The sequence below is a fragment of the Bradyrhizobium sp. Kon10 genome (assembly GCF_055807395.1).
In genome coordinates this window covers 1-55,307 of sequence record NZ_JBVVOZ010000037.1, presented here as the reverse complement: position 1 = coordinate 55,307, position 55,307 = coordinate 1, and the positions used below count along the sequence as shown (strand labels likewise).

At 65.7% G+C, this 55,307-nt stretch carries 56 protein-coding genes and 2 riboswitches (1 of these 58 running past the window's edge); of the genes, 44 read left to right on the top strand and 12 right to left on the bottom strand.

Annotation, left to right across the window (positions count from 1 at the left end):
* The 10 genes from AC0L2O_RS31640 to mmsB all read left to right on the top strand — a co-directional run.
* Positions 1–179: the 3' end of a sugar ABC transporter ATP-binding protein gene (locus tag AC0L2O_RS31640; protein WP_473372524.1), read on the top strand. 1,366 nt of this gene lie to the left of the window's left edge; the window shows 179 of its 1,545 coding nt (coding positions 1,367–1,545); its start codon lies beyond the left edge, outside the window; the stop codon is at positions 177–179.
* Complete coding sequence (locus AC0L2O_RS31635) at positions 176–1,168, top strand: ABC transporter permease (RefSeq protein WP_473372523.1); 993 nt, start codon at positions 176–178, stop codon at positions 1,166–1,168. The genes AC0L2O_RS31640 and AC0L2O_RS31635 overlap by 4 nt, the downstream gene beginning before the upstream one ends.
* Entirely contained in the window at positions 1,165–2,145 is a 981-nt protein-coding gene (gene yjfF, locus AC0L2O_RS31630) for a galactofuranose ABC transporter, permease protein YjfF (RefSeq protein WP_473372522.1), read from the top strand. The genes AC0L2O_RS31635 and yjfF overlap by 4 nt, the downstream gene beginning before the upstream one ends.
* Positions 2,142–2,918, top strand: coding sequence for a FadR/GntR family transcriptional regulator (locus tag AC0L2O_RS31625; protein WP_473372521.1), 777 nt, complete (start codon positions 2,142–2,144; stop codon positions 2,916–2,918). Before yjfF ends, AC0L2O_RS31625 begins: the two co-directional genes overlap by 4 nt.
* Positions 2,915–3,841: a Gfo/Idh/MocA family protein gene (locus AC0L2O_RS31620; protein ID WP_473372520.1), complete on the top strand. Its 927-nt coding sequence runs from the start codon at positions 2,915–2,917 to the stop codon at positions 3,839–3,841. Before AC0L2O_RS31625 ends, AC0L2O_RS31620 begins: the two co-directional genes overlap by 4 nt.
* Positions 3,842–3,843: 2 nt before the next feature.
* Positions 3,844–4,920, top strand: coding sequence for an aldose epimerase family protein (locus AC0L2O_RS31615; RefSeq protein WP_473372519.1), 1,077 nt, complete (start codon positions 3,844–3,846; stop codon positions 4,918–4,920).
* The gene (locus tag AC0L2O_RS31610) at positions 4,917–5,798 is read left to right on the top strand and encodes an SMP-30/gluconolactonase/LRE family protein (protein ID WP_473372518.1); all 882 of its coding nucleotides are present in this window, start codon (positions 4,917–4,919) and stop codon (positions 5,796–5,798) included. The genes AC0L2O_RS31615 and AC0L2O_RS31610 overlap by 4 nt, the downstream gene beginning before the upstream one ends.
* Positions 5,799–5,872: 74 nt before the next feature.
* Entirely contained in the window at positions 5,873–6,946 is a 1,074-nt protein-coding gene (chvE, locus tag AC0L2O_RS31605) for a multiple monosaccharide ABC transporter substrate-binding protein (protein ID WP_369724946.1), read from the top strand.
* 171 nt (positions 6,947–7,117) lie between these two features.
* Positions 7,118–8,695: a multiple monosaccharide ABC transporter ATP-binding protein gene (mmsA, locus tag AC0L2O_RS31600; protein WP_473372517.1), complete on the top strand. Its 1,578-nt coding sequence runs from the start codon at positions 7,118–7,120 to the stop codon at positions 8,693–8,695.
* Positions 8,692–9,882 (top strand): multiple monosaccharide ABC transporter permease, encoded by a 1,191-nt coding sequence (gene mmsB, locus AC0L2O_RS31595; protein ID WP_473372516.1) that lies wholly within the window; start codon positions 8,692–8,694, stop codon positions 9,880–9,882. Before mmsA ends, mmsB begins: the two co-directional genes overlap by 4 nt.
* 55 nt (positions 9,883–9,937) lie before the next feature.
* Here the strand turns inward: mmsB and AC0L2O_RS31590 are convergent, their stop codons facing one another.
* Positions 9,938–10,345 (bottom strand): hypothetical protein, encoded by a 408-nt coding sequence (locus AC0L2O_RS31590; protein ID WP_369724941.1) that lies wholly within the window; start codon positions 10,343–10,345, stop codon positions 9,938–9,940.
* 172 nt (positions 10,346–10,517) lie between these two features.
* On the opposite strand from AC0L2O_RS31590, the gene AC0L2O_RS31585 reads away from it, so the two are divergent.
* From AC0L2O_RS31585 to AC0L2O_RS31545, 9 genes are all read left to right on the top strand, one after another.
* On the top strand, positions 10,518–11,180 hold the full coding sequence (locus AC0L2O_RS31585; RefSeq protein ID WP_409189407.1) for an HAD family hydrolase: 663 nt from the start codon (positions 10,518–10,520) through the stop codon (positions 11,178–11,180).
* A 7-nt stretch (positions 11,181–11,187) separates the two neighbouring features.
* Positions 11,188–12,138, top strand: a complete 951-nt coding sequence (locus AC0L2O_RS31580) for a sugar-binding transcriptional regulator (protein WP_409189406.1) — start codon at positions 11,188–11,190, stop codon at positions 12,136–12,138.
* A gap of 315 nt (positions 12,139–12,453) precedes the next feature.
* Entirely contained in the window at positions 12,454–13,767 is a 1,314-nt protein-coding gene (locus tag AC0L2O_RS31575; protein WP_473372515.1) for an ABC transporter substrate-binding protein, read from the top strand.
* A 101-nt stretch (positions 13,768–13,868) separates the two neighbouring features.
* A complete protein-coding gene (locus tag AC0L2O_RS31570; RefSeq protein ID WP_369724933.1) occupies positions 13,869–14,741 on the top strand; it encodes a carbohydrate ABC transporter permease in 873 nt (290 codons plus the stop codon).
* A 4-nt stretch (positions 14,742–14,745) separates the two neighbouring features.
* Positions 14,746–15,576 (top strand): carbohydrate ABC transporter permease, encoded by an 831-nt coding sequence (locus tag AC0L2O_RS31565; protein WP_369724931.1) that lies wholly within the window; start codon positions 14,746–14,748, stop codon positions 15,574–15,576.
* Between the two features lie 16 nt (positions 15,577–15,592).
* Entirely contained in the window at positions 15,593–16,600 is a 1,008-nt protein-coding gene (locus AC0L2O_RS31560) for an ABC transporter ATP-binding protein (RefSeq protein WP_369724929.1), read from the top strand.
* Positions 16,601–16,651: 51 nt separating this feature from the next.
* Positions 16,652–17,425 carry an SDR family NAD(P)-dependent oxidoreductase gene (locus AC0L2O_RS31555; RefSeq protein WP_369724927.1) on the top strand — a complete coding sequence of 258 codons (774 nt, stop codon included), beginning with the start codon at positions 16,652–16,654 and terminating at the stop codon, positions 17,423–17,425.
* A gap of 38 nt (positions 17,426–17,463) precedes the next feature.
* Entirely contained in the window at positions 17,464–19,110 is a 1,647-nt protein-coding gene (locus AC0L2O_RS31550) for an FGGY-family carbohydrate kinase (RefSeq protein WP_409189404.1), read from the top strand.
* 5 nt (positions 19,111–19,115) lie between these two features.
* A complete protein-coding gene (locus tag AC0L2O_RS31545) occupies positions 19,116–20,051 on the top strand; it encodes a carbohydrate kinase family protein (protein WP_473372514.1) in 936 nt (311 codons plus the stop codon).
* Between the two features lie 6 nt (positions 20,052–20,057).
* Here the strand turns inward: AC0L2O_RS31545 and AC0L2O_RS31540 are convergent, their stop codons facing one another.
* On the bottom strand, positions 20,058–20,945 hold the full coding sequence (locus tag AC0L2O_RS31540; RefSeq protein WP_473372530.1) for a LysR substrate-binding domain-containing protein: 888 nt from the start codon (positions 20,943–20,945) through the stop codon (positions 20,058–20,060).
* A 123-nt stretch (positions 20,946–21,068) separates the two neighbouring features.
* On the opposite strand from AC0L2O_RS31540, the gene AC0L2O_RS31535 reads away from it, so the two are divergent.
* From AC0L2O_RS31535 to AC0L2O_RS31505, 7 genes are all read left to right on the top strand, one after another.
* Positions 21,069–22,490, top strand: coding sequence for an amidase (locus AC0L2O_RS31535; RefSeq protein WP_473372513.1), 1,422 nt, complete (start codon positions 21,069–21,071; stop codon positions 22,488–22,490).
* A gap of 239 nt (positions 22,491–22,729) precedes the next feature.
* Entirely contained in the window at positions 22,730–23,680 is a 951-nt protein-coding gene (locus AC0L2O_RS31530; protein WP_473372512.1) for an ABC transporter permease, read from the top strand.
* On the top strand, positions 23,677–24,573 hold the full coding sequence (locus tag AC0L2O_RS31525; protein WP_369724918.1) for an ABC transporter permease: 897 nt from the start codon (positions 23,677–23,679) through the stop codon (positions 24,571–24,573). The genes AC0L2O_RS31530 and AC0L2O_RS31525 overlap by 4 nt, the downstream gene beginning before the upstream one ends.
* Positions 24,574–24,575: 2 nt before the next feature.
* Positions 24,576–25,589 carry an ABC transporter ATP-binding protein gene (locus AC0L2O_RS31520; protein ID WP_473372511.1) on the top strand — a complete coding sequence of 338 codons (1,014 nt, stop codon included), beginning with the start codon at positions 24,576–24,578 and terminating at the stop codon, positions 25,587–25,589.
* Positions 25,586–26,590: an ABC transporter ATP-binding protein gene (locus AC0L2O_RS31515; RefSeq protein WP_473372510.1), complete on the top strand. Its 1,005-nt coding sequence runs from the start codon at positions 25,586–25,588 to the stop codon at positions 26,588–26,590. The genes AC0L2O_RS31520 and AC0L2O_RS31515 overlap by 4 nt, the downstream gene beginning before the upstream one ends.
* Positions 26,591–26,644: 54 nt before the next feature.
* On the top strand, positions 26,645–28,138 hold the full coding sequence (locus tag AC0L2O_RS31510; protein ID WP_473372509.1) for an ABC transporter substrate-binding protein: 1,494 nt from the start codon (positions 26,645–26,647) through the stop codon (positions 28,136–28,138).
* Between the two features lie 740 nt (positions 28,139–28,878).
* A complete protein-coding gene (locus AC0L2O_RS31505) occupies positions 28,879–29,061 on the top strand; it encodes a hypothetical protein (protein ID WP_369726467.1) in 183 nt (60 codons plus the stop codon).
* Between the two features lie 57 nt (positions 29,062–29,118).
* On the opposite strand, the gene AC0L2O_RS31500 is transcribed toward AC0L2O_RS31505, so the two are convergent.
* The 3 genes from AC0L2O_RS31500 to AC0L2O_RS31490 form a co-directional block, all read right to left on the bottom strand.
* Positions 29,119–29,487: a rhodanese-like domain-containing protein gene (locus tag AC0L2O_RS31500; protein ID WP_409189397.1), complete on the bottom strand. Its 369-nt coding sequence runs from the start codon at positions 29,485–29,487 to the stop codon at positions 29,119–29,121.
* A gap of 269 nt (positions 29,488–29,756) precedes the next feature.
* Positions 29,757–30,383 carry an alpha/beta hydrolase gene (locus AC0L2O_RS31495; RefSeq protein ID WP_473372508.1) on the bottom strand — a complete coding sequence of 209 codons (627 nt, stop codon included), beginning with the start codon at positions 30,381–30,383 and terminating at the stop codon, positions 29,757–29,759.
* Entirely contained in the window at positions 30,380–31,318 is a 939-nt protein-coding gene (locus AC0L2O_RS31490) for a ring-cleaving dioxygenase (RefSeq protein ID WP_473372507.1), read from the bottom strand. Before AC0L2O_RS31490 ends, AC0L2O_RS31495 begins: the two co-directional genes overlap by 4 nt.
* Positions 31,319–31,448: 130 nt before the next feature.
* On the opposite strand from AC0L2O_RS31490, the gene AC0L2O_RS31485 reads away from it, so the two are divergent.
* Positions 31,449–32,372, top strand: a complete 924-nt coding sequence (locus tag AC0L2O_RS31485; RefSeq protein ID WP_473372506.1) for a LysR family transcriptional regulator — start codon at positions 31,449–31,451, stop codon at positions 32,370–32,372.
* A gap of 3 nt (positions 32,373–32,375) precedes the next feature.
* On the opposite strand, the gene bluB is transcribed toward AC0L2O_RS31485, so the two are convergent.
* The 3 genes from bluB to cobU are packed head-to-tail and all read right to left on the bottom strand — an operon-like array spanning position 32,376 to position 34,298.
* Complete coding sequence (bluB, locus tag AC0L2O_RS31480) at positions 32,376–33,008, bottom strand: 5,6-dimethylbenzimidazole synthase (protein WP_473372505.1); 633 nt, start codon at positions 33,006–33,008, stop codon at positions 32,376–32,378.
* Between the two features lie 4 nt (positions 33,009–33,012).
* Positions 33,013–33,798, bottom strand: coding sequence for an adenosylcobinamide-GDP ribazoletransferase (gene cobS, locus AC0L2O_RS31475; protein ID WP_473372504.1), 786 nt, complete (start codon positions 33,796–33,798; stop codon positions 33,013–33,015).
* Positions 33,795–34,298, bottom strand: a complete 504-nt coding sequence (cobU, locus tag AC0L2O_RS31470; protein ID WP_473372503.1) for a bifunctional adenosylcobinamide kinase/adenosylcobinamide-phosphate guanylyltransferase — start codon at positions 34,296–34,298, stop codon at positions 33,795–33,797. Before cobU ends, cobS begins: the two co-directional genes overlap by 4 nt.
* 119 nt (positions 34,299–34,417) lie before the next feature.
* Here cobU and cbiB point away from each other — a divergent pair, with 119 nt between their 5' ends.
* Together cbiB and cobD are read left to right on the top strand one after the other, a co-directional pair.
* Positions 34,418–35,359: an adenosylcobinamide-phosphate synthase CbiB gene (cbiB, locus tag AC0L2O_RS31465; RefSeq protein ID WP_473372502.1), complete on the top strand. Its 942-nt coding sequence runs from the start codon at positions 34,418–34,420 to the stop codon at positions 35,357–35,359.
* An 11-nt stretch (positions 35,360–35,370) separates the two neighbouring features.
* On the top strand, positions 35,371–36,336 hold the full coding sequence (gene cobD, locus AC0L2O_RS31460; RefSeq protein WP_473372501.1) for a threonine-phosphate decarboxylase CobD: 966 nt from the start codon (positions 35,371–35,373) through the stop codon (positions 36,334–36,336).
* A gap of 4 nt (positions 36,337–36,340) precedes the next feature.
* On the opposite strand, the gene AC0L2O_RS31455 is transcribed toward cobD, so the two are convergent.
* Together AC0L2O_RS31455 and cobO are read right to left on the bottom strand one after the other, a co-directional pair.
* Complete coding sequence (locus AC0L2O_RS31455; RefSeq protein ID WP_473372500.1) at positions 36,341–37,789, bottom strand: cobyric acid synthase; 1,449 nt, start codon at positions 37,787–37,789, stop codon at positions 36,341–36,343.
* An 11-nt stretch (positions 37,790–37,800) separates the two neighbouring features.
* Entirely contained in the window at positions 37,801–38,436 is a 636-nt protein-coding gene (gene cobO, locus AC0L2O_RS31450; RefSeq protein ID WP_473372499.1) for a cob(I)yrinic acid a,c-diamide adenosyltransferase, read from the bottom strand.
* A gap of 40 nt (positions 38,437–38,476) precedes the next feature.
* A riboswitch (cobalamin riboswitch) is annotated at positions 38,477–38,695 on the top strand.
* Between the two features lie 94 nt (positions 38,696–38,789).
* On the opposite strand from cobO, the gene AC0L2O_RS31445 reads away from it, so the two are divergent.
* From AC0L2O_RS31445 to cobJ, 7 genes are read left to right on the top strand one after another with little or no spacing between them, the layout of a single operon-like run.
* A complete protein-coding gene (locus AC0L2O_RS31445) occupies positions 38,790–39,164 on the top strand; it encodes a DUF1636 family protein (protein WP_473372498.1) in 375 nt (124 codons plus the stop codon).
* Complete coding sequence (gene cobW / locus AC0L2O_RS31440; RefSeq protein ID WP_473372497.1) at positions 39,161–40,195, top strand: cobalamin biosynthesis protein CobW; 1,035 nt, start codon at positions 39,161–39,163, stop codon at positions 40,193–40,195. Before AC0L2O_RS31445 ends, cobW begins: the two co-directional genes overlap by 4 nt.
* Positions 40,195–43,443: a cobaltochelatase subunit CobN gene (gene cobN, locus AC0L2O_RS31435; RefSeq protein ID WP_473372496.1), complete on the top strand. Its 3,249-nt coding sequence runs from the start codon at positions 40,195–40,197 to the stop codon at positions 43,441–43,443. Before cobW ends, cobN begins: the two co-directional genes overlap by 1 nt.
* Positions 43,440–44,603, top strand: a complete 1,164-nt coding sequence (gene cobG / locus AC0L2O_RS31430; RefSeq protein WP_473372495.1) for a precorrin-3B synthase — start codon at positions 43,440–43,442, stop codon at positions 44,601–44,603. Before cobN ends, cobG begins: the two co-directional genes overlap by 4 nt.
* On the top strand, positions 44,603–45,232 hold the full coding sequence (locus tag AC0L2O_RS31425; RefSeq protein ID WP_473372494.1) for a precorrin-8X methylmutase: 630 nt from the start codon (positions 44,603–44,605) through the stop codon (positions 45,230–45,232). Before cobG ends, AC0L2O_RS31425 begins: the two co-directional genes overlap by 1 nt.
* 2 nt (positions 45,233–45,234) lie before the next feature.
* Positions 45,235–45,966, top strand: coding sequence for a precorrin-2 C(20)-methyltransferase (locus AC0L2O_RS31420; protein WP_369724887.1), 732 nt, complete (start codon positions 45,235–45,237; stop codon positions 45,964–45,966).
* Entirely contained in the window at positions 45,963–46,697 is a 735-nt protein-coding gene (gene cobJ / locus AC0L2O_RS31415) for a precorrin-3B C(17)-methyltransferase (protein ID WP_473372493.1), read from the top strand. The genes AC0L2O_RS31420 and cobJ overlap by 4 nt, the downstream gene beginning before the upstream one ends.
* Here cobJ and AC0L2O_RS31410 read toward each other — a convergent pair.
* Positions 46,673–47,419, bottom strand: coding sequence for a cobalt-precorrin-6A reductase (locus AC0L2O_RS31410; protein WP_473372529.1), 747 nt, complete (start codon positions 47,417–47,419; stop codon positions 46,673–46,675). The two genes, cobJ and AC0L2O_RS31410, sit on opposite strands and share 25 nt — an antisense overlap.
* On the opposite strand from AC0L2O_RS31410, the gene cbiE reads away from it, so the two are divergent.
* Genes cbiE through cobT form a run of 7 tightly spaced genes read left to right on the top strand, consistent with a single transcriptional unit; the run spans position 47,418 to position 53,595 of the window.
* Positions 47,418–48,599 (top strand): precorrin-6y C5,15-methyltransferase (decarboxylating) subunit CbiE, encoded by a 1,182-nt coding sequence (cbiE, locus tag AC0L2O_RS31405; RefSeq protein WP_473372492.1) that lies wholly within the window; start codon positions 47,418–47,420, stop codon positions 48,597–48,599. The two genes, AC0L2O_RS31410 and cbiE, sit on opposite strands and share 2 nt — an antisense overlap.
* Complete coding sequence (locus AC0L2O_RS31400) at positions 48,596–48,964, top strand: cobalamin biosynthesis protein (protein ID WP_473372491.1); 369 nt, start codon at positions 48,596–48,598, stop codon at positions 48,962–48,964. Before cbiE ends, AC0L2O_RS31400 begins: the two co-directional genes overlap by 4 nt.
* On the top strand, positions 48,961–49,743 hold the full coding sequence (gene cobM / locus AC0L2O_RS31395) for a precorrin-4 C(11)-methyltransferase (RefSeq protein ID WP_473372490.1): 783 nt from the start codon (positions 48,961–48,963) through the stop codon (positions 49,741–49,743). Before AC0L2O_RS31400 ends, cobM begins: the two co-directional genes overlap by 4 nt.
* On the top strand, positions 49,743–51,053 hold the full coding sequence (locus tag AC0L2O_RS31390; protein ID WP_473372489.1) for a cobyrinate a,c-diamide synthase: 1,311 nt from the start codon (positions 49,743–49,745) through the stop codon (positions 51,051–51,053). The genes cobM and AC0L2O_RS31390 overlap by 1 nt, the downstream gene beginning before the upstream one ends.
* The gene (gene cobA, locus AC0L2O_RS31385) at positions 51,050–51,778 is read left to right on the top strand and encodes a uroporphyrinogen-III C-methyltransferase (protein ID WP_473372488.1); all 729 of its coding nucleotides are present in this window, start codon (positions 51,050–51,052) and stop codon (positions 51,776–51,778) included. Before AC0L2O_RS31390 ends, cobA begins: the two co-directional genes overlap by 4 nt.
* A complete protein-coding gene (gene cobF, locus AC0L2O_RS31380; protein WP_473372528.1) occupies positions 51,778–52,527 on the top strand; it encodes a precorrin-6A synthase (deacetylating) in 750 nt (249 codons plus the stop codon). The genes cobA and cobF overlap by 1 nt, the downstream gene beginning before the upstream one ends.
* A 15-nt stretch (positions 52,528–52,542) precedes the next feature.
* Positions 52,543–53,595: a nicotinate-nucleotide--dimethylbenzimidazole phosphoribosyltransferase gene (gene cobT, locus AC0L2O_RS31375; protein WP_473372487.1), complete on the top strand. Its 1,053-nt coding sequence runs from the start codon at positions 52,543–52,545 to the stop codon at positions 53,593–53,595.
* Between the two features lie 6 nt (positions 53,596–53,601).
* Here cobT and AC0L2O_RS31370 read toward each other — a convergent pair whose 3' ends face one another.
* A complete protein-coding gene (locus tag AC0L2O_RS31370; RefSeq protein WP_473372486.1) occupies positions 53,602–54,174 on the bottom strand; it encodes a histidine phosphatase family protein in 573 nt (190 codons plus the stop codon).
* Positions 54,175–54,249: 75 nt separating this feature from the next.
* Positions 54,250–54,451, top strand: a riboswitch (cobalamin riboswitch).
* Positions 54,452–54,567: 116 nt separating this feature from the next.
* On the opposite strand from AC0L2O_RS31370, the gene AC0L2O_RS31365 reads away from it, so the two are divergent.
* Positions 54,568–55,307 (top strand): TonB-dependent receptor plug domain-containing protein (locus AC0L2O_RS31365; protein ID WP_473372485.1); only part of this gene is annotated, 740 nt, incomplete at its 3' end.

Below are 55,307 nucleotides of genomic sequence, written 5' to 3'. Positions count from 1 at the left end.
TGGCGCTGCTCGTGATCTCCTCCGAGCTCGACGAGATCGTGACCTACTCCGATCGCGTCGTGGTGCTGCGCGATCGCGCCCATGTCGAGGAACTCACGGGCGAGGCCATCGACGTCACCAACATTCTCGCGGCCATCGCCGCCGACGGCGCCGCGACGGCACATGAGGGGCGGGCATGACAGCGCTGTTGCCGCGCCGCGGCCTCGCCCAGATTCTTGCGCTGATCGTCATCCTGGCGGTCGACCGCGTGGTGTCGCCGCAGTTCTTCGACCTGCGCCTTCAGGATGGCCGCCTGTTCGGCAGCCTGATCGACGTGCTCAACCGCGGCACGCCGGTGGCGCTGCTCTCGCTCGGCATGGTGCTAGTGATCGCGACGCGCGGTATCGATCTGTCCGTCGGCGCGGTGATGGCGATCTCGGGCGCGATCGCGGCGAGCCTCGCCGACAGCCATGGCCTGCCGGTGGTGCTGGCGGCGGCGCTCGGCGCCGGGCTCGTCTGCGGGCTCTGGAATGGCTTTCTCGTCGGCATTCTCGGCATGCAGCCGATCGTGGCGACGCTGATCCTGATGGTGGCGGGGCGCGGCATCGCCCAGCTCATCACCGAAGGGCGTATCGTCACCTTCTCCTCGCCCGACCTGGTCTGGCTCGGCAACGGCTCCATCCTCGGCCTGCCTGTGCCAATCGCGATTGCGCTCGGCATGCTGATCCTCACGGGCGCGGTGGTGCGCGGCTCGGCGCTCGGGCTCCTGATCGAGGCAACCGGAGGCAATGCGCGGGCAAGCGAGCTTGCCGGCGTCGGCACGCGCGCGATGATCCTGGCGGTCTATGTCTGGTGCGGCGTGTGTGCGGCGCTTGCCGGCGTGATCGCGGCGGCCGACATCATGGGAGCGGATGCCAACAATGCCGGCCTCTGGCTCGAGCTCGACGCCATCCTCGCCGTGGTGATCGGCGGCACCTCGCTGTTCGGCGGCCGCTTCAGCCTCGTGCTCGCCGTGCTCGGCGCGCTGATCATCCAGACCATGAACACCGGCATTCTGCTGTCGGGCTATCCGCCGGAGTTCAATTTGCTGGTCAAGGCCGTGGTTGTGCTTGCGGTGCTGCTGCTGCAATCACCGAAGCTCGCGGGCTTCTCGGGGTTGATGGCGCGGCTGTGGAGGCCAAAGAAATGAAAGGCCTGCCGCCCGTCCTGATCACGGCCATCGTGCTGGTCCTCGGCTTCGCGCTGTGCGCGGCGCAGTTCCCCAACATCGCCTCGACGCGCGTGGTCGGCAATCTCCTCACCGACAACGCCTTCCTCGGCATCGTCGCGACCGGCATGACCTTCGTCATCATCTCCGGCGGCATCGACCTCTCGGTCGGCTCGGTGATCGGCTTCACCACTGTGTTTGTGGCGCTGGCGATCGAGCGCTGGGGCGTGCCGCCGCCGGTCGCTTTCGTGGCCATCCTCGTGCTCTCGGCGGGCTTCGGAGCGGGGATGGGCGCCATCATCCATGTCTTCGACCTGCCGCCTTTCATCGTGACGCTCGCCGGCATGTTCCTGGCCCGCGGCGCGAGCTTCCTGCTCTCGACGGAATCGGTGCCGATCACCGCGCCGGTCTATTCGACCGTGTCCGACTTTGCCTTGCGAATGCCGGGCGGCGGGCGGCTGACGGCGATCGCGATCATCATGCTCGTGATCGTGGTCGGCGGCGTTCTGCTGCTGCGTTTCACCCGGTTCGGTGCCAATGTCTACGCACTGGGCGGCGGCCGGGCGACCGCCGGCCTGATGGGCGTCGCCGTGGGCAAGATGACGGTGAAGATCTACATGCTGTCGAGCCTGCTCGCGGGGATCGCCGGGATCGTGTTCTCCTTCTACACCAGCGCCGGCTACTCGCTCTCCGCGGTCGGCGTCGAGCTCGACAGCATCGCTGCCGTCGTGATCGGCGGTACGCTGCTTACGGGCGGCCAGGGCTCGGTGATCGGCACCTTCCTCGGCGTGCTGATCCAGGGAATGATCCAGACCTACATCAATTTCGACGGCACGCTGTCGAGCTGGTGGACCAAGATCGCGACGGGCGTGCTGTTGTTCGCCTTCATCGCGTTGCAGCAGGCGCTGGTCGCGCTTGCGCGCCGCCCGATGGCGAAGAGCGCGGGAGCGGCCTCATGACCTCGCGCATCCTCGTCATCCCGACCCGGCGGGCCCATTCCAACCACGCGGAAGTCGCCCGCTCGATCGGCGTCGACATCATCGCCGGGCGCTATGCCGAAGAGACGCGGCTGCCGGGCGATGCCGAACTGACCGCGATGTTTGGCGTGTCGCGTCCGGTGCTGCGGGAGAGCGTGAAGACGTTGGTCGCCAAGGGCCTCCTCACCACCAAGGCCCGGGTCGGGACCGTCGTGCGCGAGCGGACCGCCTGGAACATGTTCGACGCCGACGTGCTGGCCTGGCATCTCGACGCCGGCATCGACAAGCGCTTCCTCAACGACCTTGCCGAGATCCGCCTCGCGGTCGAGCCGCGGGCCGCGGTGCTGGCGGCCGCGCGGCGATCGCAGCAGGACATCTCTGAACTCCGTCGCTGCATGGATCGCATGCGGCTTGACGCCTCCGATTCCGCCAGCTTTGCCGATGCAGATCTCGCGCTTCATGTCGCGGTGGCGCGCGCGTCCGGAAATTTGTTCATGCGCTCGATTGGCCACGTCATCGAGGCCGCCTTGCGCGCGTCGTTTCTGCTCAGCGCGCCGGTCGAGCCGGAAGACCGCGACACCGTGTTGCTCTGGCATCAGAAGATCGTTGATGCGATTGTCGCCTCCGATGCCGGGACGGCATCGGAGGCGATGGTATATGTCATTCACAATGGTATGCGTCGCCACGACGGCAGCGTGGTCGAGACCGCGCCGGCCGACGCTCTGCCATCCGCCGGGACTGGAGAACAAGCGTGACTGAACTTCGCATCGCCATCGTCGGCTTCGGCAAGATCGCGCGCGACCAGCATGTCGGTGCGATCGCCGCGACGCCGGGCGCGACGCTCGCTGCGGTCGCAAGCCGCAACGCCGAATTGCCGGGGCTGCCGCATTTTGCGACCATCGAGGAACTGCTGGAGAAGGGGCCGCCGATCGACGCGGTCTCGCTCTGCACCCCTCCGCAGGTGCGTCGCGCGCAGGCCGCCGCTGCGCTCAAGGCCGGCAAGCATGTGATGCTGGAGAAGCCGCCCGGCACCGGCGTTGCCGAGCTCGATCCGCTGATCGCGATGGCGGCTGATGCGAAACGCACATTGTTTGCGACCTGGCATTCGCGCTATGCGCCGGCGGTCGAGCCGGCGCGCGAATGGCTCGCGGCGCGGCGGATCACCTCAGTGCACATCAGCTGGAAGGAAGACGTCCGCGTCTGGCATCCCGGACAGGCCTGGATCTGGGAGCCCGGCGGGCTTGGCGTGTTCGATCCCGGCATCAACGCGCTCTCGATCCTGACCCGCATCCTGCCGAGGCCGGTGTTCGTCGTCGCGGCCGAGCTTGCCTTTCCCGCCAATCGCCAGGCGCCGATTGCGGCGAACCTGACCTTGACCGACATCAGCGGCCTGCCGGTCACCGCCGAATTCGACTTCCGCCAGACCGGCCCGCAGAGCTGGGATATCGTCGTGGAAACCGATCAGGGCCAGATGCTATTGTCAGGCGGGGGGCGGCGCATGGCTGTCGAGGGGAAACTGCTTGCCGAGGCGCCCGATCAGGAATATCGCGAGCTGTACCGGCGCTTTGTCGAGCTGACCCCGACCGGCGCGAGCGATGTCGATCTGGCACCGCTTCGTCTCGTCGCCGATGCTTTCCTGCTCGGCAAACGCACGATCGTCGAACCGTTCATGGACTAGGCATGGCTGGCGCCAAAATAACAAAAGACGTCTTTGGAACGCTGCCGGACGGTCGATCCGTGGAGCGCATCGTGCTGCGCGGGGAGGGCGGGTTCGAAGCACGCATCATCACCCATGGTGCGGTGATCCAGGCGCTGATCGCGCCGGATTCAAAGGGACGCTATGACGACGTCGTGCTCGGCCACGATGGGTTTGCCGGCTATCTCGCCGAACGAAAATTCTTCGGCGCCACCGTCGGCCGCTACGCCAACCGTATTGCCAACGGACAATTCTCGCTCGATGGCGAGAAGGTGCAGCTTGCCGTCAACAACGGCCCCAATGCGCTGCATGGCGGTTTGGATGGCTTCGACCGCAAGCTCTGGCAGATTGCGGGGATCGACGAGGGTGCGGAGCCGGCGGTGACGCTCACTTATACGAGCCCGCATGGCGAGGAAAACTATCCCGGCCGCCTTGACGTGCGCCTGACCTATAGCATCACCGGTCCGACTGAGCTGTCGCTCAGCATGGAGGCGCGGACGGACCGTCCGACCATCGTCAACCTGACCAATCACAGCTTCTTCAATCTGGAAGGCGCGACCTCAGGCACGCCCATCCTGGACCACAAGCTGACGGTCGCGGCCGAGCATTTTCTCGCGATCGATCCGACCGCCATTCCGCTCCCGGAGCCGCCGCGCGCGCTGGCCGGCACGCCGTTTGATTTCCGCGATGCGCGGCGGGTCGGCGAACGCATTCGCGAAGACGATCAGCAATTGCGCAACGGCAGGGGCTATGACCACACCTACTGCCTCGGGCGTGACGGCAAGCTTGCTTTCGCGGCGCGCCTGGAAGCGCCACGCTGCGGGCGGATCATGGAGCTGTTCACCGATCAGCCCGGTCTCCAGGTCTATTCCGGCAATTATCTGGATGGCACCATTTCGGGCAAAGGTGGCAAGCTGATCCGGCAGTCGGACGCCATCTGCCTGGAGCCGCACATTTGGCCGAATGCGCCGAACCGGCCGGATTTCCCGAGCGCGCGTCTCGATCCCGGCCAGGTCTATCGGCATCGCACAGTCTATCGATTTGCGGTGAGGGCGCCATGATCGAAGAGGTGCCGACCGCGGTTCTGTCCGCCGAACAGTGTCATCTCGGCGAAGGGCCGAGCTATGATCTGACCACCGATACCGCCTGGTGGTTCGACATCCGCGAGGGCAAGCTGTTCGAGGCGCATCTTGGCAGCCGCAGCATTCGCGTCCACGCGCTCGCACGGATGGCGAGCGCGCTCGGGCGCGTCGATGCCGAACGGCAATTGATCGTGGCGGAAGACGGCCTCTACATCCGCACACTCGCCGATGGCGCGATGACGCTGTTCCTCCCGCTCGAAGCGGACAATCCCGACACGCGCTCGAACGATTGCCGCGTGCACCAGTCCGGCACGTTCTGGATCGGGACCATGGGGCGCAAGGCCGAGCCGGGGGCGGGGGCGATCTACGCGCTTCATGCTGGCAAGATCTCGACGCTGTTTCCAGGCATCACCATCCCCAACTCGATCTGCTTCTCGCCCGACGGCGCCACCGGCTACTTCGCCGATACCGCGCGCGCGGTGCTCTATTCCGTTCGGCTCGATCCCGCGACCGGTCTGCCGCGCGGCGAAGCGGAGCTGCTGTTGCGGCACACCGGCACCGGCGGCCTCGATGGCTCGGTGTGCGATGCCGATGGGCAGATCTGGAACGCCTGCTGGGGCGGAAGCCGGATCGATGTCTACTCTCCCCAAGGTGAGCGCCTGCGCTCGCTGCGCGTACCCGCGCGGCAGGCGAGCTGTCCGGCCTTTGTCGGACCAGATCTGTCGCGCTTGCTGGTCACATCTGCCTGGCAGGACATGGACGGCGCGGCGCGCGCCGCCGATCCGCAAGCCGGCTGCACTTTTCTGCTCGAGGCATCCGCGCGCGGACGTGCGGAGCCGGACGTCAAGCTCACATAGGAGGCCGCAAGCAGCCCACCACCAACGTTCTCGACGAAGCTAAAAACACAGTCTGACACCCAAGGGAGTGAAATATGCTGAAACTGAAAACGACGTTCCTCGCGCTGGCCCTGGCCGGCGCTGCGACGATGGCTTCGGCCATCACCGCCTCGGCGCAGGACAAGGCGAGCGTCGGCATCGCCATGCCGACGAAGTCTTCCGCGCGCTGGATCGACGACGGCAACAACATGGTGAAGACGCTGAAGGAGCGCGGCTACAACACCGACCTGCAATATGCCGAGGACGACATTCCGAACCAGCTCTCGCAGGTCGAGAACATGGTGACCAAGGGCGCGAAAGCGCTGGTGATTGCCGCTATCGACGGCACCACGCTGTCCGACGTGCTGAAGCAGGCCAAGGCCAAGGGCATCATCGTGATCGCCTATGACCGCCTGATCCGCGGCACGCCGAACGTCGACTATTACGCCACCTTCGACAATTTCCAGGTCGGCGTGCTCCAGGCGCAATCGATCGAGAAGGGGCTCGGCCTCAAGGAGGGCAAGGGTCCGTTCAATATCGAGCTGTTCGGCGGCTCGCCCGACGACAACAACGCCTACTTCTTCTACAACGGCGCGATGAGCGTGCTGAAGCCGTACATCGACAGTGGCAAGCTCGTCGTCGCCTCCGGCCAGATGGGCATGGACAAGGTCGCGACTTTGCGTTGGGACGGCGCCACTGCGCAGGCCCGCATGGACAACCTGCTCAGCGCCTACTACGGCAAGAAGAAGGTCAACGCCGTGCTGTCGCCTTATGACGGCCTCTCGATCGGTATCATCTCCTCGCTGAAGGGCGTGGGCTATGGCAGCGCCGATCAGCCGATGCCGATCATCAGCGGTCAGGATGCCGAGGTGCCCTCGATCAAGGCGATGCTGCGCGGTGACCAGTACTCGACCATCTTCAAGGACACCCGCGATCTCGCCAAGGTGACCGCCGACATGGTCGATGCGGCGCTCGCCGGCAAGCAGGTCACCGTCAACGACACCAAGACCTACGAGAACGGCGTCAAGACCGTTCCGTCCTATCTGCTCAAGCCGGTGGTCGTCGACAAAAGCAACTGGGAGAAGGTTCTGGTCGACAGCGGCTATTACAAGAAGGCGCAGTTCCAGTAAGATTCTTTCGTCTCCCTCGCCCCGTTCTTACGGGGAGAGGGTTGGGGTGAGGGGTTTCTCCACACGGCCAAGTTGTCCTTGTGGAGACTGCCCCTCACCCGAAATCCGCGCTACGCGCGCATTTCGGCCTCTCCCCGCAAGCGGGGAGAGGCGAAGGAGGGACATGAAGCGATGACTGCAATGCTGGAGATGCGCAACGTCAGCAAGAGCTTTGCCGGCGTGCAGGCGCTGCGCGACGTCAACTTCTCGGTCGAGGCCGGCCAGATCCACGCCCTCGTCGGCGAGAACGGCGCAGGCAAATCCACGCTGATGAAGGTGCTGAGCGGGGTCTATCCGCATGGCAGCTACGAGGGCACCATCATCTTCGACGGCGAGGAGCGGCTTTTTCGCGACATCAACGATTCCGAAGCGCTCGGAATCATCATCATTCACCAGGAGCTGGCGCTGATCCCGCTGATGTCGATCGCGGAGAACATCTTCCTGTCGCATCCGCCGTCAAGATTAGGGGTGATCGACCGCGACGAGGTGTACCGGCGCACGCGCGATCTCTTGGCGCAGGTCGGCCTGAAGGAATCCCCGGATACGCTGATCACCGATATCGGCGTCGGCAAGCAGCAGCTCGTCGAGATCGCAAAGGCGCTCTCCAAGCGGGTGCGGATGCTGATCCTGGACGAGCCGACCGCCAGCCTCAACGAGGCCGACAGCGCGGCTCTGCTCGAACGCCTGATGACCTTCCGCGAGCAGGGCATCGCGTCGATCCTGATCTCGCACAAGCTCAACGAGGTCGCCCGCGTCGCCGATCACATCACCGTGCTGCGCGACGGCCGCACCGTCGACGGCATCGATTGCCGCACCGAGGCGATCCAGGAAGACCGCATCATCCGCAGCATGGTCAACCGCGATCTCGCCCATCGCTTCCCCGAGCGCAGCGCCAAGATCGGCGAACCGGTCCTCGCCGTGGAGAACTGGTCAGTCTATCACCCGATCCATCCCGAGCGGCAGGTGATCAAGAACGTCAATTTCGGCGTCAGGCGCGGCGAGGTCGTGGGCATCGCCGGGCTGATGGGCGCCGGCCGCACCGAGTTCGCGATGAGCCTGTTCGGCCGCGCCTGGGGCACCAACATCAGCGGCCGCATCGCGCTCGAGGGCCGTCAGATCGCGCTGCCGAACGTCGCGGCCGCGATCGACGCCGGCCTTGCCTACGTCACCGAGGACCGCAAGCAGCTCGGGCTGATCCTGGCCGACGACGTCCGCAAGAACATCACCCTGGCGAGCCTTGACCAGGTCGCGCCCGGCCGGGTGATCGACGACATCGCCGAGCTCAAGGTTGCTACCGATTACCGGAACCGGATGCGGATTCGCTGCTCCGACGTCTACCAGGAGACCGGCCAGCTGTCCGGCGGTAACCAGCAGAAGGTGGTCTTGTCGAAATGGCTGATGACCGATCCCAAGGTCTTGATCCTGGACGAGCCGACCCGGGGCATCGACGTCGGTGCCAAATATGAGATTTACTGTATCATCAACGAACTTGCGGAAGCCGGCCGCGGCGTCGTGGTCATCTCCTCGGAGATGCCCGAGCTGCTCGGCATCTGCGACCGCATCTGTGTCATGAACGACGGCGCCTTCGTCGGCGAGTTCCCGGGCACCGAGGCGACGCAGGAAAAGATCATGCGCGCCATCATGCGCAATGAACGAAGCAATGGAAACGGCGTGCCTGAGGCCGCGGAGATGGGAGGAATGCAGCCATGACCGACAAGACGGTTTCGCTGCCCGAGGAGCGCCAGCACGGCAGCTTCATCAAGAACAATTTGCGCAATTACGGCATGCTGATGTCGCTGATCGCGATCATGCTGTTCTTCCAGGTGATGACCGGCGGCACGCTGCTCCAGCCGCTCAACCTGACCAATCTGGTGCTCCAGAACAGCTACATCGTCATCATGGCGCTGGGCATGCTGCTGGTGATCGTGACCGGGCACATCGACCTTTCGGTCGGTTCGGTCGCGGGCTTCGTCGGTGCCGTGGCTGCCTTGCTGATGGTGACGTACAAGGTCGATTACACGCTCGCCTTCATCGCCTGCCTCGTGGTCGGCGCGGCCATCGGCGCCGCGCAAGGCTACTGGGTTGCCTATTTCAAGATCCCGTCCTTTATCGTCACATTGGCCGGCATGCTCGTGTTCAAGGGGCTTGCGCTCGCGGTGTTGCAAGGGCAGTCGCTTGGGCCGTTCCCGGCGACGTTCCAGAAGCTGTCATCGGGCTTCATCCCCGAACTGCTGCCCGAAGCCGGCACGCTGCATCCGACCTCGATGCTGATCGGCGCCGTGCTGGCGCTGGGGATGGTTTATGCCAGCGCCAGGGGCCGGGCGCGCGAGCTGTCGCACGGGATCGAGGCCGAGCCGTATGCGTTCTTCCTGGGTAAGAGCATCGTGCTGGCCTGCGCGGTGCTCTACTTCACCTATCTGATCGCGACCTATCGCGGCCTGCCCAACGTGCTGGTGATCATGAGCGTACTGATCGCGCTGTACGGCTTCGTCACCCGGCGCACCGTGATCGGCCGGCACATCTATGCCGTCGGCGGCAATGCCAAGGCGGCCGGCCTGTCGGGCATCAAGACCGAGCGGTTGACCTTCTTCACCTTCGTCAACATGGGCGTGCTGGCCGCGCTTGCCGGCCTCGTATTCGCCGCGCGCCTTAACACCGCGACGCCCAAGGCCGGTCTTGGCTTCGAGCTCGACGTCATCGCCGCCTGCTTCATCGGCGGCGCGTCGGCCTATGGCGGTGTGGGTCGGGTCGGCGGCGCCGTGGTCGGCGCGATGATCATGGGCGTGATGAACAACGGCATGTCCATCCTCGGCATCGGCATCGACTACCAGCAGGTGATCAAGGGCCTGGTGCTGCTCGGAGCCGTGTGCATCGACGTCTATAATCAGCGGAGGTAGGGCGCGATCAACTGCGCCCGGCGGGTTCGCTCGTGCGCGTCGGCGCCTATCGCCGTCAGCGCGAGCGCTTTGGCAACTTCGGGAGCTTGGACGGGTCGAATTTCGGCGCCGGCTGTTGCGCTGCCGGCGCGGGCGGCTGCTCTTCATTGTAAATGAGCGTGCCTTCGAGCAGCACGCCGGGGAACTGTTCAGCCGTTGCTGTGTATTGAGCGATCTTGCCGGAGCAGGTTCCCTCCAGCGTCAGCTTGAGTTCGTCGTCGGTTCCGAACACGGTTGGCAGCTGATCGGTGTGCCTCTTGGTTAGGAGGGTTGCGGTAAATCGCTCACCGCTGACCTCGACGGTGCCGCTGTACGTCATGACTCCGTCGCAGCCCCAGATCACCCCGTCCGCGACATGGGCGATGCCCGTGCCTTGGCCGGTCGGTGTCTTGAACCACGCCCGGTACGTACCGTCCTTGAGCATGAACGTCTCACGCCTCGCTGCTGAGAGAGCGAGCAGCAGATCAGCGCCACAACTTTAAGATCACGTTAAGTCTGTGCATAGCGGGGGCTGGTCCGTTCGCGGGCAGCACCGCGAACGCGACGTCGGAATGTGAGCTATTGCTCACGAAGTGGGCATATGATCGAATAGCCGCATGGACCAAAACCGGCCGGAGCCCGATCTCATCATCTTCGATTGCGATGGCGTGCTCGTCGATAGCGAGCTGTTGAGCTGTCGGTGCCTGTCGGAGGTGCTGGCCGAGTTTGGGATCGCGCTTAGCGAAGGACAGGCACTCGAACTCTTCCTCGGACGCAGCACGAAGGCGATCGAGCAGCATTATCGTGACCTTGGACAGGCCGTGCCGGTCGGCTTTCTGCCACGATTGAAGTCGCATGTGCTGAACAGCTTCGCTGGGTCGCTTCAACCCATCTCAGGCGTCGCCGATGTGATATCCGCGTTGCACGCGCCGTTCTGCGTGGCGTCCTCCAGCGACATCGATCGTGTCTCGCTGTCGCTCGACGTCACCGGCCTCCGCAGCCATTTTGGCGACCGGCTTTACACTGCGCAGATGGTCAAGCACGGCAAGCCCGCCCCGGATCTCTTCCTCTATGCCGCCGCGAGGATGCAGGCCGATCCCTCGCGCGCGCTGGTGATCGAGGACAGCGTCAGCGGCGTCCAAGCCGCGAAGGCGGCCGGCATGACGGTCTGGGGATTTGTCGGCGGCAGCCATTATGGCGCCCGTGATGGCAAGGCGCTATTGTCCGCGGCCGGGGCCGATCGGGTCTTCGCGCGCATGAGCGATTTCTGGGAGGCGTGAGGCCATCATGGCCGTCGAGAACGAAAAATCACGGCTCGACGACGCCGCGCGCGCCGGCTGGCTTTATTTCATTGCCGGCCACACCCAGGACGAGATCGCAAAGATGCTCCAGGTGTCGCGGGCCTCTGCCCAGCGGCTGGTCTCGCTATGCCTCGCCGAGCGGCTGATCACGTTCCGCCTCGAACATCCCATCGCCGCCTGCATGGAGCTGGCGGCGCGGTTGAAGCAGCGTTTCGATCTCGTCCATTGCGAGGTGGTGCCGGCCGATCCAGCGGCGCTGCAGGCTACCGCCGGCATCGCCGAACGCTGCGCCAATCTGCTGGATTCGACGTTGCGCGCGGAGACGCCGGTGATCGTCGCGCTCGGCACCGGGCGCGCGGTGCGCGCTGCAGTCGAGCGCGTTACGCCGATCGACCGGCCCAACCACCAGATCGTTTCGCTGGTCGGCAACATCTCTGCCGACGGCTCAGCGAGCTTCTACGATACCGTCGGCCGGCTCGCCGACCGCACCGGCGCGCGGCACTATCCGATGCCGCTGCCGTTCCTGATGTCGTCCGAGGACGAGCGCAACAAGATGGTCCGGATCGAGCCGATCGCCAAGGTGAAGGCGGTCGCGGCCAAGGCCGATCTGCGGCTCGTCGGCATCGGGCAGATGGACCAGAAGGCGCAGATCCATATTGACGGCTTTGTCACCCGCGACGAATTGTTCGAGATGATGCGGCAGGGCGCCATCGGCGAGATCACCGGCTGGGCCTATGACGCGAAAGGCCGCTTGCTCAAGGCCGGCACCAACAAGCGCCTGACCAGCATTCCGCCGGAAGTGCCGGCCAAGGCCACCACGATCGGCGCCGCGGTCGGCGGGGCCAAGGTGCCGGCGATCGCCGCGGCGCTGAACGGACGGCTGATCAACGGCTTGATCACGGACGAGGCCACCGCGCGCGCGATTCTGGAGAGATAGGGCGGCTCGCTCTTCGCGTGCCTGCGAGGCGGGTGGTCTTTCCCCACGTAACACTGTCATCGTCCGCGAAGGCGGACGATCCAGTACGCCGCGGCTCCTCTTGGGGCAAACCAATAGACGGCACGGAGTACTGGATGCCCTGCCTTCGCGGGGCATGACAGCGTGGGTGAGGCGTCATCTCTCGTCCCTCCCGCACCGCAGCACTCATAAGTTGCCGAGACAGCCGCGCGCCTGCTTGACAATCGCCGCCCCTCGGTTGAACATACGCTCAACGCGTGGGCATATGCTCAGAAACGCGAGTTTAGGGAGGTCATCGTGAAACACGTCCTCGGCGCCGTCTGCGGCGCGTCTTGCCTGTTGCTGGCCGTCCCCGTGATGGCCGAAACGACCCTGACGATCGCCACCGTCAACAACGGCGACATGATCCGCATGCAGGGGATGACGGGTGACTTCACCAAGAAAAATCCCGATATCACCGTCAAATGGGTGACGCTGGAGGAAAACGTGCTGCGTCAGCGCGTCACCACCGACATCGCCACCAAGGGCGGCCAGTTCGACGTGCTGACCATCGGCACCTACGAAGTGCCGATCTGGGCCAAGAAGGGTTGGCTGGTGCCGCTCGCCAATCTCGGTGCCGACTACGATGTCGCCGACCTCCTGCCGAAGATCAGGGATGCGGTCTCCGTCGACGGCAAGCTCTATGCCGCGCCGTTCTACGGCGAGAGCTCAATGGTGATGTACCGCACTGACCTGTTCGAGAAGGCCGGGTTGAAGATGCCGGAGAGCCCGACGTGGAACTTCGTGGTCGACGCGGCCAAGAAGCTCACCGACAAGAGCGCGGGTGTCTACGGCATCTGCCTGCGCGGCAAGGCCGGCTGGGGCGAGAACATGGCGTTCCTGTCCGCCATGGCCAATTCCTACGGCGCGCGCTGGTTCGACGAGAAGTGGGAGCCGCAGTTCAACACGCCGGAATGGAAGACGACGCTCACGACGTACGTCAATCTCATGAAGGAGGCCGGCCCTCCCGGCGCCAGCTCCAACGGCTTCAACGAGAACCTCGCGCTGTTCAACGCCGGCAAATGCGCGATGTGGATTGACGCCACCGTGGCGGCATCCTTCGTCACCAACCCGAAGGACTCCAAGGTCGCCGACAAGGTCGGTTTCGCGCTCGCGCCCAACGCCGGGCTCGGCAAGAACGCCAACTGGCTGTGGGCCTGGAGTCTCGCGATTCCCGCCGGCTCGAAGAAGAGCGAGGCGGCCGAGAAGTTCATCGCCTGGGCGACCAGCAAGGACTACACCAAGCTCGTGGCTGCGAAGGACGGCTGGGCCAACGTGCCGCCGGGCACGCGGACGTCGCTCTACCAGAACCCCGACTATCTGAAAGTCGCCCCGTTCGCCAAGCTGACGCTGGCCTCGATCGACGCCGCCAATCCGAACAAGCCGACCGTGAAGCCGGTGCCTTATGTCGGCGTGCAATACGCCGCCATCCCTGAATTCCAGGGCATCGGCACTCAGGTGGGCCAGCAGTTCTCGGCCGCACTCGCCGGCTCGATGACGGTCGACGCAGCGCTTGCCGCGGCTCAATCCTCGACCGAGCGTGAGATGAAGCGCGCCGGCTACATCAAATAGACCAGAAACTAGACCCGGGGCTCTCCCTGAGCTCACACCTGCGGCCATCCACTATCGCTTGATGGATGGCCGCCTTTTCCCCCGCCCGAGGAGACGCGTGGATGGCAACCCGGCAGACGCAGTTCCTTGCGCGGTCGCTTCTCGCCCCTGCCGTCGGGCTGCTGTTCATATGGATGATCGTTCCGCTCGCGCTGACGATCTATTTCGCGACGCTGCATTACAGCCTGCTCGACCCCGGCTCCGAGGCGTTCGTCGGTCTGGAGAATTTTCGTTACTTCCTCACCGATCCCGCCTTCCTCGCCTCGCTTCAGAACACGCTGGTGCTGGTCGGCTCGGTGCTGGCGCTGACCATCCTGCTTGGCATTCCGCTGGCGGTGCTGCTCGACCAGCCCGTGATCGGCCTCAACATCGTGCGGTTGATGGTGATCGCGCCGTTCTTCGTGATGCCCACGGTGAGCGCGCTGGTCTGGAAGAATCTGTTGATGCATCCGGTGTCCGGGCTGTTTGCCTGGATCGCCTCGGTGTTCGGGCTGACCCCGATCGACTGGTTCACCGACGCGCCGCTGCTCGCCGTGATCCTGATCGTTGCCTGGCAATGGCTGCCGTTCGCGACGCTGATCCTGCTCACCGCGCTGCAATCGCTCGACGAGGAGCAGAAGGAGGCGGCCGAGATGGATGGCGCCAGCGCGCTCTCGGCTTTCATCTACATCACGCTGCCGCACCTGGCGCGGCCGATCACGGTGGTGATCCTGATCGAGACCATCTTCCTGCTGACCGTGTTCGCGGAAATCTACGTCACCACGGGCGGCGGCCCGGGCCTTCAGACCACCAACATCGCGTTCCTGATCTATTCGCAGGCGCTGATCCAGTACGACGTCGGCACCGCGTCGGCCGGCGGCCTCGTGGCGGTGGTGATCGCCAATGTCGTCGCCTTCTTCCTGGTCCGCATCGTCGGCCGCAATCTGGAGACGTGAGACCATGGCGCGGATGGCGACGACGCGGCGGGTGGCGATATCGACGATCGGAGCCTGGTTCTTCGGCTTCCTGATCTTCTTCCCGATCCTGTGGATGGTGCTGGCGAGCTTCAAGACCGAGCTCGAGGCCTTCGCCATTCCGCCGTCCTTCCTGTTCTTCCACTGGACCCTGGAAAACTATGCGACCGTGCAGGAGCGCAGCGACTATCTGCATCACGCGCTCAACTCGATCATGATCGCCGGCGGCTCGACGCTGATTGCGCTGCTGATCGCGATCCCTGCGGCCTGGTCGATGGCATTCTCGCCGACGAAGCGCACCAAGGACATCCTGCTCTGGATGCTCTCGACCAAGATGATGCCGCCGGTCGGCGTGCTGGTGCCGATCTACCTGATCTACAGGACCTTCGGCTTGCTCGATTCCCGTGCTGGACTGATCTTCATCCTCTGCCTCGGCAATCTGCCGATCGTGATCTGGATGCTGTTCACCTATTTCAAGGAGATCCCGCGCGACATCCTCGAAGCCGCGCGCATGGACGGCGCCACCATCGGCCGCGAGCTCGTCTATGTGCTGACGCCGATGGCGATCCCGGGCCTGGCCTCGACGCTGCTGCTCAATCTGATCCTGGCCTGGAACGAGGCGTTCTGGACGCTCAATCTGTCGACCTCGAGCGCTGCGCCGCTCACCGTGTTCATCGCGTCCTATTCGAGCCCGGAAGGGCTGTTCTGGGCAAAATTGTCGGCGGCCTCCACGCTGGCGATCGCGCCCATTCTCGTCCTCGGTTGGTTCAGCCAGAAGCAGCTCGTGCGCGGGCTCACCTTTGGCGCGGTAAAGTAAGAAGGGCTGCCGGATCATGGGTCAGATTACACTTCAGGACGTGCAAAAGTCCTTCGGCCCAGTGCACATCATCAAGGGCGCCGATCTCGAGATCGAGGACGGCTCCTTTGTGGTGTTCGTCGGGCCCTCCGGCTGCGGCAAGACCACGTTGTTGCGGCTGATCGCCGGGCTTGAGGACGTCTCCGGCGGCAAGATCTTGATCGACGGCAAGAACGTCGTCGACACACCGCCCGCCAAGCGCGGCCTGTCGATGGTGTTCCAGTCCTACGCGCTTTATCCGCATATGAGCGTGCGCGGCAATATCGGCTTCGGTCTGAAGATGGCGGGGCTCGCCAAGGACGAGATCAACCGCAAGGTCGAGGCGGCGGCCGCGACGCTGAACCTCACGCCCTATCTCGACCGCAAGCCGCGCGAGCTCTCCGGCGGTCAGCGCCAGCGCGTCGCGATCGGGCGCGCCATCGTCCGCGAGCCCAAGGCGTTCCTGTTCGACGAGCCGCTGTCGAACCTCGATGCGGCCTTGCGCGTGCAGATGCGCATCGAGGTGACGCGGCTGCAGAAGCAGCTCGGCACCACCGCGATCTACGTCACCCATGATCAGGTCGAGGCCATGACCATGGCCGACAAGATCGTCGTGCTCAACGGCGGCAAGATCGAGCAATACGGCTCGCCGCTGGATCTGTACGAAAAGCCCGCGAATCTGTTCGTCGCCGGCTTCATCGGCTCGCCGAAGATGAATCTGGTGACGGGCGACCCAGCCACGCAGCAGGGCGCGATCACCATCGGCGTGCGGCCGGAACATCTCAAGATCGAGCGCGACGGCGCCGGCGGTTGGCTCGGCACGATTGCGGTCGCCGAGCATCTCGGCAGCGACACCTTCCTCTATGTCGATGCCGGGCCACTCGGCATGCTGACGGCGCGCTACATCGGCGAACTGAGCCTGCATGCCGGCGACCGAGTGTCGCTGGTGCCGGACCCCGCGCGCATCCATCGCTTCGACGCGAGCGGCAACGCCATTCGGGGCTGACGAGAAACGGCAAGAAAACCGCAAGAAAACGGCAAGAAACGGACAATCAACATGTACCTGGAAAAATTCAAGCTGACCGGCAAGACCGCGTTCATCACCGGCGGTGGGCAGGGCATTGGGCTGGCCTGCGCGGAGGCGCTGGCCGAGGCGGGCGCCAGGGTCGTGATCGGCGACCGCGACAGCAAGATGGCCGACAGCGCCAAGGCCAGCCTGAAGGCGAAAGGCTATGACGTTGAAACTGCGATCATGGACGTCACCGACACCAAGCGCGTGGCGGAAGTCGCCAACGACCTCGTCGCCCGCCATGGCAAGGTCGATATCCTCGTCAACAATGCCGGCATCGCCCGCAGCGAGACGCCGGCGGAGACCGTGACGGACGAGCACTGGCTCAACGTCATCGACGTCAATCTCAACGGCACGTTCTGGTGCTGCCGCGAGTTCGGCAAGCACATGCTCAAGGCCAAAAGCGGCGCCATCGTCAATATCGGCTCGATGTCGGGCTTCATCGTCAACAAGCCGCAGGAACAGGCGTTCTACAATGCTTCCAAGGCCGGCGTGCACCATTTGACCAAGTCGCTGGCCGCCGAATGGGGCGCGCGCGGCATCCGCGTCAACGCGGTGGCGCCGACCTATATCGAGACGCCGCTCAACGCCTTCGTCAAGAGCAACGCCAAAATGTACGACGCCTGGATCGGTGGAACCCCAATGGGGCGGATGGGGCAGGTCGACGAGATCGCCTCCGTCGTCCTGTTCCTGGCCTCCGAGGCCGCGAGCCTGATGACCGGCAGCATCGTGCTGGTGGATGGCGGCTACACTTGCTGGTAGGCTTGCGTCAAAATTGACGAAAGCGATCGGGAGTGACAATGCCGCGAGCGTATATCGGCGTCGACGTAGGGACCACGAGCACGCGGGCAGGGGTGTTTGACGAAGCCGGCACGCTTCTGGCGACGGCCAGGCATCCTATTCGAATCTGGCAAGAGGCCGGCGATATCGTCGAGCAGTCGTCCTCCGACATCTGGCACGCCTGCGTGAAATCGGTGCGGGCCGCGATGGCGGAGGCCGGCGTTGCGCCCGACAGCATCGGCGGCATCGGTTTTGATGCGACCTGTTCGCTGGTCGTCCTCGACCGGCAGGGCGAGCCGGTCACCGTCAGCACGTCCGGCGACAAGCAGCGCAACGTCATCGTCTGGATGGACCATCGCGCCACGGCCGAGGCGCGGCTGATCAATGAGACCGAAGATTCAGTGCTGCGCTATGTCGGCGGCTCGATCTCGCCCGAGATGGAGATGCCAAAGCTGTTATGGCTGAAGCGGCACATGCGGGCGAGCTTTGACGCCGCGGGTCATTTCTTCGATCTGGCGGATTACCTGACCTGGCGCGCCACCGGCTCGTTGCAGCGCTCGACCTGCACCGTCACCTGCAAATGGAATTATCTCGCCCATGACGGCGGCGGCTGGAGCGCGCCATTCTTCAAGCGCATCGGTCTTTCGGAGTTCGTGGCCGAGAAATATGCGCGCATCGGCACCGGCATCGTAGCGCCTGGCACCCGGCTCGGCGACGGTCTCACCCGTGCAGCCGCGGCCGATCTCGGCCTGACGCCGGGCACGCCCGTCGGCGCGTCGCTGATCGATGCGCATGCCGGCGGCATCGGCGCGATCGGCGGCCGTGACGGATCGGGCGGGGCGACCGATGTCAGCGATCGCCTTGCCTACATCATGGGAACGTCGGCCTGCATCATGGCCACGACGAAACAGCCGTGCTTCGTGCCGGGCGTGTGGGGGCCGTATTATTCCGGCATGGTGCCGGACTTCTGGCTCAACGAGGGCGGTCAATCGGCCGCGGGCGCGGCGATCGACCATCTCCTCAAATCGCATCCGGGCCATGCCGAGGCGAACGCGGCGGCGCGCAGCGAGGGCGTTGACCTGATCGAGCACCTGGAGCGTCGCATCATCGCGCGCGCCGGCGATGCCAGCCGTGCTGCGCTGCTGGCCCGCGACGTCCATGTCCTCCCCGAATTCATCGGCAACCGCTCGCCTTACGCCGATCCCGATACGCGCGCGGTGATCGCGGGGCTCGATCTCGACACCGACACCGGCGCGATGGAGCGGCTGTTCGTCGCCGGCCTGTGCGGACTCGCCTACGGGCTCGCCGAGGTGATCGAAGCTTTTGCCGCGCATGGCGTTCACTCCAGCATCATGATCATGGGCGGCGGCGCCAGCCGCAGTCCGCTGGTGCGGCAGATCATGGCCGATACCACCGGTCTCACGGTCGCGCTGCCGCAAACGAAAGAGCCGGTGCTGCTGGGCGCCGCGATGCTCGGGGCGGTAGCCGGCGGCGCCTGTGTTTCGATCGGCGAGACCATGGCGAAAATGTCGGCGCTGGGAGGCAAGAGCGAGCCGACCGCGCCGGACATGGCTGCGTTTCACGCCCGCAAGCGCGACGTCTACAAGCTGCTGCGCGAGGTCGATCGCGGCAGCCGTGCCGCGATGCGCGACATCGCCAGAGGTTGAGACGGATGCTGATTTCCTGCGGCGATGCGCTGATCGATTTCGTGCCGACCCGAAACGCTAATGGACGCGAGGCGGTGATGCCGGCGGTCGGCGGCTCCTGCCTTAACGTCGCAATCGGCATGGCGCGCCTAGGCGCACCCACCGGCTTCCTCGGCGGTATCTCAATCGACATGTTCGGACGCATGATCGCCGACCATGCCGCCGCCTCTCATGTCGATCTCGGTCTCGCCACCCGCAGCGATCATCAGACCACACTCGCTTTCGTGCAAATTGTTGCGGGCGAGTCGCACTATGCCTTTTATGATGCCGAGACGGCGACGCGGAACTGGACTTATCGGCGCGGGTCCATTCCCTTTGACACGGTCGAAGCTCTCCATGTCGGCTCGACCACGCTCGTGAACGACCAGGGCGCGGCAGAGACCAAAGCGCTGATCGCGGATGCGCGGGCGTTATCGACGATCTCGCTCGATCCGAACTGCCGGCCCAATCTGGTCAAGGACAAGCCGGCCTATCTTGCACGGATGGCCGAGTTCGCCGGGACTGCCGATCTCATCAAGATGTCCGACGTCGACTTCGCCTACCTCTATGGCGACGAGCCTTATCAGCAACGGGCAAACGCAATGCTGGGGCAGGGCGCGAGCCTCGTCGTCATCACGCGCGGCAACAACGGCGCCATCGCCTGGCATGCGAAAGCCGGCCCTGTCGAAGTCCCTGCGCCGAAGATCGAGGTCGCCGACACCATCGGTGCCGGCGACAGTTTTCAGGCCGCGCTGCTGTTCGCGCTGCACAAGCAGAGACGTCTCGCTCGGCAGCAACTGAAGGATATCAGCGCAGATGAGCTCCGCCGCGCGCTGTCCTTTGCCGCCAATTGCGCCGGCCTGACCTGCACCCGCCCGGGCGCGGATCCGCCGTGGAGTCGCGAGATCACATGGAGCTGGTAATCCGCCTCACAGCCGCGCGACCACCTTCTCGGCGCATTTGAGCAAGGTGCGGACCAGCGGGCTCTCGGAATCCCGGCGCCAGCACACCGCGATGTCGATGGAATCGGTGGCATCGCGCAGCCGCCTGAACACGACTCCGCGCGGCGCCGCGAGACTGGCGCAGGCCGGCAGGATCGCAAGACCTTCACCGGCCAGGACCAGGCTCATCGCCGCATGCACCGTCTCCACCCGGCTGGCGATCGGCATCACGATCTGGTGTCGCCGCAGCACGGCGGCAACCGCGGAGGAGGCGGGGTCCTGGTCCGGCGGCGGCAGCGCAATCAGCGGACGGCCCTGCAATTTCGCCAAGGGCACCGCGCCCAGGCGGGCGAGCGGCGAGCGGATCGGCATCGCCAGCATGAGCGGCTGCGCGCCGATCCGCGCCACCTGAATTTCGGGATGATGGATCGCCGGCATGCACAGCGCGACGGTGACGCTGCGGTCGAGCAGCCGCGCCTCGCGCGTCGATGCGCTGAGCTCGGCGAATTCGAGGTCGACACCGGGCACGGACCGGCGCAACTCGGGGATCAGTCGCGGCAGCACCGCATTGCCCAGCACGATCATGTAGCCGACCGACAACCGCCCGCGCCGTCCCGAGGCCACCGCACGCGCGGCTTCGGCGCCGTCGGCCGCAAGTGCGAGTGCTTCCCCTGCGCGCGCCAGCAGCGCCTGGCCCGCCTCGGTCAGGTCCATGCCGTGCGTGCCGCGACGGAACAGCGGCGCGCCGATCTCGGCCTCGAGCTTGCGGATCTGGACCGAGAGCGGCGGCTGCGCCATCCGCAGCCGTTCGGCGGCCTTGCCGACGCTGCGCGCCTCGGCCACGGCGACGAAGTAGCGGAGCCGGCGAAGATCCATAGGCATACCGAAAACGTATGGGTTGGCCATCAAAATCGTATTGGACGCTGAGTTAACAGAAGTGTCATTCTCCCTGTCAATGCTATCGGCCAATGAGGGCCGGCTTCGGAGCGTGATCTGACAATGAACGGCGATCCCTGCCTGCTGTCCGCAACCGAACTGCGCGGCCTCTTTGCTGCAAGGGAGATGTCCCCCGTCGAGGTCACCCGCGCCGTGCTCGCGCGCGCCGAAGCCCTCCAGCCCGAGCTGAACTGCTTCATCACGATCTGCGGCGACGAGGCGATGGCCGAGGCGCGCGCCGCCGAGCGCAAGCTGATGGCTGGCGAGCCGCTCGGCCTGCTGCACGGCATTCCCGTCACCGTCAAGGACATCGTCAACACCAGGCGCGTGACCACCACGTTCGGCGCCGTTCCCTACAAGGACAATGTGCCGACCGAGGATGCGGTCGCAGTCGCAAAGCTGCGCAGTGAGGGCGCGATCCTGATCGGCAAGACCACGACGCCGGAATTCGGCAGCAAGTGCCTGACCGATGCGCCGCTGTTCGGCCGCACCCGCAATGCATGGGACGCGCGGCGGTCGTCCGGCGGCTCCAGCGGCGGTGCGGCGGTGGCCGTTGCCAGCGGCATCGCGCCGCTGGCGATCGCGACCGATGGCGGCGGCTCGACGCGCATTCCCGCGGCCTGCAACGGCGTGGTCGGACTGAAGCAGAGCAACGGGGTGATCGCGCACAGCCAGGCGCTCGATGCCTTCGGCAACCAGACCTATGTCACGCCGATGACGCGCGATGTCGCCGATACCGCGCTGATGATGCAGGCGATGGCCGGCGAGGATGCCTGCGATCCCTGGTCGATCGGCGTGCCCGTGCCCGATTTCATCGGCACCGCCGCCCCGCGCGGCGATCTGCGCGGGCAGAAGATCCTGTTCTGTGTCTCGCCGTCCGGCCGTCCAGTGTCTTCGGACGTTGTGGCGGCCTTCAAGGCGAGCCTCGATCGGCTCGCGAGCCTGGGTGCCGAGCTCGAGGAATTCTCCGGCGACGGTTTCGACATCGAGCCGACCTGGCGCGCCATCAACCACACGGTCTGGCGCACGCGCTTTGCGAAGCTCGTAGCCGAGCACGGCGACGCCCTGAGCGAAGCCTTCGTCAAGCAGGTCGCGCTGGCGACCAATGTCAGCGGGGTCGAATACCAGGAGGCTATGTTCGCGCGGACCGCGTTGTTCCGCCGGGTGCAATCCCTGCTGGCGCGCGGCCACCTGCTGGCGATGCCGACCCTCACCCGCACCGCGCTGCCGATCGACCAGGACCTGTTCGGCACCATCGAGATCGACGGCCGGCATTTCGACAGCGTCCGACCGCATTGGTTCCCCTGGACCATGCCGTTCAACATGACCGGCCATCCCGCGATCAGTCTGCCTTGCGGCTTCGGGAGCGATGGCCTGCCGATCGGGCTTCAGCTCGTCGGCCGCTTCCGCGCCGATGCCGAGTTGCTGCGCGTCAGCGCCCTGTTCGAGGCGTCAACCGACCTTCTCTCCCGCTGGCCCGGCTGAGATGGGGTTCGGGAAAGACACTTTGCTTGTGGCCATCCTTCGAGACGCCCGCTTTGGGCGGGCTCCTCAGGATGAGGTCTCGGTTTGCGGCGAAACGGTAACCCCTCATGGTGAGGAGCCCGCCAAAGCGGGCGTCTCGAACCATGCAGGCCGAGCACCCTCCTGGCATTCTAAAGCACTTGCGTCGGGCGTCCGGACATGTTGATCGTGCCGCGGATGAGCCCTGAAACCGAGCGTGCATGAGCGTATTTGTCCTCCGACGTCTGCTGACCTTGCTGGCGACGCTGGTCGGCGCCTCCGTGATCATCTTCCTGGTGCTGGACGCGCTTCCCGGCAATGCCGCGCAGATGCTGATGGGGGCTGATGCGTCGCCGGACGCGGTGCGGGCCCTCACCGTCAAGCTCGGGCTCGACCAGCCGCTGGCTATTCGCTATCTGCAATGGATCAAGGGGCTGCTGATCGGCGATCTCGGCAACTCCTATGTCTACGGCACGCCGGTCGCGAGCCTGATCGCGGAGCGGCTGGCGCTGACCGTTCCGCTTGCGATCATGTCGATGCTGATCACGGTGACGCTGGCGCTCTCGGCCGGCATCTACACCGCCGCCAACCACAACAAGCTCGGCGATGTCGGGGTGATGTCGTTGACGCAAATCGGCATCGCGCTGCCGAACTTCTGGTTTGCGATCCTCCTGGTGCTGCTGTTCTCGGTGCGGCTGCAATGGTTGTCGGCCGGCGGCTTTGCTGGCTGGGACGAGGGCGTCTGGCCCGGCATCAAGTCGCTGCTGCTGCCGGCGGTCTCGCTGGCGGTGGTGCAGGCCGCGATTCTCGCGCGGGTCACGCGCTCCGCCGTGCTCGAGGTGCTGCGTGAAGATTTCGTCCGCACCGCGCGCGCAAAGGGCCTCGGCAAGCGCGAAGTGCTGTGGAGCCACGTGCTGCGCAACGCCATGATCCCGGTCATGACGGTGATGGGGCTGCAATTCGCCAATCTGCTCGCCGGCACCATCGTGATCGAGAACGTGTTCTACCTGCCGGGCCTCGGCCGGCTGATCTTCCAGTCGATCGCCAACCGCGACCTGATCGTGGTGCGCAATTGCGTGATGCTGCTGGCTGCCATGGTCGTCATCGTCAATTTCGTGGTCGATGTGCTCTATGCCTTCGTCGACCCGCGCATCAAGGTGCACGATCTGTGAGTGATCCGCTCGCCACCGCGGTCGGACTGCCGACGGCAACCGCGCCGACGCCTCCCGCCACGGGCTTTTGGCGCAGGGCGCTGCGGCATCGCAGCTTCACGCTGGGTGGTGCATTGGTGCTTGTGGTGATCGGTTCGGCGCTGCTCTCGCTGCTGTGGACGCCGTGGTCGCCCTATGAGATCGACATCGCCTCGAAGCTCCGGCCGCCATCCGCGGCGCACTGGCTCGGCACCGATTCCTTCGGCCGCGACATCGTCTCGCTGCTGCTGGCCGGCGCCCGTTCCACCATCATGGTCGGCATCATCGCTGTCAGCATCGGCCTCAGCTTCGGCGTCTGCCTCGGCCTGATCGCCTCGGCCCGCCGCGGCTGGACCGAAGAGATCATCATGCGCTTCTCCGACTTCACCTTCGCCTTTCCGGCTGTGCTCTCCGCGATCATGCTGGCGGCGGTGGTGGGGCCGGGCATGGTGACCTCGATCATTGCGATCGGCATTTTCCAGATTCCGACGCTGACCCGGCTGACGCGCGGCTCGGCCAACGCGATCTGGGCGCGCGAATTCGTGCTGGCCGCGCGCGCCGCGGGGAAGGGCAAATTCCGCATCACCATCGAGCATGTGCTGCCCAACATCCTGTCGATCCTGATCGTGCAGGCCACCATCCAGTTCGCGCTCGCAATTTTGGCCGAAGCCGCGCTGTCCTATCTCGGCCTCGGCACCCAACCGCCGCAGCCGTCCTGGGGACGGATGCTCAATGATGCGCAGACGCTGCTGTTCCAGTCGCCGATGCTGGCGGTCTATCCGGGCGCCGCGATCGCGATTGCCGTGCTCGGCCTCAACCTTCTCGGCGACGGCTTGCGTGATCTGCTCGATCCCCGACTGGCGCGGGAGCGATGACGATGGCTGATCCCGCAACCATGCCGCTGATCGACGTCGTCAATCTCGGCGTCCGCCTCAACACCAGCCGCGGGCCGGCGCAGGCCGTGCGCGGCGTCAGCTTCGCCCTCAAGCGCGGCGAGACGCTCGGGCTGGTCGGCGAATCCGGTTGCGGCAAGTCGGTCACCGCGCTGTCGCTGATGGGGTTGTTGCCGGACAGCGCCGTGGTCTCGGGCAGCATCAAGCTCGACGGCAGCGAGCTCATCGGACTGTCGGATGCTGATTATTGCGGTCTGCGCGGCAACCGCATCAGCATGATCTTCCAGGAGCCGATAACCGCGCTCAACCCGATGCACACGATCGGCCATCAGGTCGCCGAGCCGTTGCGGCGTCACAAGAACTATTCGGCCGCACAGGCACGGCGGGAGGCGATCGCCTTGCTCGACCGGGTCGGGCTGCCGGATCCTGCCAAGCGCATCGATGCCTATCCGCACCAGTTTTCCGGCGGCCAGCGTCAGCGCGTCACCATCGCGATGGCGCTCGCCTGCGAGCCCGATCTCTTGATCGCGGACGAGCCGACCACCGCGCTCGACGTCACCATCCAGGGCCAGATCCTCGATCTCATCGCCGATCTCGTCGAGGAACGCGGCATGTCGATGATCCTGATCTCGCACGATCTCGGCGTCATCGCCGAGAACGTGCAGCGCATGATGGTGATGTATGGCGGCACCGTCGTCGAGAGCGGGCCGACCGACGAGGTGTTCCGGCGGATGGGGCATCCCTACACGCAGGGCCTGTTCCGCGCCCGGCCGAAGCTCGGCGCGCGCAAGGGAACGCGGCTGACGACGATCTCGGGCACGGTGCCGGAGCTCGCCGATCTGCCCTCCGGCTGCACTTTTTCCGATCGTTGTCCGCTCGTGATCGATCGATGTCGCGCCGCACTTCCGCCGCTGGTCGAAGTCGGACCCGGCCATGGCGTCCGCTGCATCAGGACGGATGTTTCGATGGCCGATCGCGTCGGAGCGCTGTCCGCATGAGCACCGGGCCGCTTCTCGACGTGAAGAATCTCGAGCAGCGCTATACGCTGCCGCGCGAAAGCCTGTTCCGTCCGCCGGGGCAGGTGCGCGCGCTCAACGGCGTCAGCGTGCAGGTCGCTGCCGGCAAGAGCCTTGGGATTGTCGGCGAGTCCGGCTCGGGCAAGTCGACCTTCGCGCGGGTGGTGATGGCGCTGGAGCGGCCCACATCAGGGCAGGTCGCCATGCTCGGGCGCGACCTCAACCAGATCTCCGCAGACGAGCTGCGCCGCGCGCGGCGCGATTTCCAGATGGTGTTCCAGGATCCCTACGGCTCGCTCGATCCACGCCAGACCATCGCACGCATCGTCGCCGAACCTCTCACCGTGCTGGAGGAGGCCGACCGCACCACGTTCCGCGACCGCGTCGCCGCGGTGCTGCGGCAGGTCGGCTTGCGCGATGCCGACATGGACAAATATCCGCACGAGTTTTCCGGCGGCCAGCGCCAGCGCATCGCGATCGCGCGCGCGCTGATCACCCAGCCGAAGCTGATCGTCGCCGACGAGCCGGTCTCGGCGCTGGACGTCTCGGTGCAGGCGCAGGTCTTGAACCTGATGCAGGACCTCCAGGAGCAGTTCGGCCTGAGCTACGTCCTGATCAGCCACGACCTCGCCGTCGTCGATTATCTCTGCGACGAGGTCGCCGTGATGTATCTCGGCCGGATCGTCGAGCAGGGCCGGCCGGAGGATTTGTTCGAACGCGCCGCCCATCCCTATACCCGTGCGTTGCTGGAGGCCGTGCCGCGAGCGCGTGCCGGCGGCGGCCGGCGCCGGCGCGGAGCCCAGGCGATCGCGTCGCAATCGGCGGCCGGAACCGGATGTCCCTATGTCGCCCGTTGTGCGCTCGCCGACCAGCATTGCCGCGAGGCCGCGCCTGAGTTACGCAGGGTCGGCGAGGCCCATCTCGCCGCCTGCCACAAGGCGGAAGGCGTGATGGCGTTGCCGCAAGCGGGCATGGAAGGTTAGTGTCCGGGGCGGGATTGGCGTAGGCTGGGACCAGACAAGGCCGGGGAGTTACGCATGTTCAGGAAACTATTCGTCGTCGCGTTTGCCGCTGCGTTCGCTGCCGCACCGCTGCCGGTGCTGGCGCAAGGCAAGAAGGACAGCGTCGTCATGGGCATGACGCTGGAGCCCCCCGGGCTCGATCCCACCAACGCCGCCGCCGCGGCGATTGCCGAAGTCACCCTCTACAACATCTATGAGACGCTGACCAAGATCAACGAGGACGGCTCCACCTCGCCGCTGCTGGCGGAGAGCTGGACGGCTTCGCCGGATTTGAAGACCTACACCTTCAAGCTGCGCAAGGGCGTCAAATTCCACAATGGCGAGCCGTTCGATTCCGCCGCGGTGAAGTTCTCGTTCGAGCGCAATGCCGTCGCCACCAGCACCAACAAGGACAAGAGCCTGTTCCAGAGCTTCGAGTCCATTGCCACGCCCGATGCCGACACGGTCGTGATCACCCTGAAAAACGCCGAGCCGAACTTCCCGTTCTTGTTGGGGCAGGCAAGTGCCTCGATCGTCGAGCCGAAAAGCGCGCCGACCAATGTGACGCAGCCGGTCGGGACCGGGCCTTACCAGCTTGGCGCCTGGGCCAAGGGCTCCTCGATCACGCTCAACAAATGGGCTGACTATCGCAATGCCTCGGCGATCAAGCTCTCCAAGGTGACGATCCGCTTCATCTCCGATCCGGCCGCGCAGGCGGCTGCGCTGCTGTCGGGCGACGTGGACGCGTTTCCGCGCATCGCGACCCGCGTCGTTGCCCAGTTCAAGGCCGACCCGCGCTTCACGGTGCTGATCGGCGGCTCCAAGGCCAAGACCATCGTCGCCATCAACCATCGGAAGAAGCCGCTCGACGACGTCCGCGTTCGCCGCGCCATTCTCGCTGCGATCGACCGCAAGGCGATCATCGAGGGTGCCGTCGAAGGATTCGGTACGCCGATCGGCAGCTTCTACACGCCGGGATCGCTCGGCTATGTCGATACCACCGGCATCAACCCTTACGATCCCGAGAAGGCCAAGAAGCTGCTGGCCGAGGCCGGAATCACCGCGCCGATCGAGCTGTCGCTGAAGCTGCCGCCGCCGCCCTATGCGCGGCAAGGCGGCGAAATCGTCGCAGCCCAGCTTGCCAAGGTCGGCATCATCGCCAAGATCGAGAACGTCGAATGGGCGCAATGGCTGTCGCAGGTGTTCGCGCCCAACGGCCCGCATAATTTCGACCTCACCATCGTCAGCCATGTCGAGCCGTTCGACCTCGTCAAGATCACGGAGCCCGACTATTACCTCGGCTACAACAACGCCGCCTTCAACGCACTGTACAAGCAGATCGTGTCGACCCCGGATGATACGGCGCGTGCCAAACTCCTCGGCGACGCCCAGCGCATGCTGGCAACCGACGCAGTCTCCGCCTATCTATTCCAGCCGCAATGGCCCACCGTCATCAGCAAGAAGCTGAAAGGCGTCTGGAAGGAAGTCCCGCAGTTCGAGAACGATTTCTCGACGTGGTCCTGGGAGTAGGGGAGCGAGTCAGCCCGTGCCCGTTGTTGTGCCCTCTCCCCCTTGTGGGTAGGGCCCAATCACATATGAGGCAGATTTCTCTGTGGCCATCCTTCGAGACGCCCGCCTTTGGCGGGCCCTCAGGATGAGGTCGGAGCACGGGGCAGCAAATTCGACGGGTGCCGATGCTACTTAGCCTCATCCTGAGGAGCGCGCTCTTGCGCGCGTCTCGAAGGACGAGGCGCGCGCTCACACCGCCCAAAATGCCATCTGCGATGGCCCTGCCCTTGTGGGACAGGGCAGCAACGCTGGTTGATACAAACTCACACCGGTGAGGGGTCTGTCTCCGCATATGAATCACGCAGTTGAATTCGCGGAGCGAGACGCCTCAAAGGCTCCTTGGCAGCACGCAAGCTCCGGACGTAATAGCCCTGTCTCTGAACGGCTGACTTGATCTCGTCGCTGACTTTCCGGACCCTTCTTCTGGTCTTGCGCCATTTCTTCTTATAGCAAAAGACGGGTAGTGCCGCGCCGGTGCTTAGAACCAGCAAATCGCGCCTGTCACTGTGATAGACTTCGTACATGTCGCCCCCACGATCATGAATGTTCGGTCCTCTCGACAGCTTAGCTTGTTGGATGGCTGGGCGGATTTAGATTTGATAATCGAGAGCAAACTGGCAGCCCCAGCAGGCTGTGAATTGCGGGGAAATCACCGGCGGGTCGGCACGATCAACTTACGTTTCTGTTTGTATGTCGTTGCCATGCGACGTCAACGCACCAATTTTGCTCTGGATCAATATGAGCTGGCAGTCGATGAGATCGTCGCCGCTTGTGACGGTGATCTGCGCGATGCGCTTCGAGCGCTCATGCTCCTCAATGAGCAGTTAGAGTACGAGCTGGCGCTTATGAGGGGAGCGTGCGCTCCTGACCAGACGCTGCACTAAGGTAGCCTGACCGCGCGTCGATCACGCTTGCACGCTGCGTGGCCGATCCCCGAACTCCTATTTCTCGACGGCTCCGGTCCAGTCTTTGAACCCTCCTACGTTGTAGACATTTTCGTAACCCATATCCTTAAGCAACTTACCCGCGAGTGCCGCGCGTCCGCCAGAAGCGCAATAAAGGATCACCGTTTTGTTCTTATCAAAATTCTTGTCATGGTAAGGAGACTCTGGGTCCGCTCGAAATTCCAGCATTCCGCGTGACACATTCAGTGCGCCCGCGATCTTGCCGCTGGCGGCCACTTCAGGTGCATCTCGAACGTCCAAAACCAGAGTGTTGCCCGCGTTGATCATATCGGCGGCTTGATCAGAGCTGATCTTCGGAACCGCGGACTGGGCCGCTTCAAGCATCTGCTTTACTGTCGTTGCCATTGATTGCCTCCGTTTTCTAACCGGGATCGGCAGCGGTAGAATTGAGACATCCCGCGAACTGACGCAAGTGGCAATCACGATAGCTTCATCTCGTACAGCCGGCGATTTCGGAATAATCGCATTATGCCCCTGTTTTGCCCGACGAGTCAAACCGGCTCATCGCCTGCACACGTAAGCCGTTGATTTTGCTGCCGCCGCCTACTGTGCATGGGGTTGTTTTCCAGAAATATGATGTTCGGCAGGGCGGCGGCCCGCGTCGCTTCTCGGAATCAGGCCGCTTCCGCCGTCACCTTGCCGATCCAGTCGCGGGCGAGCGTCACGTCGGCTTGTGACAATTGGTGGCCTGCCGGCAGGACCTTGTGGGTCACGCCGGCTCCCGCTTCCGACAGCAGTGCGGCGAGCTTTGCCGAGTTGCTTGCGGGCACGATCGGATCGGCTTGCCCTGACAGCAGCAGCACCGGCTTGCCGCCAAGTTCGGCCTTGGGCGGATCCGACAGCGGCACCATCGCGCGCAGCAGGATCGCGCCGGCGAGAACGTCCGGCTTCAGCAGCAACAGCGCTGCTGCGATGTTCGCGCCGTTGGAGAAGCCGACCGCGACCGGCGCGGCGATGCCGTAGCGTTGCCGCGCCTCGTTGACGAACTCGCCGAGCTCGAGCGCGCGGCGGCGCACGTCCACCTCGTCGAACACGCCCTCTGCGAGACGGCGGAAGAAGCGCGGCATGCCGTGCTCCAGCACGCGTCCGCGCGGCGAGAGCAGGGCGGCCCCGGGCGAGATCATCTTGCCGAGCCCGAGCAGGTCGTTCTCGTCGCCGCCGGTGCCGTGCAGCAGCAACAGCGGGGGCGAGCCCGCGTCGCGCGCGGGCTCGAAACGATGGATGAATGAACTCTCGGTCATGACACGCTCTCTTCCAGGCTCGGCAGCACGTCCTCGATCTGCTTGCGATGGGCTTCGAGGAAACCCGGCAGCTTCAGGTCGCGTCCCAGCGTCGCGACCGGTTCGTCGACGGCGAAGCCGGGGATATCGGTCGCGATCTCGAACAGCACGCCGCCGGGCTCGCGGAAATAGACCGAACGGAAGTAGTTGCGGTCACGCTGCTCGGTCGGATGCAGGCCGTGATGAGAGACGAGCTTCTCGGCCATCTGGCCCTGCTCGGCGTCATCGGCCGCGCGGAACGCGATGTGGTGCACCGAGCCGCCACCCTGATGCCCGCGCAAAAAGCCCTTGGCCTCGTAGATGTCGACGACACTGCCGTGCAAATCGCCGGCCGCCTTGAAGCGGATCACCGAACCCTCGCGACCCGTCTCCTTGAAACCGAACACATCGGTGAGGACGGCGGCCGTTTTGGCCGCGCTATCGAGCAGCAGCGTCACGCCATGGAAGCCGCGGATCGCATGCTCGGCGGGGACGTCGCCGTTGCTCCAGCCCGGCTCGTTCTCGGCACCGGGGATGCCGACCAGTGCGAGCGCCATCCCGTCCGGATCGGTGAACGGCAGCACGGCTTCGCCAAAGCGCTTTTCCAGCGCCTCGTAAGCGATGCCCTTCTCGATGAAGCGCTGCGTCCAATAGCCGAGCGAGCGCTGCGGCACGCGGAAGGCGGTCTGATGGGTCTCGCCGACGCCGCGGCGTCCGGCCGGCGCTCCAGCCCAGGGGAAGAAGGTCAGGATGGTGCCGGGCCGGCCGGTCTCATCGCCGTAGTAGAAATGATAGGTGCCGGGGTCGTCGAAATTGACGGTCTTCTTGACGAAGCGCAGGCCGAGGTCGCTTGTGTAGAAACCGAAATTCCTGATGGGATCGCCGGCAATCGCGGTGACATGGTGCAGTCCGGACATCGTCGTCCTCCAAAGTTCGGGGAGCGGGTCTTGCTCTGGGCGGAAATATCGTTCCGCTTTGGATTGGAGACAATCCATGCAAACATGACGTCTATGTCTACGATTTGGAACCAATCGCGAGAACCCGCGCTTGGATAAGGTGGCCAGCCTGCGGGCCTTCGTGAAGGTGGTCGAAAGCGGCAGTTTTGCCGATGCCGGCCGCCAGCTCCGGCTGTCGCGCTCGGCGATCAGCAAATACATCGCCGACCTCGAGCAGAGCCTGGGCGTGCAGCTCCTGAACCGGACCACGCGGCAGGCGAGCCCCACCGAGAGCGGCCAGCAATATTTCGAGCGCGCCGTCGTGATCCTTTCGGAGATCGAGGCCGCCGATCAGGCGGTGACGCAAGCCCAATCGGCGCCGAGGGGCCTCTTGCGCGTCAACGCGCCGATGTCGTTCGGCACCATGCGGCTCGGGCCGGTGCTCGCCGAGTTCTTGGAAAAATATCCCGAGCTTCAGCTTCAGCTCGTGCTCAGCGACGACCTGCTCGATCCCGTGCAGGACGGCTTTGACGTGACCTTGCGGATCGCGGAATTGGAGTCCTCGAGCCTGATCGCTCGCAAGATCGTGGCTGTCGCGCGGATGATCTGCGCGTCGCCGGATTATCTCGCGCGTCACGGCACGCCAAAGCATCCGCAGGATTTGCGCGAGCACGCCTCGCTGACCTACGGCTTTCTGCTGACCGGCAATCAGTGGAAGCTCACCGGCGCCGACGGCGATCACTGGATCCAGCCGGCCTGGTCGCTCTGCGTCAACAATGCCGAAGTGCTGCGTGACGTCGCGATCAAGGGCAGGGGACTGGCGCTGCTGCCGGAGTTCATCGCCGTCGACGCGTTAAGGAACGGCGAGCTGCGCACCGTGCTGGAGGATTATTCTGCCCCGCCGCTCGCGCTCTACGCGGTCTATCCGCCGACGCGGCATCTGTCGGTCAAGGTGCGGCTCTTCATCGATTTTCTCGTCGAGCTGTTTGGCCGTGAGGACGAAGCTGTTGCGCGCCGTCGCTCCCGGGCGAACTGAGCGCTAGCGCCGCAGCGTGAACTCGTCCGGACCGCGCCGGTGTTCCCACTTCGCCTTCTCCAGCTCGGGCTGGTCGCATTCGGCCTCGGGGTAGCCGATGCAGAGATAGGCGATGAATTTCCAGGTGCCGGGCACGTCGAGGATGGTGTGGATGCGGTCCGGGCTCAGGATCGAGACCCAGCCGAGCCCGATGCCTTCGGCGCGCGCGGCGAGCCACATCGCGGTGATCGCGGCCACCACGGAATATTCGGTTGTCTCGGGCATGGTCGCGCGGCCGAGGCCATGGCCGACATCGCTCGCCTTGTCGGCGAACACGGCGAGGTGGCCAGGCGCTTGTTCGAGGCCCGACAGTTTCAGACCGGCGTAGCGCGCCGCGCGTTCGCCGGCATAGCAACTCAACGCATCGGCGTTGCAGGCCTTGAAATCGTCGATCACGGCGCGGCGCCTTGCGGGATCATCGATGGTGACGAAGCGCCAAGGCTGGCTCAGGCCGACCGATGGCGAAAGGCACGCCGTCTCGATCAGCCGCGCGATCGCGCCATCCGGCAGCGGATCGGCGCAAAAGCGGCGCACGTCGCGGCGCCACACGAACAGCTCGCGCAAGTGCCGGCGGAAGGTGTCGTCGAACGCGACCATCAACTCATCCTCCCGCGTAAAGGCTGGCTGCGGCGACCAGCAGGATCAGGATCTCGCCGGTCTGCTCGAAAGCGCCGAGGATGTCGCCGGTTTGCCCGCCGATCTGGCGGATGGCAAGCCGCGCGAGGATCAGTCCAGCGAGCGAGAGCAGGACGAGGCTGGCCAGCGCCTTGCCCGGCCCGAGCGCAATTGCAAGACAGAGCGTTCCGATGCCGAACGCGATGGCGACGCTGCGGCCCGGTGGCGCTCCGGCGGTTGCGGAGAGCCCGTCAAGCCGCGCCGGCGGCACCAGCGACATGAAGGCCGGAACGCCCGCACGCGCCCCGGCATGCGCGGATGCGAGCGCCAGCGTCACCAACCACGGATTGGCGATCGCCGCGAGCGCGCTCCAGCGCAGGCCAAACGACAGAACCAGCGCGCAGGCGCCATAGCTGCCGATCCGGCTGTCGCGCATGATATCGAGCTTGCGCTCGCGCGTCCGTCCGCCGCCAAGCCCATCGGCGGCATCGGCAAGTCCGTCCTCGTGCAGCGCGCCGGTGATGAGCGTCGTCGTGGCCAGCGCGAGCAGGGCGGCGGGGCCGGGCGTCAATCCCAGCTTGCTCGCGATTGCGTAGGCCGCAGCGCCAGCCAACCCCACCAACAATCCGGCGACGGGCAGCGCCCAGGTCGCGCGTGCAATCGCACCATCATCAACGGGCTTCGGCGATCCGACCGGAAAAATCGCAACGAACGTTGTCGCGATCCTGAGATCGGTGATGATGTCTTTGAGAACTTCGGCGCGCGGCATCATTTCAGCTTCATCGGCAGGCCGGCGATAACGAATTCGACCTCGTCGGCGACATCAGCGATGATCTGGTTCATGATTCCGGCAGCATCGCGAAAGCTGCGCGCCAGCGCATTGTCGGGGACGATGCCGAGGCCAACCTCGTTGGTGACGAGAACGACGGGGCTCTTGAGGCGGGGCAGGGTAGCGGCGAGCTCCGTCACTTCGTGGGACCAGTCGCGTTCCGCGTGCATCAGATTGGAGAGCCACAGCGTCAGGCAATCGACCAGCCTTGGGCCGCTGCCGTCGGTTGCGACCAGCGTGGCGACGAGATCGAGCGGCACCTCGCGCTCGATCCAGTCGGTTCCACGTCGCCGCCGATGGGTTGCGATGCGCGCTTCCATTTCGGCATCGAGCGCCTCGGCCGTCGCGACATAAACCGGCTGGCCGGGAAAAGCGCGTGCGCGGCTTTCCGCGCGCTTGCTCTTGCCCGATCGTGCTCCGCCCGTGATCAAAATGACGGCCATAGGGTCTCCTGCGGCCAGCACTAATCACCAAACGTGGCCAAAGACAAAGCCGAAATCCGCAGACGGGGGCTTGCACCCGGACCGTGGTTTGCGCAACAGGGGCGGGACGGGAGGCGCATGTGGGTTTTGCGGGTGCGATGGCGGTGGCGATGGCGGTGGATGCCCTTCTGGGCTGGCCGTCATGGCTGTTCGCGCGGATCGGCCATCCCGTGACCTGGCTCGGGCGGCTGATCGCGGCCGTCGATTCCGCCTGGAATAGGTCCTCCGATCCGCCTGCGCTTCGCCGTGCCGCCGGTACGGCCGGGGCACTTGTCGTGATTGCACTCGCCGCCGCGCTCGGCTGGGCGCTTCAATCGTTGCTGACCTGGGGCTGGATGCGGCTCGTGCTGGTGGGCATGCTCGCCTGGCCGCTGCTCGCTTTGCGCTCGTTGCACGATCATGTCGCAGCGGTCGCAATACCCTTGCTGGCCGGTGATATCGCCGCTGCGCGAGAGGCTGTCTCGCGCATCGTCGGCCGCGATCCGGCCGCGCTCGACCAAGCCGGTATCGCGCGCGCGGCGATCGAGAGCCTGGCGGAAAACGCCTCGGACGGCATCGTGGCGCCGGTGCTCTGGGGTGCGCTGTTCGGCCTGCCCGGCATCCTCGGCTACAAGGCGATCAACACGCTGGACTCCATGATCGGCCATCGCACTGAACGCCACGAGGCGTTCGGTTGGGCTGCTGCACGGATCGACGATGTCGCCAACTTCATTCCGGCGCGGCTGACCGGATGTCTGTTCGTGCTGCTGGCGCCGCGGCGACCCGAAGCGTTGTCGTGCATGACGCGCGATGCGCGTCGTCATCGATCCCCCAATGCCGGCTGGCCGGAAGCGGCCATGGCCGGCGCGCTCGGCGTGCGGCTCAGCGGTCCTCGGATCTATCATGGCAGCGTCACGAGCGAGCCGTGGCTGAACGAAGCCGCACGCGATCCGCTCGCCGCGGACATCGTTCACGGGCTGACGATCTACCGCCGCGCCATGGTGTTGCTGGCCGGCGTGCTTGCGATCCTGGCTTTCGCGTGAAAGAACATCGCATGCGCGAGCACGGTGGAAATCTGGACCTAGCCCAGCGGCGTTTTGGTGGACGCGCGGAGGACTGGATCGACCTGTCGACCGGGATCAACCGGCTGCCATATCCAGTCAGCGAAGTGAGCATGCGCGCATGGAGCCTGCTGCCTTCGAGGTCCGATATCGAGGCGCTGCATCGGGCCGCGCAGCACGCCTATAACACGAGCGCGCCGGTTGTCGCGATGGGCGGCGCGCAGGCCGCCATTCAACGGTTGCCGCAACTTGCGCCGCGCGGCCGGGCGCGCATCCTCGCGCCGACCTACAATGAATATGCCGCGGTGCTATCGGCTGCCGGCTGGAATGTCGCAGAGGTCGGCGAGCTCGATGCGCTGGCAGGTGCGGACCTCGCCATCGTCGTCAATCCCAACAATCCCGACGGCCGGTGTCATGAACCAGACGATCTGCTGGCGCTGCTGCCGCGCGTCGACCGCCTCGTGATCGACGAAAGTTTTGCCGATGCGGTTCCGCATGGGTCGCTCGCTTCGGAAGCGGGGCGGCCCGGGCTGTTGATCCTGCGCTCATTCGGAAAGTTTTACGGGCTTGCGGGCCTGCGTCTCGGCTTCGCGCTTGGCGACGCGTCCGACATCGCCAATCTCGCCGCGACCATCGGCCCTTGGCCGGTCTCTGGAGCGGCGATCGCGATCGGCTGCCGCGCCTTGGCTGACGATGCTTGGGCCAAGGCAACGTCAGCACGGCTTGCAGCGGATAGCGCCAGGCTCGATGCCATGGTGCAATCGCAAACCTGGAGGCTCGTCGGCGGCACGCCATTGTTTCGTCTCTATGAGATGCCCGACGCGCTCGCCATGCAGGAAAAATTGGCGACCGCCCGGATTTGGTCCCGCGTCTTCACGCAGCAGCCGACATGGTTGCGCCTTGGACTTCCCGGCAGCGAGACGGAATGGACACGTCTCGCCGAGGCGCTTTCACGTTAAGCACTCAGCGCGCCAGCGCGAGCAGGCCTTCGACATCTAGGTGCGTTTCGATGTGATCGGCAAGCGCATCGAGCGCGCTCTCGATCCTGGCGTGGTAGGGCTCATCGCCCGCGGGAATGTCGAGCCTTGCGAGATACGCCTTGCGGAAATCGTCGGATGTGAACAGGCCGTGCAGATAGCTGCCCTGCACGCGCCCATCGCTTGAGATCGCGCCTTCCGGCTCGCCGTCGACTTTCGCGAACGGGCGGGCGCGATCCGGCCCGTCAGTGCGGCCGATGTGGATTTCGTAGGCCTGAATCGGTTGAGCCGTGGCGGCGTGCAACGCCGCAACACGCGTCAGTGTCTTCTGCGCTCTCATCACGGTCGCGACGTCCAGAAGCCCGAGGCCCGGCGTGTCGCCTGCAGGACCTTCGATGCCGTCGGGGTCGGCGACGCTGCGCCCGAGCATCTGGTAGCCACCACAGAGACCGAGCACATGGCCGCCTCTGCGGTGATGTGCCAGGAGATCGATGTCCCAGCCCTGCGCGCCCAGGAAGGCGAGATCGCCGCGGGTGGATTTCGAGCCGGGAATGATGACGAGCCTGACGTCGCCGGGGATCGCTTCGCCCGGACGCACCATGACGAGATCGACACCAGGCTCGAGCTTGAGCGGATCAAGATCATCGAAATTGGCGATCCGCGACAGCGCGAGGCAGGCGATCTTGCATTGTCCCGGCTTTCGCGCGTCACTCAGGCCCAGCGCGTCTTCGGCCGGCAGCTCGCCGGCACGGCCGAACCACGGCAGCACGCCAAAACCGCGCCATGATGTTTTCGCTTCGATCAGCCGGTAGCCGTCGTCGAACAGCGTGGGATCGCCGCGGAACTTGTTGATGACAAAACCCTGGATCATGGCGGCATCGTCCGGATCGATCACCGTCTTGATACCGACAAGCTGGGCAATGACGCCGCCGCGGTCGATGTCGCCGATCAGCACGACCGGCACGTCGGCCTTGCGCGCGAAACCCATATTGGCGATGTCGGCCTTGCGCAGATTCACTTCGGCCGGGCTGCCGGCGCCTTCCACCAGCACGAGATCGGCACGCGCCTTGAGGCGTTCAAAACTCTCCAGCACCGCGCCCATCAGCTGCGGCTTCATCGCCGCGTATTCGCGCGCGCGCGCGGTGGCGACGCGTTTTCCATGAACGATCACCTGAGCGCCGATATCGGTCTCGGGTTTCAGCAGCACCGGGTTCATGTCGGTGTGCGGCTCGGCGCCGGCGGCGAGTGCTTGCAGTGCTTGTGCGCGTCCGATCTCGCCGCCATCGAGGGTGACGGCTGCATTGTTCGACATGTTCTGCGGCTTGAAGGGCAGCACGCGCAGGCCGCGCCGCGTGAAGACGCGCGCGAGGCCGGCGACGATAAGCGATTTGCCCACGTCCGAGCCGGCTCCCTGGATCATCAATGCGCGCGCCATCGCGTGTGTCTTCAGAACTCGACGCCGGGTTGCGCCTTGATGCCGGACCGGAACGGATGTTTGACCAGCGTCATCTCGGTGACGAGATCGGCGATCTCGATCAGTTCGTCCTTGGCGTTGCGACCGGTCAGCACGACATGCGTCATAGGCGGCTTTTGCGTCTTAAGGAAATCGACGACCTCTGCGATGTCGAGATAATCATAGCGCAGCGCGATGTTGATCTCGTCGAGCACGACCATGCGCAGATTGGAATCTGATATCAGCTCCTTGGCCTTCTCCCATCCGGCGCGTGCGGCGGCGATGTCGCGGGCGCGGTCCTGCGTCTCCCAGGTAAAACCTTCGCCCATGGCGTGGAACTGGCACAGGTCGCCGAATTGGCCGGTGAGCAGGCGCCGCTCGCCGGTGTCCCAGGCGCCCTTGATGAACTGCACGACCGCGCAAGGGAAGCCGTGGGCAACACAGCGCACGATCATGCCGAAGGCTGAGGAGGACTTGCCCTTGCCGGCGCCTGTGTGGACGATGATCAGGCCCTTTTCGCCGCTCTTGGACGCCATGATCTTATCGCGGGCGACCTTGATCTTCGCCATTTTCGTCGCGTGGTGGGCATCGGCTTCTGCGGCCGTTTGGCTATCCGGTTCAGTCGTCATCTGACGGGGTCCTTCGGCTTGACAAGAGGCGGCCGGGGGCAAATGGTGGGCCAGCGTTGGTTCCTGTCCTACGACAGGCGAAGAGGGAATGCGATAGGGTCCGAATCGGCGAGATTTGGGTCCAAAATGCAGCCGCCCCCGCGACCGTGACCGGAGAGATGCCCGAAGCCACTGATCCCCTGGGGATCGGGAAGGCGGGGATCGAAGGGCAAAGCCCTGCTCCGCAAGCCGGGAGACCTGCCAGCGTGGAAGTTTTGGACCGGCGGACGGGGTGTTCCGCGACGGGGAAGCGAGCCTTCGCAAGAATGCTTCGCGCGCCTCTTCGCCTCCCGCTGTTTATTCTGGAAGAGGCGATGACTGTCACACTTCACGTCTGCATCACCTGCCGCGCCGGCGAGACGCCCGCAGAGGGCGAAGCTACCCCGGGCAAGCGGCTGCACGGTGCGATCCTCGACGCTGGCGTCCCGGACGGCGTCAATGTGGTTCCCGTCGAATGCCTGTCGGCCTGCAGCCAGGGCTGTTCCGTCGCGCTCAGTGCGCCGGGCCGCTGGTCCTACGTCTATGGGCGCCTGTCGGAGGCTCATGCAGGCGACGTGATCGCAGGCGCCGCGGCGTATGCCGGGACGCCCGACGGTATCGTGCCCTGGCGCAGTCGTCCGGAGATCTTCCGCAAGCAGTCGCTTGCCCGCATTCCCCCCATCGCCGTCGTGCCCGAGGCCGCAGAATGATGACGCTCGCAAAAATCCCAGTCACGGTGGTCACCGGTTTTCTCGGGTCCGGCAAGACGACGCTGATCCAGCATCTCCTCGCAAACCCCAATGGCAAGAAGCTTGCCGTGCTCGTCAACGAGTTCGGCAGCCAAGGCGTCGATGGCGATATCCTCAAATCTTGCGCCGATGCCAATTGTCCGGAAGAAAACATTATCGAGCTCGCCAATGGCTGTATCTGCTGCACCGTGGCCGACGATTTCATACCGACCATGGAAAAGTTGCTGGCGCGGCCGGTCAGGCCCGATCACATTCTGATCGAGACGTCCGGGCTTGCGTTGCCAAAGCCGCTGCTCAAGGCCTTTGACTGGCCGGAGATCCGCTCGCGCATCACGGTCGACGGCGTGATCGCGCTCGCCGATGCGGAGGCCGTTGCCGCCGGCCGTTTTGCGCCGGACCCGATTGCCGTCGAAGCGCAGCGCGCGGCCGACGGAAGTCTCGATCACGAGACGCCGCTGTCGGAAGTGTTCGAGGACCAGATCGCCTGCGCGGACATCGTGCTGCTGACCAAGGCGGACCTTGCGGGCGCCGCAGGGCTCGAAGCTGCCAAGGCCGCGATCACCGCCGAGATGTCGCGCCGCGTGCCGATGCTGCCGGTCACCGACGGCGCGATCGACGCGCGCGTCATCCTCGGTCTCGGCGCTGCGGCCGAGAATGATCTCGCCGCGCGCACCTCCCATCATGACGGAGAGGAAGAGCACGAGCACGACGATTTCGCTTCCGTCGTGATCGATCTTCCGGAGGTGAGGGATATCGATGCGCTGGTCGCTTCAGTCCAGCGTCTCGCGCGTGAGCAGAACGTGCTGCGCGCCAAAGGCTATATCGCGGTCGCGGGCAAGCCGATGCGCCTGCTGCTGCAAGCAGTCGGCGAACGCGTACGCCACCAGTTCGACAAGCCGTGGGGCGCGGGTATCAGGCAGTCAAAACTCGTCGTGATCGGCGAGCACGGCGATATTGACGAAGTCGCGATAAGAGCGGGACTTAATATCTGATGCACGTCGTCTTCCGCGAGAGCCGCGGTCTCGAGGAGACCGCAACGCCAAGAGACATCGGCCAGGACCCGGCCGATCTCGTGGTGCTCTCGTTCTCGGATTCCGATCTTGCGGCGTTTGCGGCTGGCTGGCGACGCGGCCGCGACAGCCTGCCGTCGCTTCGGCTGGCCAATCTCGCGGAGCTTCGTCACCCGCTCTCGGTCGACACCTATGTTGAGCGCACGCTGTCGCAGGCGCGGGGCATCCTGGTGCGCCTGATCGGCGGGGAGCCCTATTGGGCCTATGGCCTTGCCGCTCTGCATCAGCTGGCGAAGGATCGCAACATCGCGCTGGCGGTGCTGCCGGCCGATGGCCGTGACGATACGCGGCTGGATGCGTACTCGACCTTGCCGGTCTCGACGCTGCGGCGGCTGATGGTGCTCTGCGACACCGGCGGCCCGGTCGCAGCGCAAGCCGCGATCGCGCAGCTCGCGCTCGCCTCGGGCCTCTACGCCGGTCCGGTCGTCGGCGAGATGACCGTGCCCGAGATGGGCTTTTACGATCCCGCGCGTGGTGTGATTGTCGCGCCGTCAGACGGCGACGGCAGGCCACGCGCGCTGGTGACCTTCTATCGGTCCTATCTCGCCGCCGCGGACACCGGCCCTGTCGACGCCCTGATCGCGGCGCTGCGCGAGAAGGGGTTTCACGCCTATGGTGTGTTCGTCACCTCGCTGAAGGCTGTGGGCGTCGCGGATTGGCTGCGGGCTTACCTCGCGCAAAATCCGCCGGCCGCGATCGTCAATGCGACGGCGTTCTCGGCCATGGGCGACGATGGCACGACGCCATTCGATGCCGCACCGTGCCCCGTGTTCCAGGTCGCGCTCTCCACGGCGCGGCGCGAGGACTGGGCGGCGTCGCTGCGCGGCCTGTCGCCCGGCGACCTCGCCATGCATGTGGTGCTGCCCGAGATTGACGGCCGCCTGTTCGCGGGTGTTGTGAGTTTCAAGTCAGCGGCGGATCGTGATCCCGATTTGCAGTTTTCACATCTCGCGCACAGGCCCGATGCGGAGCGCGTGACTGCTGTCGCCGCGCGCGTTGCGGCGTGGCGGCTGCTCGCGGAGAAGCCGGCCAGCGAGAAGCGGCTGGCGATCGTGCTCTCGAACTATCCGGGTCGCCCGCACCAGATCGCGCATGCGGTTGGGCTCGATGCGCTCGCGTCGGTCGAGGCCTTTGTGTCCGATCTCGGCGAGGCCGGCTTCGACGTCGAGCCGGTCCGCGCGCTCGGCAAGAGCTTGCCGAGGCAGCACCTGGCCTGGAGCATCGCCGACTATCGCGTGGCGCTCTCGCGCCTTCCGCCAGCTTTGCAGGAGGACCTTGCGCAAGCCTGGGGGGCGCCGGAGAGTGATCCGAGTTGCCGCAACGGCGCATTCCAATTCGCCGCGATCCAATGCGGCCGATCGATCATCGCGGTTCAGCCCGAGCGCGGCGAGGCGACTACGCGCGACGCCGATTATCACGATCTCGCCCGCACCCCGCGCCACGCCTATGTCGCGTTCCATCTGTGGCTCCGCGCGCGGGCGATTGACGCTGTCGTGCACATGGGCGCGCACGGCACGCTGGAATGGCTGCCGGGCAAGTCCGTCGCGCTGTCGCCGACGTGCTGGCCGGAGGCGCTGACCGGCGATCTGCCGATCATCTATCCCTTCATCGTCAACGATCCCGGCGAGGCCGGGCAGGCCAAGCGGCGGATCGCTGCCGTCACCATCGGTCACCTGCCGCCGCCGCTCGCAGCATCCGCGGTCCCTGAAGGCTTGCGCCGGCTCGAACAGCTCCTTGACGAATATTCTACCGCTGATGGTCTTGATCCCGCCCGACGCCAGCGCCTGATCGCCGCGATCCGCGACGAGGCGCGCGCGGCAGGCCTCGAAGACGATCTCGGCCTCAATACCTCGGCTGCGCCGGCCGAAGCGATCCCGCGGATCGATCGGTTCGTCTGCGACCTCAAGGAGAGCCAGTTCGGCGATGGCCTGCATGTGTTCGGCCGCGGTATCTGCGGCGAGGCCGAGCGGGATGCTCTGCTTGCCGCGCTCGCGGGCAAACGCATCGTGCCGGGGCCGTCAGGCTCTCCTTACCGGGGGCGCCTGGACGTGCTGCCCACCGGGCGCAATCTCTTTGCCGTCGACCCGCGCGCGGTGCCGACGCCGTCGGCGCATGCGCAGGGAATCAAGCTCGCTGAAGAGTTGCTGCGTCGTCATCTGCAGGATCACGGCGACTGGCCGAAAGGCCTCGTCGTCGATCTCTGGGGCTCGGCGACAATGCGTACGGCCGGCGAAGAGTTTGCGATGGCGCTGCATCTGGCCGGCCTCGCGCCGCGCTGGGATCATGCCTCCGGTCGAGTCACAGGCTACGACATCATCGCGCCGGCCGAACTCGGCCGTCCCCGCATTGACGTCACGCTACGCGTCTCGGGCCTGTTCCGCGACGTCTTCTCCGGTCTCGCGCAATTGTTCGAGGCGGCGGCTGAGGCGCTTGCGGCGCGCGATGAGGAGGGCGATGAAAATCCGTACCGCCATCGCGTATCGCGCGTGTTCGCGCCGCGTCCGGGGCAATATGGCGTTGGCCTTTCGGCGATCCCGGATGCTTTCACGGCCGAGACACGCGAGGCGGCCGGTGAGGCCTGGCTGTCGGCGTCGTCCTGGGCGTTCTCGGCCGATGGCGAGATCAAGCCGGATCGTGCCGGCATCGAGGCGCGGCTCGCATCTGCCGACGCCTTCGTCCACGTCCAGGACTTGCCGGAAACAGATCTGCTGCTCGCGGCCGATTACGCGGCGCATGAAGCCGGCATTGCAGCCGCTGCCGCAAGGCTCGGCGAGGGCGTGCCATCGCTTTATCATCTCGATACGACCAGGCCGGAGCAGCCGCATGCCCGCACGCTGACCGAGGAAATCTCCCGCGTGGTCCGCGCGCGTGCTGCCAACCCCGTCTGGATCGCCGGCATGATGCGTCACGGTTTTCGCGGCGCCGCCGAGATTGCCGCGACGCTAGAGCATATGGCCGCCTTCGCACATCTGGCTAGCGCCGTGCCGCCGCATCTGTTCGATCTCTATTACGATGCGACGCTGGCCAACGACGATATTCGCGGCTTCATGGCCCGTGAAAATCCCGCCGCGCTTGCCGCAATGGAAAGCTGCTTCAGCGGGTTGCACGAAGCGTCGCTCTGGCGAACGCGCCGCAATTCGATCGCGGCGGCGCTGCGGGAGGCCTCATGAGTGCGATTGCGGTCAAGGGCTGGTGTCCCGGCGCGCTGCGACCGATGCAATCGGGCGACGGGCTTGTCGTCCGCGTGCGCCCGTTCGGCGGACGGCTGGATGCGGCGCAGATCACCGGACTTGCGCATCTCGCTGAGCGCCACGGCAACGGCCTGATCGACGTGACCAGCCGCGCCAATCTCCAGATCAGGGGCGTCAGCGAGATCAGCCATGGGCTGCTGCTGGACGGCCTTGCCGAACTGGCGTTGCTTGATCCGGATGCTGACACAGAATCCCGCCGCAACATTCTGGTGACGCCATTCTGGCGCACCGGTGACGAAACCCAATCGCTCGCCGCCGAGCTCGAGGAGGCGCTTTCCGATAGCGCGCTCGACCTGCCGACCAAATTCGGCTTCGCCATCGATGACGGGAGCTCGCGCGTTCTTGCCGGCGATTCCGCGGACGTGCGGATCGAGCGTGACCAGACCGGCGGACTTTTGATAAGGGCCGATGGTGCGAAACACGGCCGCCCCGTTCCGCGTGGACAGGCCGTGAGCACTGCGCTCGCGCTCGCAGATTGGTTCGTCCGCTCCGGCGGAGCGAGCGACGGACGAAGGCGCATGGCGGCGCATCTCGCCGCCGGCGCCGTGTTGCCCGAAAGCTTGCGCGGTGAGAGCGCGCCGGCGCCGATCATGGCGGCTGCGCGTCCCGGGCTCTATCCGCAGGGTGCGATGCTTGGTGTGGCCTTCGGACAATTGTCACATGAAACGCTCGAGCAGCTCGCCGCCTGCGGACATGCGCTGCGTATGACGCCATGGCGGATGGTTTTGAGCGAAAGCACGCGCGTGATGCCGAACGCGACCGGCCTGATCACCGAGGCCTACGATCCTGCGCTGCGTGTCATCGCCTGCAGCGGTGCGCCACGCTGTCGCGAGGCACATGCCGATACGCGCGGCCTTGCCGCGGCCCTCGCTCCGAACATAGGTGCGGCGTCACGGCTTCATGTCTCCGGCTGCGCCAAGGGCTGCGCCCATTCCGGCGCGGCGGCGATTACGTTGGTTGCGACCCGCGCTGGATTCGATCTGGTGCGCGGTGGGTCCACGCGCGATGCGCCCATCCTGCGCGGGTTGAATCGCGACGATATCGTCCGCGATCCCTCCATCCTGATGGGAGGGCACTGATGCCTCATCTCTATGAGACCGACGGCGAGGCGATTTATCGCCAGTCCTTTGCCACTATCCGTGCCGAGGCCGATCTTGCGCGCTTTGGGCCGGACGAGGAGCAGGTCGTGGTCCGAATGATCCACGCCGCCGGCATGGTCGGCCTGGAGGCGCATATCCGCTTCACGCCGGGGATGGCGACCGCAGCGCGCGCCGCCTTGCAGAAGGGTGTGCCGATCCTGTGTGACGCGCGCATGGTCTCGGAGGGAATTACGCGCGCGCGACTCCCCGCGGCCAACGCCGTGATCTGCACGCTCGGCGACGAAACCGTTCCCGCGCTCGCCGAATCCATGCGCACCACGCGCTCGGCTGCCGCGCTTGAGTTATGGCGGCCGCATCTTGATGGTGCGATCGTCGCGATCGGCAATGCGCCGACCGCGCTGTTTCATCTTCTGAACATGCTGGAGGACCGTGACTGCCCGCGCCCGGCCGCGATCATCGGCTGCCCCGTGGGTTTTGTCGGTGCTGCCGAATCCAAGGCTGCGCTGATGGCCGATCCGCCGGTGCCGGCACTGACCGTCGCGGGCCGCCTCGGCGGTTCCGCGATCACCGTTGCCGCCGTGAATGCGTTGGCGAGCCGGAGCGAATAGCGATGGGACGCATCATCTGTTGCGGTCTCGGCCCCGGCGATCCTGATATGATGAGCGTGCGCGCCGATCGCATCGTGCGCGGCGCAGGGCATGTCGCTTTTTTCCGCAAGAAGGGCCGGCCCGGTCAGGCACGCCGGATTGTCGACGGCATGCTTGCAGCAGATGTCACCGAATACCCGATGGAATATCCGGTCACGACCGAGATCGCATTCGACAGCCCGGAATATGTCCAGTTGCTCGGCGGCTTCTATGACGAATGGGCCGAGCGGCTGGCGCGGCTGGCGCGCGCGGTCGACGTCATCGTGCTCTGCGAGGGCGATCCTTACTTTTACGGCTCCTTCATGCATCTGCACACGCGCCTGCAAAGCCGCGTCGAGATCGAGGTGATCGCGGGCATTCCCGGCATGGTCGGCTGCTGGAATGGGGTGGGACAGCCGATCGCGCTCGGCGACGACGTGACGACCGTGCTGATGGGCACGCTGACCGAGGATGAGCTCGAACGCCGCATGCGCGACTCCGATGCGCTGGTCATCATGAAGACCGGCCGCAACCTGCAGAAGGTGCGCCGTGCACTCGGGTCGGCCGGCCGCCTGGACGATGCCTGGCTGGTCGAGCGCGGCACCATGCCCGGTGAGCGCGTGGTGCGGCTTGCCCAGGTCGATGCCGCCGAGTGTCCTTATTTCGCGATCGTGCTGGTCCACGGCAAGGGCCGCCATCCGGACGCGGCCGAATGATGGGCACGCTGACCATCGCCGGCCTCGGGCCGGGCAGCGACGCGCTGGTGACGCCGGAGGTCTCTGCTGCGCTTGCAGCTGCGACTGACATTCTGGGCTACGGGCCTTATGTGTCGCGTGTGCCGCCGCGGGCCGGCCTGACCTTGCATTCATCGGACAACCGCGAGGAATTACAGCGCGCGCGCGAAGCCTTGCGGCTTGCCGCGGAAGGCGGCCAGGTCGTCGTCGTCTCCTCCGGCGATCCCGGCGTGTTCGCGATGGCCTCTGCCGTGTTCGAGGCCCTCGAGCAGGCGCCGCAATGGCAGAAGCTTCCGATCCGGGTGCTGCCCGGCGTCACTGCGATGCTGGCCGCGGCCGCGCGCGCCGGCGCGCCGCTCGGTCATGATTTTTGCGCGATCAATCTCTCGGACAATTTGAAGCCGTGGACGGTGATCGAGAAGCGCCTGCGTCTCGCGGCCGAAGCCGATTTTGCCATTGCGCTGTACAATCCGCGCTCGGCGAACCGGCCAGAAGGATTCGGGCGCGCGCTCGCGGTGCTGAAACAGGCAGGCTGCGGCGAGCGCCTCGTGATTTTCGCGCGTGCGGTCAGCGCGCCTGACGAGAAGATCGAAACCGTGACGCTGAACCAAGCGACGCCCGAGATGGCCGACATGCGCACTTTGGTGATCGTCGGCAACTCGCAGACGCGCCGCGTCGGACGTTGGATTTATGCGCCGAGGCAGGTCCGATGACCGAGCCACTGCATGATCTCGGCCACGCTCTCAACCCGCAACCGATCGGGCAGCTCCGGTCGCGAGATCATGATCACGGGCAGGCCGAGCGTGCGGGCCGCATCGATCTTGGCGCGGGCGCCGTCGCCACCAGAATTGCGAGCCACGACCCAATCTATGTGGCGTGCACGCATCATCTTCAGTTCGCCATCAAGCGTGAATGGTCCGCGCGACACGATCACATCGGCCGCGAAGGGCAGGGGCGCGTCTGGCGGATCGACGAATCTCAGCGTGTAGGTATGCTGCGGTTTGCCCGCGAACGGTGTGATGTGCTGGCGGCCGATGGCGAGGAAGACCTGGGCGGGCGGGTCCGGCAGTGCGGCCGCCGCGCAATTGACGTCGTGGACCTCGATCCAGTTGTCACCGGGCGTGCTGGTCCAGGGCGCGCGCTCAAGCGCGATCAGCGGCGTACCGGTTTCCGCACACGCCGCGACCGCGTTGCGGCTCATCTCGGCGGCGAAAGGATGCGTCGCGTCGATGACGTGCGTGATGCCTGCGTGACGGATGTAGCCGGCAAGCCCGTTCACCCCGCCAAAACCGCCGATGCGGGTCGGCAGCGGCTGGTCGGCGGGCACACGCGTGCGGCCGCCATACGAATAGACGGCCTCGATGCCCGCGCGCGCAACCGCTGCTGCAAGCAAGCTCGCGTCAGTGGTTCCGCCCAGGATGAGGGCGCGCGTCATGGTTGATCCCTGGCTGACGATCATCGGCATCGGCGAAGATGGCCTTGCCGGGCTGTCTGACGCAAGCCGAAAGGCGCTCGCGAGCGCGGAAACTGTCTTCGGTGGTGAGCGCCAACTTGCGCTTGCAGGCGTGACCAGCCGTGGCCGCCCGTGGCCGATTCCGTTCGACGCAGAAATCGTGCTGAGCTGCCGCGACACGCCGACGGCAGTGCTCGCCTCCGGCGATCCGTTCTGGCATGGGGTGGGCGCAAGCCTTGCCGAGAAGCTTGGTGGCGACGAATGGATCGCGTATCCGGGCCCTTCGACCTTCTCGCTCGTCGCTGCGCGGCTTGGCTGGCGTCTCGAATCGGTCGCGTGCCTTGGACTTCACGCCGCGCCGTTCGAGCGCCTGGTTCCGCATCTGGCGAAAAATGCACGGGTCATCTGTCTGATGCGTGACGCAGCGGCGGTCGGCGATCTTGCGAAATGGCTGACGCAACGAAGATGGGGCGCTTCAATCTTATGGACGCTCGCTGCCCTTGGCGGCCCACGTGAATACATCGACCAGCATCGCGCCGAGCTCTTTGCTGATGATTCTGACGAAAAACTGGTTGCGGTGGCGCTGCTGGCGAGGGGAACTCAGGGCATCCCCCGCAACTCGGGACTGCCGGACGATCTCTTCGCCCATGATGGTCAGATCACCAAGCGGCCTGTGCGCGCGCTTGCGCTCTCGGCGCTGGCGCCGCGCCCCGGCGAGCGGCTGTGGGACATCGGCGCCGGCGCGGGCTCGATCTCGGTCGAGTGGGCGCTGTGCGGCGGCGCCGCGATTGCCGTCGAATCGCGCGAAGATCGCGCCGCGAACATCCGCAGCAACGCTGCAACCTTCGGGTTGACGCATCGGATCAATGTGGTCGCGGGAAAGGCACCCGAGGCTCTCGTTGATTTGGAAGCGCCAGATGCCGTCTTCATCGGTGGCGGCCTCGACCTCACGATGTTCGACGCCGTGTGGTCGCGTCTTGTGTCCGGCACGCGGCTTGTTGCGCATGCCGTGACGCTGGAGACGGAAGCGCTGCTCGGCGAATTGCATCAGCGCCATGGCGGCGAACTGATGCGGGTCGAGATTTCGCATGCCGCTCCGCTCGGTCGCTATCGGTCCTGGGAGGCAGCGCGGCCGGTGGTGCAATGGAGTACGGTCCGATGAAGGTCGCCGGTCTCGGGTTCAGGCGCGACGCCACGCTCGCGTCGCTGCGTGAAGCGCTTGTGGCGGCCGGCGGTCCCGCGGGCGTTGCGGCTCTCGCGACCGTCAGCGAGAAGGCCGATGCCGAGGCGCTGAAATTACTCGCGCGGGAATGCGGCGTGCCCATCAAGGCGGTTTTAGCCGATGTCCTGGGCGGCATCGACACGCCGACCCGATCAGAACGCATCACCGAAGCGTTCGGCACGGGCTCGGTTGCCGAGGCTGCGGCGCTCGCGGCAGCTGGTCCGCACGCGCGGCTGCTTTCGACGCGGGCGATCTCGCAGGATCGGACCGCCACCGCGGCCATCGCGGAAGGAGACGGCGCATGACGGTGCATTTCATCGGCGCGGGACCGGGTGCTCCCGATTTGCTGACGTTGCGCGGCCGCGACCTGATCGCGGCCTCTCCGGTCTGCCTCTATGCCGGTTCGCTTGTGCCGGAGGGCGTGCTTGCGCATTGCCCGCCGGGCGCGAGGATCGTCAACACCGCGCCGCTGTCGCTCGATGAGATCATCGCGGAGATCGCCGGCGCGCATGCGAAGGGCAGGGACGTCGCGCGGCTGCATTCCGGCGATCTCTCGATCTGGTCGGCGATGGGCGAGCAACTCCGTCGGCTGCGCGCGCTTGGAATTCCCTTTACAGTAACACCCGGCGTGCCGTCCTTCTCCGCCGCTGCGGCTGCACTCGAAGCCGAGCTGACGCTGCCGGGCCTTGCACAGACCGTAGTCCTCACGCGGACCCCGGGCCGCGCCAGCGCAATGCCCGAAGGCGAAAAGCTTGCCGCCTTCGCCGCCACCGGCGCGGTGCTCGCCATCCATCTGTCGATCCATCTGCTCGACAAGGTCATTGCCGAACTCACGCCGCATTATGGCGCGGACTGCCCGGTCGCGATCGTCTGGCGCGCGAGCTGGCCGGATCAGCGCGTCGTCCGTGCGACGCTGGCAGCGCTCGATGCCGCCGTCGGTGCGGAGCTCGAACGTACGGCGCTCATCCTGGTCGGCAAGACGCTCGGCTCGGCGGACTTTTCCGAGAGCCGGCTTTATGCGGCCGATTATGATCGCCGCTACCGGCCCATCGGCGCCGAGCCCCGTTTTCCGGAGGCGTCGTGATGCCGGCAGGCCTCGTCATTTCCGCACCGGCTTCAGGGGTCGGCAAGACCACGCTGACCTTGGCGCTCGCGCGTGCCTGGCACAATCGCGGACTGAAGGTACAATGTCTCAAGAGCGGCCCTGACTATATCGATCCAGCCTTCCATGCCGCAGCCACCGGGCGTGCCTCCGTCAACGTCGACAGCTGGGCAATGGATCGCGTGACGATAGAACATCTCGTCAGCCGCGGTGCCAATGCCGATATTGTTCTTGCGGAAGGCTCCATGGGCCTGTTCGACGGAGTCGCTGCACGCGGCGTCAGCGGCAACGGTGCTACGGCCGATATTGCGGAGATGCTGGGCTGGCCGGTGCTGCTGGTGATCGATCCGTCCGGGCAGGCGCAGACCGCGGCGGCAATTGCCGCGGGCCTTCGCGACTACCGCGCCGGCCTGCGTCTTGCCGGCGTCGTGCTCAACCGCGTCGCAAGCCCTCGTCACGAGGACCTTGTGCGTCGTGCGCTTGCCGATGTCGGCATTGCCGTGTTCGGCGCGCTGCCGCGCCATGCCGAGATCAGCCTGCCGAAGCGGCACCTCGGCCTGGTGCAGGCCGAGGAGCAGGCCGAGATCGGCAGTCTGATCGACGAAGCCGCGCGTTTTGTCGCCGAACATGTCGACCTCGATGCCGTGCTGCGATCGGCCGCCACGTGGTCGCCGCCGCCTGCGGGGAACGGCCTGCACGTGACGCCGCCCGGCCAGCGCATCGCGCTCGCCCGCGATGCCGCGTTCTCCTTCGTTTATCCGCACATGCTGGAAGGCTGGCGCGCCGCCGGCGCCGAGATTTTGATGTTCTCGCCGCTCGCCGATGAAGCGCCCGACACGAGCGCCGATGTGTGCTGGCTGCCCGGCGGCTATCCGGAGCTTCACGCCGGTCAACTCGCCGCCAACGCACGCTTCGCCGGCGGCTTGCGCGCTTTCGCCGCGACGAGTCCGGTGCACGGGGAGTGCGGAGGTTATATGGTGCTCGGCGCAGGCCTCACCGACGCAGACGGCGCGCGTCATGAGATGACGGGCCTGCTCGGCCTGGAGACGAGCTTTGCCAAACGCCGCATGCATCTGGGCTATCGATTGGCGGCGCTCGCCGCGCCGATGCCTGGACATCAACCCGGCGCGCGCCTGCGCGGCCACGAATTCCACTATTCGACCATCCTGGCCCAACCCGATACGCCGCTGGCAGTCGTGCACGACGCAACCGGTGCGGTCATTGCCGAGACCGGCTCGCGGCGGGGACGAGCCACTGGCACGTTCTTTCATCTGATCGCGGAGGACCGGTGAGCGGCTTTGTCTCCTTCATCTCCGCCGGCCCCGGCGATCCCGAGCTGCTTACGCTGAAGGGCGCGGCGCGGCTGCGGGAGGCCGACGTCGTGCTTTATGACGACCTCGCCTCCGGTGCGATCCTCGATCTCGCCCGGCCCGGCGCCAATCTCGTCGCCGTGGGCAAAAGAGCTGGCCGTCCTTCGACCAAGCAGCACCATGTTAATCGTCTCCTGGTCGACTATGCGGCGACCGGTATCCGTGTGGTCCGCTTGAAGTCGGGCGATGCCGGCATTTTTGGCCGGCTCGAGGAGGAGCTCGACACGCTGCGCGAAGCCGGCATCGGCTACGAGATCATTCCCGGTGTCACCTCGGCCTGCGTCGCGGCTGCGCACGCCGGCATTCCGCTGACCCGCCGCCACACCTCGCGCAGGGTGCAGTTCGTCACCGGCGCCGATATCAGCGGCGAGCTGCCGCAAAACCTCAACTGGGCTGCGCTGGCCGATCCCGAGGCGACGACCGTGGTCTATATGGGCCGCCGGACCTTTCCGGCGCTTGCCGCAAAACTGATCGAACATGGGCTGGCGCCAAACACCCCGGCGCTGTTCGCCGAATCCCTCGGCCGCGCCGACGAAGGGCTGGTCCGCACCACCATTGCAGCGCTTGCCGAACAGCTTGCGCGGGGCGGGGCCGCCTCCACGGCGGCCGTCATCCTGTTCGGGGCGCTGGCGGAGGGTGGTCCGTGATGCAGACGCTTTCGCTGATAGGCATCGGCTGCGGCGATCCCGAGCAGCTCACGCGCGCGGCGATCGCTGCGATCAACGCGGCCGATCTCGCCCTGATTCCACGCAAAGGGGCCGCGAAATCCGATCTCGCCGACCTGCGGCGGACGATCTGCGCGGATGTGCTCACGAACGACAAGACGCGCATCGCGGAGTTTGACCTGCCGCTACGCGATGCGGACGAGGCGGATTACCGCAAGGGCGTGGACGGTTGGCATGATGCGGTCGCAGCGACGTGGTCGCAGACGATCGCGAGCCATCTCGGCGGGGACGGCAAGGTTGCGCTGCTGATCTGGGGCGATCCCTCGCTCTACGATTCCTCGCTGCGCATTGCGCGGCGGCTCAATCCCTTGCCGAAGATCGAGGTCGTGCCCGGCATCACGTCGATCCAGGCGCTGTGCGCCGCGCATGCGCTGCCGCTCAACGATATTGCCGAGCCCTTTTTGGTGACGACCGGCCGGCGGTTGCGCGAAGGCGGCTGGCCGCAGGGCACGGACACCGTTGTGGTGATGTTGGACGGCGGCACGGCATTCGAGTCGCTCGATCCGGCCGGCCTGCATATCTGGTGGGGCGCCTATCTCGGCATGCCCGATCAGATCCTCATGTCCGGCGCGCTTGCTGAAGCGGGCCCGCGCATCGTCGCCGCGCGGCATGACGCGCGCCAGCAGCATGGCTGGATCATGGACAGCTACATTCTCAAACGCCGGCCGTAGGCCAAGCGAGGCAGCATGCTCCCCGAATGGGTCTACCAAAACTGTCCAAACATCTCCGCGGTCCATCGCGACGCGGCGATTGCGCGACAGGCGCAACTGACGAAGCCGACCGGCTCGCTCGGCCGGCTCGAACAGCTCGCGATCGAACTCGCGGGCCTGCAATCAACCGAACAACCCCGTGCAGCGCGTGTGCCGATCATCATCTTCGCCGGCGACCACGGCATCGTCGCGCAGGGCGTCTCGGCCTATCCGCAACCCGTCACCATCGCGATGATGGCGAATTTTACCTCGGGCGGTGCCGCGATCTCGGTGCTGGCGCGTGAGCTGGGATCGAGCCTCGAGGTGGTCGACGCCGGCACGCTGGCGCTGGAGGAGATGGCGGGCATTGTCACCGACAAGCCGCGCAACGGCACCCGCGACTTCAGCATGGAAGCTGCGCTCGAACCTGCAGAGCTGGCATTTGCCTTCGAAGCCGGCCAGCGCGCGGTCGTCCGTGCGGGCGCGACCCAGCCAGATCTCTTGATCTTCGGCGAGATGGGCATCGGCAACACGACGGCGTCGGCGGCAATTGCGGCGGGCCTGCTCCGGGTGAGCGCTGAAGAAATCGCCGGCACCGGCACCGGTGTCGATGCCGCCGGCCGGGTGCACAAGGCCCGGGTGATCGATGCCGCGATTGCGCGTCATGGCGTTGCGGACAAATCGCCCGAAAAAATTCTTTGCGCCGTTGGCGGTCTTGAAATCGCAGCGATCTGCGGTGCGATCATCGCGGCCGCGCAGCGCCGCATTCCGGTGCTGATCGACGGCTTCATCGTATCCGTCGCGGCGCTGGCCGCGGTGCGCCTGAATCCGGCGTGCCAACCGTTCCTGCTGCCGTCGCACCAGTCTGCGGAGCAGGGGCATCGGTTGGTGCTGCGCGCGCTGAACGTTCAGCCGCTCATCAGCCTTGATCTCAGGCTCGGGGAAGGATCGGGCGCGGCCATCGCGCTGCCATTGGTGCGGCTCGCGTGCAGCCTTCACAACGGCATGGCGACGTTCGCGCAGGCCAATGTGCCGGATCGTCCGGCCTGATCCGGCTCATGCCACGCACTGATTGACGCACATCACGCGCCAGCCCGTTGGGAGCCGATCGATCCGGGTCAGCGACAACGGATCGATCACGAAGCGCAGGGCCGCGTCCGGCGCCAGATCGAGCGCGATGCAGAGTGCAGCGCGAATGGTGCCTGAATGCACGACGAGCGTCGCTGGCCCGGCGCCAATCCGTGCGAGACCGAGCCGGACCCGCGCGACCTGATCCTCGAAGCTCTCACCGTTCGGCGGTCGCTGATGCGCGGGATCATTCCAGAACTGCGCATAGCTGTCACCGCCACTGGCCGCGAGTTCGTCATGCCGCCGGCCGGTCCAATCGCCAAAATCCTGCTCGCTGAATTCGCCCACGAGCGCCGGATCGAGCTTCAGCGCGCGGGCCGTCTCGACCGTGCGTCGCGACGGGCTCGCATAGCTCGCGGCCTCTCGCGGCAGATACCGTTCCAGCGCGTCCAACTGCGTCTGATCACTGAGATCAGCCGGCGCGTCGGGCGCGTGGATGGTGCCCCTGACGCCATCGACGACGGCATGACGGATCAGCCAGAGGAAGGTTTCGCCCTCCATACGAAAATCTCCTGGGAAAGTTGGTCGCTGTGGCAACGTCGCCGCAACAGGCACATTGACTCTATCTTGATCGTAATCCTAGATGACCGTGACGGTTTCCCCGAGAGGGGGTGAAAAGGGAATGCGGTGCGGGGAAATTGTCCCCAATGCCGTAGCTGCCCCCGCAACTGTAAGCGGCGAATCCTTCGTCATCAGCCACTGGGCCCTCGGTCCCGGGAAGGCGACGAAGCGGTAATGACCCGCGAGCCAGGAGACCTGCCGTCAGCCGTGGTCACACGCGAAGATGTCGGTCGGGGAGTACAGACATTTGGCTTCATCGGAGGGCTGAACGGCCGAAGATGGGACCTTGGTTCGCTGTGACGTGCCACCGACGTCACACCGAGGTCCAAGACCATGTCTTCCGTCCGTCTTGCGCGACCGCGCGGCTTTTTGCTTGCGTCCGCCACGCTCACTTCGTTTGCCGCCATCGATATGCCCGCAGCCCTGGCGCAGCAGGCACGCGAGCAGCTGCCGCCGGTGGAGGTGACCTCGCCACAGTCCCGCAAGCCGGCCGGACGCGCAAGGCAGGCCGCACGCCGCGAGGCAGCGCGCAGGACTGCGACCGCGCTGGCCGTGCCATCGGCAACCGCGCAGACGCCGCTCAACACCAATGCGGTGGCGCAAAGCGCCTCGCGTCTCGGCCTGACCGCGCGCGAAACGCCTGCGACCGTCGAGGTGATCTCGGCGGAAACAATGCGCGAGCACGGCTACCGCACCGTCTCGGATGTCGCCCAGGGCGCGGTCGGCGTCACCGCGGGTGACAATCCGGCCGAGCCGTCAGCTTTCTCGATGCGCGGCTTCACCAACAGCCAGACCAACATGCTCTACAACGGCATCAAGATCGGCCCGCAGAACATGACATCGCGGGTCATGGATACGGCCAATCTGGAGGCCATCGAGATCTTGAAAGGCCCGGCCTCGCTGATGTCGGGCGAGGGCGCCAGCGGCGGCGCAATCAATTTCGTCACCAGGCAGCCGCACACCGGCCCAATCCGCAACGAGGCGGATGTCTCGTATGATTCGTTGAACTCGTTCCGTACACATTACGGCTCCGGCGGCAGCACCGACGTGCAGGGCCTCGACTACCGGTTCGA

What these genes read in the sequence shown, in the direction of transcription:
- AC0L2O_RS31635 (WP_473372523.1), top strand. Translation starts at nt 176, where the DNA reads ATGACAGCGCTGTTGCCGCGCCGCGGCCTCGCCCAGATTCTTGCGCTG.
- yjfF (WP_473372522.1), top strand. Translation starts at nt 1,165, where the DNA reads ATGAAAGGCCTGCCGCCCGTCCTGATCACGGCCATCGTGCTGGTCCTC.
- AC0L2O_RS31625 (WP_473372521.1), top strand. Translation starts at nt 2,142, where the DNA reads ATGACCTCGCGCATCCTCGTCATCCCGACCCGGCGGGCCCATTCCAAC.
- AC0L2O_RS31615 (WP_473372519.1), top strand. Translation starts at nt 3,844, where the DNA reads ATGGCTGGCGCCAAAATAACAAAAGACGTCTTTGGAACGCTGCCGGAC.
- AC0L2O_RS31610 (WP_473372518.1), top strand. Translation starts at nt 4,917, where the DNA reads ATGATCGAAGAGGTGCCGACCGCGGTTCTGTCCGCCGAACAGTGTCAT.
- chvE (WP_369724946.1), top strand. Translation starts at nt 5,873, where the DNA reads ATGCTGAAACTGAAAACGACGTTCCTCGCGCTGGCCCTGGCCGGCGCT.
- mmsA (WP_473372517.1), top strand. Translation starts at nt 7,118, where the DNA reads ATGACTGCAATGCTGGAGATGCGCAACGTCAGCAAGAGCTTTGCCGGC.
- mmsB (WP_473372516.1), top strand. Translation starts at nt 8,692, where the DNA reads ATGACCGACAAGACGGTTTCGCTGCCCGAGGAGCGCCAGCACGGCAGC.
- AC0L2O_RS31590 (WP_369724941.1), bottom strand. Translation starts at nt 10,345, where the DNA reads ATGCTCAAGGACGGTACGTACCGGGCGTGGTTCAAGACACCGACCGGC.
- AC0L2O_RS31585 (WP_409189407.1), top strand. Translation starts at nt 10,518, where the DNA reads ATGGACCAAAACCGGCCGGAGCCCGATCTCATCATCTTCGATTGCGAT.
- AC0L2O_RS31580 (WP_409189406.1), top strand. Translation starts at nt 11,188, where the DNA reads ATGGCCGTCGAGAACGAAAAATCACGGCTCGACGACGCCGCGCGCGCC.
- AC0L2O_RS31570 (WP_369724933.1), top strand. Translation starts at nt 13,869, where the DNA reads ATGGCAACCCGGCAGACGCAGTTCCTTGCGCGGTCGCTTCTCGCCCCT.
- AC0L2O_RS31565 (WP_369724931.1), top strand. Translation starts at nt 14,746, where the DNA reads ATGGCGCGGATGGCGACGACGCGGCGGGTGGCGATATCGACGATCGGA.
- AC0L2O_RS31560 (WP_369724929.1), top strand. Translation starts at nt 15,593, where the DNA reads ATGGGTCAGATTACACTTCAGGACGTGCAAAAGTCCTTCGGCCCAGTG.
- AC0L2O_RS31555 (WP_369724927.1), top strand. Translation starts at nt 16,652, where the DNA reads ATGTACCTGGAAAAATTCAAGCTGACCGGCAAGACCGCGTTCATCACC.
- AC0L2O_RS31550 (WP_409189404.1), top strand. Translation starts at nt 17,464, where the DNA reads ATGCCGCGAGCGTATATCGGCGTCGACGTAGGGACCACGAGCACGCGG.
- AC0L2O_RS31545 (WP_473372514.1), top strand. Translation starts at nt 19,116, where the DNA reads ATGCTGATTTCCTGCGGCGATGCGCTGATCGATTTCGTGCCGACCCGA.
- AC0L2O_RS31540 (WP_473372530.1), bottom strand. Translation starts at nt 20,945, where the DNA reads ATGGATCTTCGCCGGCTCCGCTACTTCGTCGCCGTGGCCGAGGCGCGC.
- AC0L2O_RS31535 (WP_473372513.1), top strand. Translation starts at nt 21,069, where the DNA reads ATGAACGGCGATCCCTGCCTGCTGTCCGCAACCGAACTGCGCGGCCTC.
- AC0L2O_RS31530 (WP_473372512.1), top strand. Translation starts at nt 22,730, where the DNA reads ATGAGCGTATTTGTCCTCCGACGTCTGCTGACCTTGCTGGCGACGCTG.
- AC0L2O_RS31520 (WP_473372511.1), top strand. Translation starts at nt 24,576, where the DNA reads ATGGCTGATCCCGCAACCATGCCGCTGATCGACGTCGTCAATCTCGGC.
- AC0L2O_RS31515 (WP_473372510.1), top strand. Translation starts at nt 25,586, where the DNA reads ATGAGCACCGGGCCGCTTCTCGACGTGAAGAATCTCGAGCAGCGCTAT.
- AC0L2O_RS31510 (WP_473372509.1), top strand. Translation starts at nt 26,645, where the DNA reads ATGTTCAGGAAACTATTCGTCGTCGCGTTTGCCGCTGCGTTCGCTGCC.
- AC0L2O_RS31505 (WP_369726467.1), top strand. Translation starts at nt 28,879, where the DNA reads ATGCGACGTCAACGCACCAATTTTGCTCTGGATCAATATGAGCTGGCA.
- AC0L2O_RS31500 (WP_409189397.1), bottom strand. Translation starts at nt 29,487, where the DNA reads ATGGCAACGACAGTAAAGCAGATGCTTGAAGCGGCCCAGTCCGCGGTT.
- AC0L2O_RS31495 (WP_473372508.1), bottom strand. Translation starts at nt 30,383, where the DNA reads ATGACCGAGAGTTCATTCATCCATCGTTTCGAGCCCGCGCGCGACGCG.
- AC0L2O_RS31490 (WP_473372507.1), bottom strand. Translation starts at nt 31,318, where the DNA reads ATGTCCGGACTGCACCATGTCACCGCGATTGCCGGCGATCCCATCAGG.
- bluB (WP_473372505.1), bottom strand. Translation starts at nt 33,008, where the DNA reads ATGGTCGCGTTCGACGACACCTTCCGCCGGCACTTGCGCGAGCTGTTC.
- cobS (WP_473372504.1), bottom strand. Translation starts at nt 33,798, where the DNA reads ATGATGCCGCGCGCCGAAGTTCTCAAAGACATCATCACCGATCTCAGG.
- cobU (WP_473372503.1), bottom strand. Translation starts at nt 34,298, where the DNA reads ATGGCCGTCATTTTGATCACGGGCGGAGCACGATCGGGCAAGAGCAAG.
- cobD (WP_473372501.1), top strand. Translation starts at nt 35,371, where the DNA reads ATGCGCGAGCACGGTGGAAATCTGGACCTAGCCCAGCGGCGTTTTGGT.
- AC0L2O_RS31455 (WP_473372500.1), bottom strand. Translation starts at nt 37,789, where the DNA reads ATGGCGCGCGCATTGATGATCCAGGGAGCCGGCTCGGACGTGGGCAAA.
- cobO (WP_473372499.1), bottom strand. Translation starts at nt 38,436, where the DNA reads ATGACGACTGAACCGGATAGCCAAACGGCCGCAGAAGCCGATGCCCAC.
- AC0L2O_RS31445 (WP_473372498.1), top strand. Translation starts at nt 38,790, where the DNA reads ATGACTGTCACACTTCACGTCTGCATCACCTGCCGCGCCGGCGAGACG.
- cobW (WP_473372497.1), top strand. Translation starts at nt 39,161, where the DNA reads ATGATGACGCTCGCAAAAATCCCAGTCACGGTGGTCACCGGTTTTCTC.
- cobN (WP_473372496.1), top strand. Translation starts at nt 40,195, where the DNA reads ATGCACGTCGTCTTCCGCGAGAGCCGCGGTCTCGAGGAGACCGCAACG.
- cobG (WP_473372495.1), top strand. Translation starts at nt 43,440, where the DNA reads ATGAGTGCGATTGCGGTCAAGGGCTGGTGTCCCGGCGCGCTGCGACCG.
- AC0L2O_RS31425 (WP_473372494.1), top strand. Translation starts at nt 44,603, where the DNA reads ATGCCTCATCTCTATGAGACCGACGGCGAGGCGATTTATCGCCAGTCC.
- AC0L2O_RS31420 (WP_369724887.1), top strand. Translation starts at nt 45,235, where the DNA reads ATGGGACGCATCATCTGTTGCGGTCTCGGCCCCGGCGATCCTGATATG.
- cobJ (WP_473372493.1), top strand. Translation starts at nt 45,963, where the DNA reads ATGATGGGCACGCTGACCATCGCCGGCCTCGGGCCGGGCAGCGACGCG.
- cbiE (WP_473372492.1), top strand. Translation starts at nt 47,418, where the DNA reads ATGGTTGATCCCTGGCTGACGATCATCGGCATCGGCGAAGATGGCCTT.
- AC0L2O_RS31410 (WP_473372529.1), bottom strand. Translation starts at nt 47,419, where the DNA reads ATGACGCGCGCCCTCATCCTGGGCGGAACCACTGACGCGAGCTTGCTT.
- AC0L2O_RS31400 (WP_473372491.1), top strand. Translation starts at nt 48,596, where the DNA reads ATGAAGGTCGCCGGTCTCGGGTTCAGGCGCGACGCCACGCTCGCGTCG.
- cobM (WP_473372490.1), top strand. Translation starts at nt 48,961, where the DNA reads ATGACGGTGCATTTCATCGGCGCGGGACCGGGTGCTCCCGATTTGCTG.
- AC0L2O_RS31390 (WP_473372489.1), top strand. Translation starts at nt 49,743, where the DNA reads ATGCCGGCAGGCCTCGTCATTTCCGCACCGGCTTCAGGGGTCGGCAAG.
- cobF (WP_473372528.1), top strand. Translation starts at nt 51,778, where the DNA reads ATGCAGACGCTTTCGCTGATAGGCATCGGCTGCGGCGATCCCGAGCAG.
- cobT (WP_473372487.1), top strand. Translation starts at nt 52,543, where the DNA reads ATGCTCCCCGAATGGGTCTACCAAAACTGTCCAAACATCTCCGCGGTC.
- AC0L2O_RS31370 (WP_473372486.1), bottom strand. Translation starts at nt 54,174, where the DNA reads ATGGAGGGCGAAACCTTCCTCTGGCTGATCCGTCATGCCGTCGTCGAT.